Source organism: Bacteroidota bacterium (assembly GCA_021300195.1).
Lineage (GTDB): Bacteria > Bacteroidota > Bacteroidia > J057 > JAJTIE01 > JAJTIE01.
Genome location: JAJTIE010000003.1, coordinates 1 through 56,980 on the forward strand (window position 1 = coordinate 1; position 56,980 = coordinate 56,980).

At 57.9% G+C, this 56,980-nt stretch carries 51 protein-coding genes, 1 tRNA gene and 1 rRNA gene (1 of these 53 cut by a window edge); 18 read left to right on the forward strand and 35 right to left on the reverse strand.

Features of this window, described 5'->3' with window-relative positions; all coding sequences use genetic code 11:
• Positions 1 to 126, reverse strand: a 16S ribosomal RNA gene (locus LW884_00775); the annotation flags it as partial.
• A gap of 732 nt (positions 127 to 858) precedes the next feature.
• Here LW884_00775 and LW884_00780 point away from each other — a divergent pair.
• The 3 genes from LW884_00780 (at position 859) to LW884_00790 (ending at position 3,219) form a co-directional block, all read left to right on the forward strand.
• Complete coding sequence (locus LW884_00780) at positions 859 to 2,022, forward strand: T9SS type A sorting domain-containing protein (protein MCE3006871.1); 1,164 nt, start codon at positions 859 to 861, stop codon at positions 2,020 to 2,022.
• A gap of 194 nt (positions 2,023 to 2,216) precedes the next feature.
• Entirely contained in the window at positions 2,217 to 2,786 is a 570-nt protein-coding gene (locus tag LW884_00785; GenBank protein ID MCE3006872.1) for a YeeE/YedE family protein, read from the forward strand.
• 19 nt (positions 2,787 to 2,805) lie between these two features.
• A complete protein-coding gene (locus tag LW884_00790) occupies positions 2,806 to 3,219 on the forward strand; it encodes a YeeE/YedE family protein (protein ID MCE3006873.1) in 414 nt (137 codons plus the stop codon).
• A gap of 12 nt (positions 3,220 to 3,231) precedes the next feature.
• On the opposite strand, the gene LW884_00795 is transcribed toward LW884_00790, so the two are convergent.
• The 3 genes from LW884_00795 to LW884_00805 all read right to left on the reverse strand — a co-directional run bounded on the left by LW884_00795 (position 3,232) and on the right by LW884_00805 (position 4,772).
• A complete protein-coding gene (locus LW884_00795) occupies positions 3,232 to 3,681 on the reverse strand; it encodes a MarR family transcriptional regulator (GenBank protein ID MCE3006874.1) in 450 nt (149 codons plus the stop codon).
• Between the two features lie 123 nt (positions 3,682 to 3,804).
• The gene (locus LW884_00800) at positions 3,805 to 4,350 is read right to left on the reverse strand and encodes a carboxymuconolactone decarboxylase family protein (GenBank protein MCE3006875.1); all 546 of its coding nucleotides are present in this window, start codon (positions 4,348 to 4,350) and stop codon (positions 3,805 to 3,807) included.
• A 62-nt stretch (positions 4,351 to 4,412) separates the two neighbouring features.
• On the reverse strand, positions 4,413 to 4,772 hold the full coding sequence (locus LW884_00805) for a helix-turn-helix transcriptional regulator (protein ID MCE3006876.1): 360 nt from the start codon (positions 4,770 to 4,772) through the stop codon (positions 4,413 to 4,415).
• Between the two features lie 121 nt (positions 4,773 to 4,893).
• On the opposite strand from LW884_00805, the gene LW884_00810 reads away from it, so the two are divergent.
• From LW884_00810 to LW884_00820, 3 genes are read left to right on the forward strand one after another with little or no spacing between them, the layout of a single operon-like run.
• Positions 4,894 to 5,736, forward strand: a complete 843-nt coding sequence (locus tag LW884_00810; protein MCE3006877.1) for a type 1 glutamine amidotransferase domain-containing protein — start codon at positions 4,894 to 4,896, stop codon at positions 5,734 to 5,736.
• 9 nt (positions 5,737 to 5,745) lie between these two features.
• Positions 5,746 to 6,567 carry a DUF481 domain-containing protein gene (locus tag LW884_00815; GenBank protein MCE3006878.1) on the forward strand — a complete coding sequence of 274 codons (822 nt, stop codon included), beginning with the start codon at positions 5,746 to 5,748 and terminating at the stop codon, positions 6,565 to 6,567.
• 60 nt (positions 6,568 to 6,627) lie between these two features.
• Positions 6,628 to 7,239 carry an NAD(P)-binding domain-containing protein gene (locus tag LW884_00820; GenBank protein MCE3006879.1) on the forward strand — a complete coding sequence of 204 codons (612 nt, stop codon included), beginning with the start codon at positions 6,628 to 6,630 and terminating at the stop codon, positions 7,237 to 7,239.
• 62 nt (positions 7,240 to 7,301) lie between these two features.
• Here the strand turns inward: LW884_00820 and mfd are convergent, their stop codons facing one another.
• The gene (gene mfd / locus LW884_00825; protein MCE3006880.1) at positions 7,302 to 10,622 is read right to left on the reverse strand and encodes a transcription-repair coupling factor; all 3,321 of its coding nucleotides are present in this window, start codon (positions 10,620 to 10,622) and stop codon (positions 7,302 to 7,304) included.
• 134 nt (positions 10,623 to 10,756) lie between these two features.
• Here mfd and LW884_00830 point away from each other — a divergent pair, with 134 nt between their 5' ends.
• Positions 10,757 to 11,215 (forward strand): thioredoxin family protein, encoded by a 459-nt coding sequence (locus tag LW884_00830; protein MCE3006881.1) that lies wholly within the window; start codon positions 10,757 to 10,759, stop codon positions 11,213 to 11,215.
• A 247-nt stretch (positions 11,216 to 11,462) separates the two neighbouring features.
• Here the strand turns inward: LW884_00830 and LW884_00835 are convergent, their stop codons facing one another.
• The 3 genes from LW884_00835 to LW884_00845 all read right to left on the reverse strand — a co-directional run bounded on the left by LW884_00835 (position 11,463) and on the right by LW884_00845 (position 14,063).
• The gene (locus tag LW884_00835) at positions 11,463 to 12,017 is read right to left on the reverse strand and encodes a hypothetical protein (GenBank protein MCE3006882.1); all 555 of its coding nucleotides are present in this window, start codon (positions 12,015 to 12,017) and stop codon (positions 11,463 to 11,465) included.
• 96 nt (positions 12,018 to 12,113) lie between these two features.
• Positions 12,114 to 12,998, reverse strand: a complete 885-nt coding sequence (locus LW884_00840) for an SDR family oxidoreductase (protein MCE3006883.1) — start codon at positions 12,996 to 12,998, stop codon at positions 12,114 to 12,116.
• A 153-nt stretch (positions 12,999 to 13,151) separates the two neighbouring features.
• On the reverse strand, positions 13,152 to 14,063 hold the full coding sequence (locus tag LW884_00845; protein ID MCE3006884.1) for a helix-turn-helix transcriptional regulator: 912 nt from the start codon (positions 14,061 to 14,063) through the stop codon (positions 13,152 to 13,154).
• Positions 14,064 to 14,255: 192 nt separating this feature from the next.
• Here LW884_00845 and ispG point away from each other — a divergent pair, with 192 nt between their 5' ends.
• The 4 genes from ispG (at position 14,256) to LW884_00865 (ending at position 19,481) form a co-directional block, all read left to right on the forward strand.
• Positions 14,256 to 16,247 (forward strand): (E)-4-hydroxy-3-methylbut-2-enyl-diphosphate synthase, encoded by a 1,992-nt coding sequence (gene ispG / locus LW884_00850; protein MCE3006885.1) that lies wholly within the window; start codon positions 14,256 to 14,258, stop codon positions 16,245 to 16,247.
• 164 nt (positions 16,248 to 16,411) lie between these two features.
• A complete protein-coding gene (locus tag LW884_00855) occupies positions 16,412 to 17,392 on the forward strand; it encodes an NAD-dependent epimerase/dehydratase family protein (GenBank protein ID MCE3006886.1) in 981 nt (326 codons plus the stop codon).
• 9 nt (positions 17,393 to 17,401) lie between these two features.
• Complete coding sequence (locus LW884_00860) at positions 17,402 to 18,154, forward strand: glycosyltransferase (protein ID MCE3006887.1); 753 nt, start codon at positions 17,402 to 17,404, stop codon at positions 18,152 to 18,154.
• 298 nt (positions 18,155 to 18,452) lie between these two features.
• Complete coding sequence (locus tag LW884_00865) at positions 18,453 to 19,481, forward strand: acyl-CoA desaturase (GenBank protein ID MCE3006888.1); 1,029 nt, start codon at positions 18,453 to 18,455, stop codon at positions 19,479 to 19,481.
• A gap of 127 nt (positions 19,482 to 19,608) precedes the next feature.
• On the opposite strand, the gene ggt is transcribed toward LW884_00865, so the two are convergent.
• Positions 19,609 to 21,297, reverse strand: a complete 1,689-nt coding sequence (ggt, locus tag LW884_00870; GenBank protein MCE3006889.1) for a gamma-glutamyltransferase — start codon at positions 21,295 to 21,297, stop codon at positions 19,609 to 19,611.
• Positions 21,298 to 21,369: 72 nt separating this feature from the next.
• A complete protein-coding gene (locus tag LW884_00875) occupies positions 21,370 to 22,140 on the reverse strand; it encodes a DUF4197 domain-containing protein (GenBank protein ID MCE3006890.1) in 771 nt (256 codons plus the stop codon).
• Positions 22,141 to 22,244: 104 nt separating this feature from the next.
• Here LW884_00875 and LW884_00880 point away from each other — a divergent pair, with 104 nt between their 5' ends.
• Positions 22,245 to 23,021: a DUF695 domain-containing protein gene (locus LW884_00880; GenBank protein ID MCE3006891.1), complete on the forward strand. Its 777-nt coding sequence runs from the start codon at positions 22,245 to 22,247 to the stop codon at positions 23,019 to 23,021.
• A 64-nt stretch (positions 23,022 to 23,085) separates the two neighbouring features.
• Here the strand turns inward: LW884_00880 and LW884_00885 are convergent, their stop codons facing one another.
• Genes LW884_00885 through LW884_00895 form a run of 3 tightly spaced genes read right to left on the reverse strand, consistent with a single transcriptional unit; the run spans position 23,086 to position 25,510 of the window.
• A complete protein-coding gene (locus tag LW884_00885; protein MCE3006892.1) occupies positions 23,086 to 24,015 on the reverse strand; it encodes an MBL fold metallo-hydrolase in 930 nt (309 codons plus the stop codon).
• 59 nt (positions 24,016 to 24,074) lie between these two features.
• On the reverse strand, positions 24,075 to 24,803 hold the full coding sequence (locus LW884_00890; protein MCE3006893.1) for an SDR family oxidoreductase: 729 nt from the start codon (positions 24,801 to 24,803) through the stop codon (positions 24,075 to 24,077).
• 23 nt (positions 24,804 to 24,826) lie between these two features.
• On the reverse strand, positions 24,827 to 25,510 hold the full coding sequence (locus tag LW884_00895) for an NAD(P)-binding domain-containing protein (protein ID MCE3006894.1): 684 nt from the start codon (positions 25,508 to 25,510) through the stop codon (positions 24,827 to 24,829).
• 121 nt (positions 25,511 to 25,631) lie between these two features.
• Here LW884_00895 and LW884_00900 point away from each other — a divergent pair, with 121 nt between their 5' ends.
• Positions 25,632 to 26,006, forward strand: coding sequence for a helix-turn-helix transcriptional regulator (locus LW884_00900; protein MCE3006895.1), 375 nt, complete (start codon positions 25,632 to 25,634; stop codon positions 26,004 to 26,006).
• A 116-nt stretch (positions 26,007 to 26,122) separates the two neighbouring features.
• Here LW884_00900 and LW884_00905 read toward each other — a convergent pair.
• The 15 genes from LW884_00905 to LW884_00975 form a co-directional block, all read right to left on the reverse strand.
• A tRNA-Leu gene (locus LW884_00905) sits at positions 26,123 to 26,206 on the reverse strand.
• A gap of 138 nt (positions 26,207 to 26,344) precedes the next feature.
• Positions 26,345 to 27,202: a leucine-rich repeat domain-containing protein gene (locus tag LW884_00910; protein ID MCE3006896.1), complete on the reverse strand. Its 858-nt coding sequence runs from the start codon at positions 27,200 to 27,202 to the stop codon at positions 26,345 to 26,347.
• A gap of 20 nt (positions 27,203 to 27,222) precedes the next feature.
• Entirely contained in the window at positions 27,223 to 28,521 is a 1,299-nt protein-coding gene (gene aroA / locus LW884_00915) for a 3-phosphoshikimate 1-carboxyvinyltransferase (protein ID MCE3006897.1), read from the reverse strand.
• A 10-nt stretch (positions 28,522 to 28,531) separates the two neighbouring features.
• Positions 28,532 to 29,449, reverse strand: a complete 918-nt coding sequence (locus LW884_00920; GenBank protein ID MCE3006898.1) for a site-specific DNA-methyltransferase — start codon at positions 29,447 to 29,449, stop codon at positions 28,532 to 28,534.
• 26 nt (positions 29,450 to 29,475) lie between these two features.
• Positions 29,476 to 30,834: a leucine-rich repeat domain-containing protein gene (locus tag LW884_00925; protein MCE3006899.1), complete on the reverse strand. Its 1,359-nt coding sequence runs from the start codon at positions 30,832 to 30,834 to the stop codon at positions 29,476 to 29,478.
• Between the two features lie 81 nt (positions 30,835 to 30,915).
• A complete protein-coding gene (locus tag LW884_00930) occupies positions 30,916 to 32,127 on the reverse strand; it encodes an MFS transporter (protein ID MCE3006900.1) in 1,212 nt (403 codons plus the stop codon).
• Between the two features lie 533 nt (positions 32,128 to 32,660).
• Positions 32,661 to 34,391: an ATP-binding protein gene (locus LW884_00935; GenBank protein ID MCE3006901.1), complete on the reverse strand. Its 1,731-nt coding sequence runs from the start codon at positions 34,389 to 34,391 to the stop codon at positions 32,661 to 32,663.
• On the reverse strand, positions 34,388 to 35,476 hold the full coding sequence (locus LW884_00940) for a sensor protein KdpD (GenBank protein ID MCE3006902.1): 1,089 nt from the start codon (positions 35,474 to 35,476) through the stop codon (positions 34,388 to 34,390). The genes LW884_00935 and LW884_00940 overlap by 4 nt, the downstream gene beginning before the upstream one ends.
• A gap of 17 nt (positions 35,477 to 35,493) precedes the next feature.
• Complete coding sequence (locus LW884_00945; protein ID MCE3006903.1) at positions 35,494 to 36,558, reverse strand: porin; 1,065 nt, start codon at positions 36,556 to 36,558, stop codon at positions 35,494 to 35,496.
• Positions 36,555 to 37,133 carry a potassium-transporting ATPase subunit KdpC gene (gene kdpC, locus LW884_00950; GenBank protein MCE3006904.1) on the reverse strand — a complete coding sequence of 193 codons (579 nt, stop codon included), beginning with the start codon at positions 37,131 to 37,133 and terminating at the stop codon, positions 36,555 to 36,557. The genes LW884_00945 and kdpC overlap by 4 nt, the downstream gene beginning before the upstream one ends.
• Positions 37,134 to 37,137: 4 nt before the next feature.
• Complete coding sequence (kdpB, locus tag LW884_00955) at positions 37,138 to 39,135, reverse strand: potassium-transporting ATPase subunit KdpB (protein ID MCE3006905.1); 1,998 nt, start codon at positions 39,133 to 39,135, stop codon at positions 37,138 to 37,140.
• Between the two features lie 8 nt (positions 39,136 to 39,143).
• Positions 39,144 to 40,838 carry a potassium-transporting ATPase subunit KdpA gene (gene kdpA, locus LW884_00960; protein MCE3006906.1) on the reverse strand — a complete coding sequence of 565 codons (1,695 nt, stop codon included), beginning with the start codon at positions 40,836 to 40,838 and terminating at the stop codon, positions 39,144 to 39,146.
• Between the two features lie 242 nt (positions 40,839 to 41,080).
• A complete protein-coding gene (locus LW884_00965; GenBank protein ID MCE3006907.1) occupies positions 41,081 to 42,385 on the reverse strand; it encodes a sigma-54 dependent transcriptional regulator in 1,305 nt (434 codons plus the stop codon).
• Positions 42,386 to 42,609: 224 nt separating this feature from the next.
• Complete coding sequence (locus tag LW884_00970; GenBank protein ID MCE3006908.1) at positions 42,610 to 43,245, reverse strand: hypothetical protein; 636 nt, start codon at positions 43,243 to 43,245, stop codon at positions 42,610 to 42,612.
• Between the two features lies 1 nt (position 43,246).
• Entirely contained in the window at positions 43,247 to 43,693 is a 447-nt protein-coding gene (locus LW884_00975; GenBank protein ID MCE3006909.1) for a GNAT family N-acetyltransferase, read from the reverse strand.
• A gap of 170 nt (positions 43,694 to 43,863) precedes the next feature.
• Here LW884_00975 and LW884_00980 point away from each other — a divergent pair, with 170 nt between their 5' ends.
• The 3 genes from LW884_00980 (at position 43,864) to LW884_00990 (ending at position 47,588) form a co-directional block, all read left to right on the forward strand.
• A complete protein-coding gene (locus LW884_00980) occupies positions 43,864 to 44,430 on the forward strand; it encodes an NAD(P)H-dependent oxidoreductase subunit E (protein ID MCE3006910.1) in 567 nt (188 codons plus the stop codon).
• 3 nt (positions 44,431 to 44,433) lie between these two features.
• Complete coding sequence (gene carA, locus LW884_00985; GenBank protein MCE3006911.1) at positions 44,434 to 45,546, forward strand: glutamine-hydrolyzing carbamoyl-phosphate synthase small subunit; 1,113 nt, start codon at positions 44,434 to 44,436, stop codon at positions 45,544 to 45,546.
• Between the two features lie 293 nt (positions 45,547 to 45,839).
• Positions 45,840 to 47,588 carry a T9SS type A sorting domain-containing protein gene (locus LW884_00990; protein MCE3006912.1) on the forward strand — a complete coding sequence of 583 codons (1,749 nt, stop codon included), beginning with the start codon at positions 45,840 to 45,842 and terminating at the stop codon, positions 47,586 to 47,588.
• A gap of 677 nt (positions 47,589 to 48,265) precedes the next feature.
• On the opposite strand, the gene rpmA is transcribed toward LW884_00990, so the two are convergent.
• Positions 48,266 to 48,523, reverse strand: coding sequence for a 50S ribosomal protein L27 (rpmA, locus tag LW884_00995; GenBank protein ID MCE3006913.1), 258 nt, complete (start codon positions 48,521 to 48,523; stop codon positions 48,266 to 48,268).
• A gap of 14 nt (positions 48,524 to 48,537) precedes the next feature.
• Complete coding sequence (rplU, locus tag LW884_01000) at positions 48,538 to 48,897, reverse strand: 50S ribosomal protein L21 (GenBank protein ID MCE3006914.1); 360 nt, start codon at positions 48,895 to 48,897, stop codon at positions 48,538 to 48,540.
• A gap of 58 nt (positions 48,898 to 48,955) precedes the next feature.
• Between rplU and LW884_01005 the strand changes: the two genes are divergently transcribed.
• A complete protein-coding gene (locus LW884_01005) occupies positions 48,956 to 49,834 on the forward strand; it encodes a hypothetical protein (GenBank protein ID MCE3006915.1) in 879 nt (292 codons plus the stop codon).
• A 201-nt stretch (positions 49,835 to 50,035) separates the two neighbouring features.
• Here LW884_01005 and rfbC read toward each other — a convergent pair whose 3' ends face one another.
• From rfbC to LW884_01020, 3 genes are all read right to left on the reverse strand, one after another.
• Positions 50,036 to 50,584, reverse strand: coding sequence for a dTDP-4-dehydrorhamnose 3,5-epimerase (rfbC, locus tag LW884_01010; protein MCE3006916.1), 549 nt, complete (start codon positions 50,582 to 50,584; stop codon positions 50,036 to 50,038).
• A 202-nt stretch (positions 50,585 to 50,786) separates the two neighbouring features.
• Positions 50,787 to 51,734, reverse strand: a complete 948-nt coding sequence (locus LW884_01015) for an SDR family oxidoreductase (GenBank protein ID MCE3006917.1) — start codon at positions 51,732 to 51,734, stop codon at positions 50,787 to 50,789.
• 94 nt (positions 51,735 to 51,828) lie between these two features.
• Positions 51,829 to 53,817 (reverse strand): TonB-dependent receptor, encoded by a 1,989-nt coding sequence (locus LW884_01020; protein MCE3006918.1) that lies wholly within the window; start codon positions 53,815 to 53,817, stop codon positions 51,829 to 51,831.
• Positions 53,818 to 53,884: 67 nt separating this feature from the next.
• Here LW884_01020 and LW884_01025 point away from each other — a divergent pair, with 67 nt between their 5' ends.
• Positions 53,885 to 54,694 (forward strand): M48 family metalloprotease, encoded by an 810-nt coding sequence (locus tag LW884_01025; protein MCE3006919.1) that lies wholly within the window; start codon positions 53,885 to 53,887, stop codon positions 54,692 to 54,694.
• Positions 54,695 to 54,755: 61 nt separating this feature from the next.
• Here LW884_01025 and LW884_01030 read toward each other — a convergent pair whose 3' ends face one another.
• A complete protein-coding gene (locus LW884_01030; protein ID MCE3006920.1) occupies positions 54,756 to 56,003 on the reverse strand; it encodes a PP2C family protein-serine/threonine phosphatase in 1,248 nt (415 codons plus the stop codon).
• Positions 56,004 to 56,025: 22 nt separating this feature from the next.
• Positions 56,026 to 56,980: the 3' portion of an ABC transporter permease gene (locus tag LW884_01035; GenBank protein ID MCE3006921.1), read on the reverse strand. It continues 152 nt past the right edge of the window; only the last 955 of its 1,107 coding nucleotides appear in the window; the start codon falls outside the window, past its right edge; its stop codon occupies positions 56,026 to 56,028.

Genomic DNA, 56,980 nt, shown 5'->3' on the forward strand with positions numbered 1-56,980 from the left:
GCCCGGAGGTACGTTCCTTACGCGTTACGCACCCGTTCGCCGCTCTTCCCGAAAGAAGCGCTCGACTTGCATGTATTAGGCCTGCCGCTAGCGTTCATCCTGAGCCAGGATCAAACTCTCCATTGTAAAAGAAGTTGATCCTCTCAATTCGATTCTACCGTTTACCTTTTCCCCAGATTTTCAAAGAACTTTATAACATCTGAGCGCGATCTGTCTTTTTGACTTCTTTTGCTCAGGGTTACCGTCGAATGGGAGGGCAAATTTAGATGCAGTTGTGGTACTTGTCAATACCTCTCCTCCTTTTTTCTCTCTTTTTTTGAAAAAAATGTGGAAGCTCCTATCCGGCCAGGCCCGGCATGCCCTGGCACTACCGCGTAGGTAGCATGCGTAGCCACAGCTGAGTACGGCAAAATGAAGCGAGGCCCCACCCTTGCCAGATCCGCGTAGTCTTATTCTGGTATAATTTTAGTTTTATTCCTTTGGGACAACAGAGATGGCCGGGGTTATCGTAAAACTTGCTACATATGCACTATTCAAACATTTCTTCAACCTACTTACAATATGAGCCTCTTTACAAACTTTCTTTATTTGCCTGTATTCCTATGCGCATTTATATCCATAGGTTATAGCCAGTGCACATACACCTCTGTGGCAAACGGGAACTGGACAAGCAACAGCACCTGGACGTGCAGTGGCTGTTCGGGCCCATGCACGGTGCCCTCGGCAACAAGCCACGTGGTGATTGGGCACAGTGTATGGCTGAATACAGATGTTAGCCGAAGTGGGAACCTTACTGTAAACTCCGGTGGACAGCTGTATAGTACGGCCTCGGGTGCAAACAGCAGGAAGAACCTGAGTATGACCGGGGGCACACTTTCAGTATCGGGAACCCTGCTGGTAGAAAACCTGACCGTGGCAGCCGGGGCGAGCACCCAGGTGCAGAGCGGCGGGCTGGTAACAGTACGGCGCGACTATACAAACAGTGGGTATCTAGCCGTCTGGGGCGGGCTCGTTGTGGAACGAACCTTTACGAACCTTGCTACCGGGGATGTAGACGTATACGGCAACATGCAGGTGGACGCTAACCTGGACAATACTGGCGGCAACTTTGAGGTACATACAACCGGAGATCTGACTGTAAATGGCAGCATCAACAACTCGGGCGGCACCTTTACCAACAGTGGCCATGTGTATGTAGATGCCAACCTGCGTAATAATCCGGGTGGTGTGCTAAATGGAAGCGGAGCCTGGGACGTAAACATCAACACGATCAATACGGCGGGGGGTATCATTACAGGCGGGCTAGATTTTTGCGACTACGATGTCTTCAATCAGTGCCTGCTGGACAACGCCTGTGTGTCTCTGGCCTGCTCGCTTAGCTGCCAGAGCACTGCAAACCCGCTGGTGGGCGGTGGTGGGGGCGTGATAGACTCTGCAAGCCTGATGGTGTGTGGCATTGCCATAGATGCGGTACTGAGTGGTACCAATCCCATTCTGCTAAGTGGTAGCATGGTGGGCGAAGAGGCCCGGCTGGTGTGGCGTAGTAACTACGAACAGAATACACTGGCATACACCGTATTGCGGAGTGTAGACGGTGTGTCTTATGAGCAGATAGAGCAGCAGCCTGCCATAAGCAACACCAGCAGCCCGGTGGAATATACGTACCGGGATAGGGGCAAAACCGGTGCGCTGTACTACCGGGTAACGCGGATGGATCTGGACGGAAACACAGTACAGAGCAATGTGGTAACCCTTACAAACCAGGGTGCCCTGGGGCTGGCGCTTTACCCAAATCCGGCAGATGGGAGGTTCCAGCTGGCACTGAGTGGCCTACCCGAGGGAATAGTGCAGATACAGATCTTCAATACCATGGGCCTGAGGGTCCAGCAATACACCCTCCGGGCTGCACCCATGCAGCGCAGCCTGGCTATGCCTGTGGCTATACAGCTGGCACCCGGCACCTACTATGTGCGCGCGCTTAGTATGGCAGGTGCTGTGCAGCAAAAGCTAATCATCCAGTAAGCCGAGCGGGGTATGGATGCCTGGAGACTCCCACGCTGCACAGCACGACAGCCTGTGGCTCAATCTGGGCACAGACCCGGCAATGTATTTTTGCGTGGATGCATTGCCGAAAATTCCGATCTGCACTATCTTTGATTCTGCATAATTGAAAATCCGTTCATGTAACTGAATGGCAATCACTTCAAGACCGAGTCATGCTGTTGTTTAATCTGCTCTCCGACCCCTGGCCCTGGTATATAGCCGGGCCGCTTGTGGGCCTGATGGTACCCATCCTGTTGCTCATTGGCAATAAGAGTTTTGGCATTAGCAGCAGCCTGCGGCACCTGTGTGCCGCCTGCGTGCCCGCGGGCATCCCTTTCTTCCAGTACAACTGGCGTGCCGAGCGCTGGAACCTCCTCTTTGTAGCTGGGGTAATTCTGGGTGGTGGGGTGGCTGCCCTGGGTATGCAGGGCGATCACCCCGTGGGGATTACGCCTTGGATGCAGCAGCACCTGACCGAACTGGGGGTGCAGGATTTTGGTGGACTACTGCCCCAGGATGTTTTTGGCCTGGCGCAGCTGGGCAGTGTGCGCAGCCTGGTTTTCTGGGTTGTAGGTGGGTTTATGGTGGGGTTTGGCACCCGCTATGCGGGTGGGTGTACCTCCGGGCATAGCATATTGGGCATTAGCACCCTGCAGTGGCCCAGCGTGGTGGCCACCTGCTGCTTTATGGTGGGCGGCTTCTTGTCCACCCATCTTCTGGTACCCTTCCTTTTGTCTCTTTAGCCTGTTTATTCCTGTTAGCATGGTTCAGTCCATTCTTTATCTTCTATCTGGCCTTTTCTTTGGTATTGTGCTGGTAAAGGCCCAGGTCATCTCCTGGTTTCGTATCCAGGAGATGTTTTATCTGGAGTCCTTTCACCTGTATGGGGTCATTGGCTCTGCCATCGTTACAGGGCTTTTAAGCTACCAGCTGCTTCGCCGCCTGGGCATCAAATCCGCAGATGGCAAGCCAATCCAGGTAGACAGGAAGCCCTTTCACCCGGGTGTTATCATAGGTGGTACACTGTTCGGCATAGGGTGGGCTATTACGGGTGCTTGCCCGGGGCCGCTGTATGCCCTACTGGGTAGCGGGTATGCGGCAGCTGCGGTCATGATTGTGTCGGCCATGCTGGGGGTATGGGTCTACGGCCTCATCCGCGACCGGCTATGGCACTAGCACCAGCCTGCGCTACGTAGCATGCTGGGTAGTCAGCAGTGCAGTCAGCTTCTCCAGGCACGTGTTCATTGCCTGCACTTCTTCTGGTGGCAGGCTCTGCATGTGCGGCACTAGTCCTTGTAGCTTCTCGTCTATTCGGCTCAGCACCGCTCTACCAGCCGCCGAGAGGGTGATCTGCACCCGCCTTTTATCCTTTGTACAAGGCTTTATGTGCACCAGATCTTTGGCCTGCAGCCTGCTGATTAGCCTGCTGGTGTCGCTGCCCGGCTCCATCAGGCGCTGATGAATGTCTTGCACAGCCAGCGGGGTTTCGTTTGCGCCCCGGAGTATGCGTAGGGCATTCAGCTGCTGCATCGTCAGGTTTTCACCTTCGGCTATCGCCACAATATGCACACGAAGGGCACTGGAGGCCTTCAGCAGCAGCATCTGCAGCGCCATGTATTCGTTTGGGTACTTGGTCATTTTTCATATTGTATAGAATACTACCCGGATCCGACAGACTTAACATGGGCGCAATTAAAAAAGATTCAAAAAAAAGGGGCGCATACTGCGCCCCTTTTTACCCTATGCCTACCGCTATTCTGCTTAGGCAGTCTGTAGAGCCGGTGCGGCAGGAAAATCTACCGGTATGTGTGTGAGGTTGTGCAGGTAGTTGGTGAACGTAAGGTGCGAAACCTGGGCTACCACTTCTACGAGCGCCTGCTCCGTATAGCCTGCCCGGAAGAATGCGTCTACCACCTGGCCCTCGGCACGGCCACGGTTTTGGGTTATGCTACGTGCCAGCTTGGCCAGCGCGTCCAGCTTAGGGTCGGCCAGGGCAGCGGCGCGGGCTTGCAGCGTCTGCTCGTCGCTCAGTCCCTGCATCTTGCCAATGGCGGTGTGGGCAGCACGGCAGTAGTCGCACTGGTTTACCTCACTGGTGGCCAGCGCTACTACCTCCAGTTCCTTGCCGCTCAGGCTGCCTTTGCTCAGGGCCTGGCCAAAGCCCAGCTGGGCATTCAGTGCGGCAGACGAGTAGCCGGCGAAGGCATAGATATTGGGCACCATGCCGATCTGGCCTTTCAGCGAATCAAAAATCTGCTGACTCTCGGCATTTACCTCATTTTTGGTGGGGACAGAAAAAGTTTTCATAAGTGAGAAAATAAGATGAATTGAATTATGGGTTCAAAACATACATGTTTCAAACAATAGTTTCAATTAATCCTTTTTTCTTCCGAAATTCCTGCTTCCTGCATCAGCCACAGGCCATAATCTCTTAATAGCAAGATAATTGGGACTGCTGTCTTTCCCTTCTCTGTCAGGCTGTATTCCACCTTTGGGGGCACAACGGCGTATACCTGCCGGTGGATATAGCCGTCTGCTTCCAGCTCGCGCAGCTGCTGGGTCAGCATTTTGTGGGTTACGTGCTTCAGGCTGCTGCGCAGCTCGCCATAGCGCCACACCTGGTCCTTCAGGCGCCATAGTAGGGCCATCTTCCAGCGTCCGCCCAGCTGGTCGAGCACCAGCTCCACCGGATTCTCATACTTTTTACCGTCTATTTCAAAACCTGGCATATCCTTAAGTAGCTGATTATCAAATTTACTCACTTCCCTGTAAGTATAGTACTTTTTGGTATGTACTTGTACATTAGAGGTGTATCATAGATTTTTGCTATATAAACCAAATTCGAGAAAAATGAAAGTTATCTCAAAACAAGTATCACACCTGCTCGTGTGCGTGCTACTGAGTTCTATCGGCTTCGCACAGGGTGTGAAAGAAGTGGTGGGCACCCAGGCGGGCCATAGTGCCGAGCATCCGCCTAAAGGCAAGATCCTGATGATAGCCGCCAACCCCGGTGTAAGCAAGCAGACAGGCTGGCCCATTGGCTGCTGGGCTTCAGAGCTTACCCATCCCTATTATGAGTTTGAAAAAGCAGGCTACCAGATAGACATAGCCAGCCCGGCGGGGGGCAAGCTGGAGTTTGATGCCTACAGCAACCCCACGCACGAGAGTGGCTACTCGGCCCACGACTACCTGACGCTGGGCTTTATGCAGAGCCCGGCCAGGATGAAGCAACTGGAAAACTCGCTCAAGCTGGCAGAAGTGGACCTGCAGGCCTATGATGCCTACTTCTTCGTGGGGGGTCAGTCGCCTATGTACACTTTTCGGGGCAATGCAGAGGTGCTGAAGGGGCTGACACACATGTACGACAGCGGCAAGCCCACCGCCCTGGTGTGCCACAGCACCTGCCTGCTGCTGGATGCCAAACAGCGGAATGGCAAACGCATTGTGGAGGGTAAGACCTGGACGGGCTTTGCCGACTCGGAAGAGCAGTATGCAGACAGTTTTGTGGGCCAGCGCATCCAGCCCTTCTGGATAGAGACCGAGGCACGCAAGCTGCCCAACACTACCTTCAAGGTTCAGCCCGCCTTTACGCCCTATGCCATCCAGGATGGCACACTCATCACGGGCCAGCAGCAGAATAGCGGCCCTGCTGCCGCCCAGCTGGTACTACAGCAGCTGGAGAAGAAAAAATAAGCTTCTGTCGTGTCTATCAAGTTCCGGGGTCACCTTTCAGGCTGCCTACCTGGCCTACCCCGGCCAGGTAGCGCAGCCTGTGTGGCACTGGTGCTGTGGCTGGGTGGCTATAGCCATAACCTACAGGCCCAGCTGCTAGAGCAGGATACGGCCCGCTGGCAGCTAGCGGTTGGGCACAACCTCTTCTACAGCGAGGGGAATGTAGACCGGCTGCTGAATCGGTCGGATGCCAGCATCAAGTACCTGGCCGCCAAGTGGGGGGCCGCATCGGAGAGCCAGTACCTGTTTGGCACCTTTGGCCCCAGGGTTACGGAGAATGATGTGCTGAGCAAGCACTTCGTGTACCTGTGGCCGCGTGCCCGCTGGTATCCCTATGCGATGGTGTGGACAGAGGCCACCTTCCGCCGGCGGGTAGACCAGCGCTACCTGCTGGGCCTGGGCCTCAGCTGGGTAGCCATCCGGGCCAAGCAGTACCACCTGAAGCTGAGTGCCACTGCGGGCTGGGAGCAGGCCCAGTATGGCCGCCCCCGGCTGGTGAACCTGGACGACCAGACCGACCACCTGCAGGAACCACGGGCCGTGGCACGGCTGTATGGCTGGGTGCAGCTGCCCAAGCTGCTGAAACTGACCTACGAAGCCTGGTACCAGCACGCCTGGGTACATGCCAGCAATAAACGGCTGTTTGCACAGGCTAGCCTGCAGGTACCCGTACACCCGTCCATCAGCCTGCGAGCCACAACTCAATACTCCTACGACCAGATTCATGTACAGGGTACGGAGGATGCCGACCTTTATCTTACATTCGGGCTACAGTGGGCCTTTTCGGATTAGAACACACTGGACTGAACGCAGAGACAAAAATTTCTCAATCACTTTTTTTGATACAATAAAATGAAAATTGCAGTAATAGGCGCCGGAAACATTGGTGGCACCCTGGCCAAAGGCTGGGCCGCCAACGGACACGAGGTGTATGTAGGCGTACGAGACCCACAGGGCGACAAGGCAAAAAAACTGACAGGCATAGCCAACCTGAAGCTGTGCAGCGTAGCCGAGGCAGCAGCCGCCGCCCCGGTAATCCTGCTGGCCGCGCACCCGCCGGCTACCAAGGATATATGCACCCAGCTGGGCGACACCCAGGGCAAAGTGATTATCGACACCATGAACTCGGTATTTGCCAAGGCCGAGGGCTTTGACAGCACCTTTCGGGCCCTGCAGGCGTGGACCCAGGCCGAAGTGGTAAAGTGCTTCAACAGTACCGGCTTTGAGAACATGCTGAACCCGCGGTATGGAGACCAGGCGGTGGAGATGTTTATGGCCGGCAGCAGTGCCCGTGCCAAGGAGATAGCCAAACAGCTGTCGCTAGACCTGGGCTTTGCCGACTGTATCGACTTTGGCGGAGATGAGGAGGTGGGCCTGCTAGAGGACTTTGCCCGTATCTGGATCAACCTGGCCTTTAAGCAGGGACTGGGTCGCAGCTTTGCCATCAAACTGCTCAAGCGATAAACATCTGGGCCTACCCCGGCGGTGCACACCGGCAGGAGGGGCCAATCATAAGCCGCGCCACGCTAGGCCGTGGCAGGCTCCGGCAGCAGGTGCTTCAGGGCAAAGTACAGGTCCTTTACGGTCTCTACGGCTTTGATCTGCAGCACCAGCTTGTCGTTTTTCTGCTTCAGCCGCGCCGTATCGGCATGCTGCTGCACATAGCTGAGGATGTGGTGGAAGGCCTCAGACTGGTAATACAGGTCGTCCGGCCCGGGTGCCAGGGTCAGGCTCAGGCTTCCACCCTTCAGCACCACCTTGGCCATGCGCAGCTGCTCGCCCACCCAGCGGGCACGCACCGTGTCCAGCAGGTTCAGGGCCGGGGCGGGCATCGGGCCAAAGCGGTCTATCAGCTCGCGCGCCAGGGTCTGCAGGGCTGCCTCGTCGGTGGCCTCGCTCAGCTGGCGGTAGTAGTACAGGCGCTCGGCCACCTGGGGCACATACTCGGGTGGTAGCATCACGGGCTGGTCCGTCTCCACCACGGTTTCACTCGTATCCGCGCCCGTGGCCTCGTCATCCAGGCCTCTCTGCGCCTTCAGCTCCCGGATAGACTCATCCAATATCTTGTGGTACACATCATAGCCCACATCGGCTATGAATCCGCTCTGCTCCCTGCCCAGTATGTCTCCCGCACCGCGTATGTCCAGGTCGCGCATAGCAATCTGCAGGCCAGCCCCCAGCTCGCTAAACTGCTGGATAGCCTCCATGCGCTTGCGTGCATCATTGGGCAGGCCCGCCAGGGGTGGGCATAGCAGGTAGGCAAAGGCCTTCCGATTGCTGCGGCCCACGCGGCCCCGCATCTGGTGCAGGTCGCTCAGCCCATACATGTGCGCATGGTTGATGATGATGGTATTGGCATTCGGTATATCCAGCCCACTCTCTATAATGGTGGTGCTTACCAGAACATCGAATTCCCGGTTTACGAATCGCAGCAGGGTGTTTTCCATCTCGTCCCCGTCCATCTGCCCATGGGCGGTGGCAATGCGGGCATCGGGCAGCAGCTCCTTTATCAGCGCGGCATACTCCTCTAGCTCTCGCACCCGGTTGTGCACAAAGAAAGCCTGCCCCCCGCGCTTCAGCTCATGGGCCAGTGCATCGCGTATCAGCTCTTTGCTGAAGCCACTCACCACCGTCTCCACCGGCTGCCGGTTGGGCGGCGGGGTGGTGATGATGGAGAGGTCGCGGATGCCCAGCAGGCTGAACTGCAGCGTGCGTGGAATGGGGGTAGCCGTTAGGGTAAGGGTGTCTATGGTTTCGCGCAGGTGGCGCAGCCGCTCCTTGTGCCCTACGCCAAACTTGTGCTCTTCGTCAATAATCAGCAGACCCAGGTCTCGAAACTTCACCTCCTTGCCCAGCAGCTTGTGTGTGCCCACCAGTATATCTATTTTCCCCTCGGCCAGGCGTTTCAGGATGTCCTTCTGCTCGCCCGGGCTGCGAAACCGATTGATGAAATCAATGGTAAGAGGGAAGTCTGCCATCCGGTCTTGAAAGGTATTGTAGTGCTGCAGGGCCAGGATGGTGGTGGGTACCAGCAGGGCTACCTGCTTCCCCTCGGTAGCTACCTTGAATGCGGCACGTACGGCAATCTCTGTTTTGCCGAAGCCCACATCGCCGCACACCAGCCTGTCCATGGGCGTGGGGCTCTCCAGGTCTTCCTTCACCTCGCGGGTGGCCCGCTCCTGGTCGGGCGTGTCTTCGTACAGGAAGCTGGCCTCCAGCTCCTGCTGCAGGTAGGTGTCGGGCGCATAGGCCGTGCCATTGCTGGCCTTCCGCTTGGCATACAGCTCTACCAGGCTGAAAGCCAGCTCCTTTACCTTGCGCTTTACCTTGGCCTTGGTTCGGCTCCACTCGGCACTGCCCAGCTTGCTCAGCCGGGGCGCATTACCCTCCTTGCCGCTGTATTTGGCTATCTTGTACAGGGCGTTGATGTTCACATAGATCACATCGTCATCCTGGTAGAATATCTTCACCGCTTCCTGCTTGTGCTTGCCCACCTCTACGGTAGTGAGGCCGCCAAAGCGCCCAATGCCATGGTTGATGTGCGTGATAAAGTCACCCGGCGACAACTGCATCAGCTCGCGTAGGGTCATGTGTCCGCTCTCCTGGGCCTGGTTGCGCTTTTTGAAACGGTGATAGCGCTCAAAGATCTGGTGATCTGTGTAGCAAGCCAGCTTTAGCACCTCGTCTTCAAAGCCACCGGAGAGGGCGGCGCGTACCGGCTCGTAGTGCAGGCTGGCATCCAGCTGGTGCAGGATCTCTCGGATCCGGCGGTGCTGGGCCTCGCTGTCGCAGTAGATGTACGTCTGCCATCCGGCGGCCTGCCGCTGCGCCATGTGCGCTACCAGTAGCTCAAATTTCTTCTTGAAGAGGGGCTGAACCTGGCTGCGAAAGGATAAGTCCGAACCCGCATCTCCGGGGCGGGCCGCAAAGCCAATGTCTACCAGACAGAAAGCCCGCAGGTCTTTTTCCAGGGCCGGGCCCGCGTAGTACAGCTGCGCTGGCTCGGTATGCACGGTATCTCGGCCCTCTGTCAGCTGCTTCCACTGCTTGCGTGCCTTTTCTTCAAACTTCATCAGGTCGGCCACGGCATAGTCCGGGTCCTTTACATACCATACCGTATCGGGGCTCAGGTACTCGGGCAGGCTGATGCGCTGCTCCTGCACCAGGGTGCGAAAGTCGGGGATGATGCTTAGCTGCTCCATGCTGCGCGTGCTCAGCTGGCTACCGGGGGCAAACTCGCGTATGCTCTCTATGGCATCGCCCATAAACTCGATGCGGAAGGGCAGGTCGTGGCTGAAGCTGTACACGTCTATAATGCCGCCCCGTGTGGCATACTGGCCTGCCTCGGTTACGAAGCTGACGGGCTGATAGCCATACTCCTCCAGTACCTCGATGATGAGGTCCATGCCGGTTTCCTCACCCCGATGCACGTCCAGGGTGTGGGTTATCAGCGTATTGCGTGTTACCACCTTCTCAAATAGTGCCTCGGGGTAGGATACTACCAGCAGGCTGCCTGGCTGCGCCCGGCTTATCAGGTTCAGTGTTTCGCCCCGCTGCAGCACGTTGGCATTGTCCAGGGTGCTCAGCTCATAGGGCCGCTTGCTGGAGGCAGGTAGCAGTACCACCTGCTGCCCGGGTAGCAGTACCTCCAGGTCATTCAGCACCAGGTTGGCCTCTTCGCGGTCTTGCACCAGCACAATGCCATGCCTGCCCAGCTGGCTGAAGAGGGCGGCCACGGCACAGGCTAGCTGGCTACCCACCAGGCCTGTAAGGGCATGCCGCCCGGGGCCCAGCTGCTGTGCAAAGGCAGACAAACCCGGATACTGCAGGTAGTGCGAAGGAAGCATGAAAATTTGTGTCAAAAATGTGCCCACAAAGGTAACAAAACCATTGGGGCCTGCGTTTTGGAGACTACATGTTTCATTTGAAACAAATTTATTGGCACATATTTTGTATCTTGTTCTTGAATCTTAAAAACTCCATGAATACCACACGTATGAAAAACCTAAGACGATGGATTGGCTTGGGTGCCATTCTGCTGCTAAGTGCTGGCCCGGCTGTGGCGCAGGTTCAGTTCTTCCACGGCACCTGGGATGAAGCGCTGGCAAAGGCAAAAAAGGAGAATAAGCCCCTTTTGGTCGATTTCTGGGCAACCTGGTGCGGGCCTTGCAGGCTGATGAATACCAGCACCTTTCAGGACAAGCAGGTAGGTGCCTATACGAGCGATCACTTTATTGCCTACAAGGTGGATGTAGACCAGGAACGTGCCCTTGCGTCCAAATATAACATCCAGGCCATGCCCACTTTTGTGTTTATAGATGCAAAGGGCAAGGAACTGCACCGCGTAATGGGCTACCACAAGGCAGACAAGTGGCTGGCCGCCCTGAAGAATGCTAACGCCACGATAGGAGGCAGCCCGCAGAGTAATGCCGGCAGGTAAACCTCGCCCATAATCCTTACGCCTGCACGGATGTGGGGTGCGCCGGATGGCGTACAGAGGGGTACCCTACACAGGTAGAATAGCACCGGTAGTTGTACCGGCTACGCCTGCCTGCCCCGCTCCAGCGGTGGCGGGCAGTGCTGTTTATAGGGGGCCTTATTATGGCCCTTCCAGCGCATGCACGCGGGGGCAAAACGCCCCACTGCTGTGCAAGAGCCCAGTACAAGGGGGAGCTGTGGAGTAGAATCTACTCCAGCTGGAAAGTGCCGGCCCAGTACCACAGCTGGCCCTGTGGGCCGTCCATGCGCAGCACGTCCACCAGCACCGGGTAGGTGTGCAGGCTGCCCGCAGCATCCTGTGCCTCCAGCTGTAGCCGTAGGCGCCCACCCTGCAGGCCCGGCACCTGAAACTGGGTAGCCACGGATAGCAACGTATGGCCTGTGTACTGCAGGGCATAGCTGGGCAGGCGCTGGCGCTGCCAGTGCTGCTGCACACGCTGCCAGCTTTGCCGTGCGCGCTCGGCCATCTGCCGGTACAGCGAAACGAGGTCTCGCTCGCTAACCACCTGCTGGCTCGGGTATTGGGCTACAAAGCGGCTCCGGGCCTCTGTCAGCGCCGTCTCCGTAAGAGCCAGGCGTTCGGCCGTGTACCAGTCATCGGCCAGCAGGGCGCGCCCCAATTCATCGGCCAGCGCAGCGGCACTGGCCGCCCCACCCGGCTGGGCAGCCACCGGGCGCGGGCAAACAAGGCTCAGAGAAACGAGCGCTAGCGCGAAACAAACGCGCGGGACAGCAGGCAGCATGCCGCCAAGGTACATAAAAAAAGGGGCTGCAGAGCCCCTTTTTTACATCGCCGAACCCGCGCCTGGCTACAATGGCAAAACACAGGAATGTCGACACTATACGCGCGCCTTCTGCTGAACTTTCAGCAGGCCGTCTAGCTGCATGTTTTTGTACAGCCCCTCGGTAATGGCGGCCAGTTGGTCGTTGTAGGGCTTCAGGGCATCGGCCATGCCCAGGAAGTCTACGGGTGTGCGGAACGGGCGCTGGCCGGCAGGTGCCTCCAGTAGGGCCAGGATAGCCTCGGCCACCCGCTCGGGGCGCTGCTGGGGGGTGTTGTTTACAAACTCGAAGAAGGCCGCACCCATTTGCTGGGGCACATTCATAAAGTCTCCATAGGCCGCCACACGGCTGCTGTCGCTGGGCACCACCAGGTTCTCTACAAACCCAGTGAGGTAGCCCCCTGGCTCTATGATGGCCTGCTCTACCCCAAAGCTGGAAAGCTCAGCGCGATAGTTCTCGGCCATAGCCTCCACCGCCCATTTGCTGGCGTTGTAGATGCCGTAGAAGGGCATGGTAATGCGGCCCAGCAGGCTGGATATGTACACAATGAGGCCGCTGCCCTGCTGGCGCATGTGGGGCAGCACGGCGCGGTTGATGCGCTGGATGCCGAATACGTTGATGTCGAACAGGCGCTGCATGTCTTCGGGTGTAAAGTGCTCGATCATGCCCGCGCAGCCCACACCGGCGTTGTTGATCACAATGTCCAGGCTGCCTAGCAGCTCGATGGCTTTTTGCACACCCGCATTCACACTGTCGGTGCTGGTTACGTCTATCTCCACAATCTTGGCACCGGCAGCCTGCAGCTCTGCAGCCACGTCCTTGTTCTTGGTGCTTGCGTTGCGCATGGTTGCAACCACGGCGTAACCTTTCTGTAGAAGTAGTTTGGTGGTCAGGGTACCAAAGCCGCCACTGGCTCCGGTAATCAGTACGTTCTTACTCATTTTTTTAAGACTTTAGTTTTGGGTTAAAAAGTTGCGATTTTTATGAAGAAACTTGATGAAGTGCCTCTGCGCTGGACAAGCATTCTCACTTGACAAATTTGAAACACCAAGCGGAGAATTGCCATCCCCAAGTACAAGGAAAGCATACCCAAATCAAAGATTAACCGGATCGGCCCGATATTCGGCGGGACTTTGCCGGGTTTCGCGCTTGAAGAAGCGAGAAAAATGACCCGGTGCCGAAAAACCCATACGCTCGGAGATCTCCTTTATGCTTAGGTCCGTGTGCCGCAGGAGGGACTGGGCTGTAGCCAGCTGCCGGTCTTGTATCCATTGGCTAGCCGTTTTTCCTGTTTGGCGCTTCACTACCTGGTTCAGGTAGTTGGGGTGTAGGTTCAGCTGCCGGGCATAGTCCTGGGTCTGCAGCAGCAGGCTGGCCTGCTGGCGATACACGGCAGTGTGGTGAACCTCTAGCACGTGCAAGAAGGCATGCACAATGCGCTGGCTACGGCCAGGCGCATAGGCAGGCAGGTCTGCCACCCGTGTCTTAAGCTTGTATAGCAGGCTGACCAGCAAGCTACCCAGTATCTGAGACTGATAGGGGCCAGATAGTCGCACCTCCTGGCGGATGGGCTGATACAGGGTCTCCAGTTCGGCATAGGCATCCGGGCCAAAGTTCAGGGGAGGCACCGTCTGATTGAGCAGGAAAGGAAACTGCTCAAACACATCTGCCGCTACATGCGCGCGCAAAAAAGCCTCGGTGGTAGTAAGCAGCCAGCCATCCTGCAGGTGTTCTATGAAGAACGATTTCAGGTGGCCAGGATTTGTAAAATAAACTGTAAACGGGCCAAATGGGTGGGTATCCGCATCCAGGGTGTAGCTACCCCTACCCTCCTTTACAAAAACAAACGAAAAATAGCCGGAACGAAATACGGGCGAACAGAAAGGTCGCTCCGGGTGCAGCTCGGGCAAGAAGTGAAAAGTAAAGGCCGCATCCGGACCTATTATCTGCCCAAAGGACCGATAGAGCTGAGACAGCGTATCATGATAATGCGGGATGGATGCCATAGGAGAAAAACCGGGCACTCTGCCCAAGAAGTTAAGGAAATTATGGGGAAGAACATCAGCAGATTGTTAATTCCGCTTAAAATCTCGCTGCTTGCCGCAAACCCCTAGTATCTTTACTAGGTCTACAGGCTTTACGGGCCTTTTTTCCCGCACTTAGCGCGGGCGTGCATTATTCCACAAACCCAGTGCATCATGTCCAGTCCAGGCAACACGCTATCAGAAACACTAAATCACTACTGCCACAGCCTGCTACGCTACGAGCGGCTGCGTACGCGTGCCGTGCAGATAGGCCCCGTAGGTATAGGGGGCGATAACCCCATCCGGATACAGAGCATGACCACCGCCGACACCCTGGACACGGCTGCCACGGTGGCAGAGAGCATCCGGATGATAGAGGCCGGCTGCGAGCTGGTGCGCATTACGGCCCCCAGCATCCGCGAAGCGGAGAACCTGAAGGTCATCAAGCAGCAGATCCGCGCAGCGGGCTACAGCACGCCCCTGGTGGCCGACATCCACTTTACCCCAAACGCCGCCGAAATAGCCGCCCGCCTGGTAGAGAAGGTGCGCATAAACCCGGGCAACTATGCCGACAAGAAGAAGTTTGAGCAAATAGACTATACCGACGCGGCCTACCAGGCCGAGCTGGAGCGCATCCATCGGCGCTTTGCCCCCCTGGTAAAGATCTGCAAGGAGTATGGCACAGCCATGCGCATAGGCACCAACCACGGCAGCCTGAGCGACCGAATCATGAGCCGCTACGGCGACACACCCGAGGGCATGGTGCAGAGTGCCCTGGAGTTTGTAGACATATGCGAGGACCTGGGCTACCACGAGCTGGTAATCAGCATGAAGGCTAGCAACCCCCAGGTAATGGTGCAGGCGTACCGGCTGCTGGTAGCCCGCATGCTACAGCGGGGCACCGTGTACCCCCTGCATGTGGGGGTAACCGAAGCCGGTGACGGGGAGGATGGCCGCATAAAGAGTGCCCTGGGCATAGGCACCCTGCTGGCCGACGGTATAGGCGACACGGTGCGGGTAAGCCTGACCGAAGCCCCCGAGCACGAGATGCCCGTGGGCCGATACCTGGTAAACGCCTACACCCAGTATACTGGCAAGACAGACCACCGGCTGACAGACGTGGGCCTGCCCATAGACCCCTACCACTACAGCCGCCGACCCACCCGGGTGGTGTACAACCTAGGGGGCGAGCATGTACCACGCGTGATAGCCAACTTTAGCGAACGGCCCATTGGCGAGCAAGACTTGCTGCCCATCGGGCACTACTTCAGCTACCAGCAGGATAAGTGGACGATGACCGACAATGGGGCCGACTACGTGTACCTGGGCAGCCATGCCCCCGGCTTCATGCTGCCCAATGGCCTGCGGGCCATACTAGACTACCCCACCTGGGCAGCACAGGCCCAGCAGCAGAATACCTACCCCTACTTTGACACCCTGGAGACCTGGGAGGCGGCCCGGCTGCTGCCCCACCAGCCCAGCTTCATCCGCTTCACCATCGATGACCTAACCCACCCCCTGCTGCCCCAGGCAGCACAGGTGGCCAGCATACTGGTGCTGGAGGCTACCGGCCCCCTGCCGGTGCAGGAGTATCGCAATGCCCTCTTTCGCCTCAGCCAGCAGGGTATACGGGCCCCGGTGATCGTGCGGGCCTACCTACAGCCCCAGGAGGACGACACCCATACCGAGGCTGCCCGCCTGCAGCTAGAGGCGGGCAGCCTGCTGGCCCAGCTGCTGGTAGACGGCCTGCCCGATGGTTTCTGGCTACGTACCAACTATGCACGCTGGGATCGCGGACTGGTAAACCGAAGCCTCTTCACCCTGCTGCAGATGGCCCGCGCCCGCATCACCAAAACGGAGTACATCAGCTGCCCCAGCTGTGGCCGCACCCTATTTGACCTGCAAGACACCACCGCCCGCATCCGCGCCCGCACTGAGCACCTGAAGGGAATAAAAATCGGCATCATGGGCTGTATCGTAAATGGCCCGGGCGAGATGGCCGATGCCGACTATGGCTATGTGGGCAGTGGGCCGGGTGTAATCAGCCTATACCGGGGGCAGGAGCTGGTGCGCCCCAAGGTGCCCGCCACAGAGGCGGTAGATGCGCTGATCGACCTGATTCGCGAGGATGGCAACTGGGTAGAAGCGGGGCTGCCAGCGGCCTAGGCTACCAATAGCTTTCCCCCCACGTCTCCTACCTATGCGCCCAAGCACGGTAATCTGCCATGCGCTACCTGGTTGCGCCACACCACACACAGGCACGAAAAAACCGGAAAGGCCGTTATTTTCGTAGCTTTACAGCAGGCTCTCTTATCAATTCTGTATAAAGTATGAATCAACGTGCATTGGTACTCGGCGCAGGCGGCTTTATAGGCGGCCACCTGGTGAAACGCCTGAAGCAGGAAGGCTACTGGGTGCGGGGGGTAGACCTGAAGCATCCGGAATTCAGCCCCAGTGCGGCGGATGAATTCATCCTGGGCGACCTGCGAGACCCGCGTACCGTGGCCCAGGTGCTGGATGCCAGCATAACCGAAGTATACCAGCTGGCGGCAGACATGGGCGGCGCAGGCTACATCTTCACCGGCGAGCACGACGCAGATGTGATGCACAACTCGGCCACCATCAACCTGAATGTGGCAGACCGTGCCCGCCAGGTGGGCCTCCCCCGGCTGTTCTACAGCAGTTCGGCCTGCATGTACCCCGAGTACAACCAGCTGGACCCCGACAACCCCAAGTGCAGCGAAGACTCGGCCTACCCCGCCGCCCCGGATAGCGAGTATGGCTGGGAAAAGCTATTCAGCGAGCGCCTATACCTCAGTTACCACCGAAACTACGGGCTACCCGTACGCATTGCCCGCTTTCACAACATCTACGGGCCCGAGGGCACCTGGCAGGGCGGGCGAGAAAAAGCCCCCGCTGCCCTGTGCCGAAAGGTAGCCGAGGCCGCAGAGGGAGGCGAAATTGAGATATGGGGAGATGGAAGGCAAACCCGCTCATTCCTGTACATAGATGCCTGCGTGGAGGCCACCCTGCGCCTGATGCGTAGCAACTTTACAGGCCCGGTAAACATTGGCTCCGAAGAGATGGTGACCATAAACCAGCTGGCACAAATGGCCATAGAGCACAGTGGCAAAACCCTCGGACTGAAACACATAGAAGGGCCGCAAGGTGTGCGGGGCCGAAATTCGGACAACGCCCTGTATCAGGAAAAAATGGGCTGGGACCCAAAGTTCTCGCTCCGTGCAGGTATTGGCCTAACGTATGACTGGATTGGCACCCAGCTAGCTCAGCGCGAAAAGGCAGGCTTCTAGTACCCCCGCATGCACCCCTCCGGCCCCACCCTCTCTGTCATCACCGTATGCTATAATGGTGCACGCCACCTGGAAAAAACCCTGCAGAGTGTGCTAGGACAAACCTACCCGCACATAGAGTACTGGGTGATAGACGGAGCCAGCACCGATGGATCGGTGGACATCATAGAACGCTATGCCGACCGGCTGGCTGGCTGGATAAGCGAACCAGACAAGGGGCTGTATGATGCCATGCAGAAGGGACAAGACCGTGCCACCGGCGATTTCATCCTGTTTCAGAACGTGGGCGACCTATTCTACAACGAGCGTACCGTAGAAAACGTCTTTGCCAACTACCAGGGCGAAGACTTCCTGTACGGCGACACCGTCATCATAAACGATGCGGGAGAAGAGCTGGGTATGCGCGTGCACAAACGGCTCCCGCGCCAGCTGTCGGCCGCATCCTTCCGCTGGGGGATGGTGGTAGGACACCAGGCTATGTTTGTGCGGCGTAGCCTGTGCGGGCCCTTCAGGCAGCAGCAGTACCCCTGCTCGTCCGACCTGGACTGGGCGATCGTAGCTGCCAGGCGAGCCCAAAAATTCAAAAATGTGCACACCATTGTGTCCAGATATTTATTCGGCGGAAACAGCCATGTGCAGCGCAAAAAGTGCCTAAAAGAGCGATGGAGCATACTCCGGAAGCATTATGGACTACTAACTACCCTGAGTATACATCTGCTCATTGCCATCAAGTTTGCCCTGGGTGGTTTCAGAATCCGATAATAATGTGCAATTTACAGGTGTAGTAGGCGTTCTATCACTGCTGACACGTGAAGGTCTGAAGTCCATTTATTCCTAAATTCAGATCCTCCCGGCTCAAAATCATCAGCTAGTCTATAGTTTAAGCGCACTACTGCTGATCCCTTCCCCCCTTATGATGATGAAAACAGTTACTGCTCCAAGCTACTCAGGCCCCAAGGTCCGATTCCGAAACGGCGAGAACAATTTCTTTACTGAACTACGACAACGGGTGGACGCCTACTTTGAAGGTAGCGGCCGCGCCCGTACAGCTAATTTCTACATGCACTTCCGCACCGCTGTGCTGCTGGCAGCCTATGTGGGCAACATGGCACTTATCCTGCTAGGTGGCCTGAACCTGTGGGCCGTGCTAGGCCTGCTGGTGCTGCAGGGTGCACTTACGGCTGCAGTCGGCTTCAATGTGGCACACGATGCCATACACGGCAGCTACAGCAGCAACCCCTGGGTGAACCGGCTGCTGAGCTACAGCATGAACCTGATAGGAGGTAGCTCCTATGTGTGGAGCCTGAGCCACAACATTGTACACCACACCTGGACCAACGTGCATGGTGTGGACGACGACCTGGTAGTGGCCAGCTTTATCCGCCTGAGCCCGCACCAGAAGTGGCGCAAGGTGCACCGCTATCAGCACCTGTTTGCCTGGCCAGTGTATGGCCTGGCCACCATCTTTTGGGTAACCGTAAAGGACTTCAAGAAAATGGCCGATCCCAGCATTGGCCCACTGAAGCGTAAGCATCCGGCCAAGGAGTGGGCTTGGCTTGTTTTTACCAAAGCGTTCTACTTTACCTACAGCGTGGCGCTGCCGCTTGTGCTGATGGACATTACCTGGTGGCAGTTTCTGATCGGCTATGCCGCCTGGCACCTCACTGCCGGTATCATCCTGGGGGTTGTTTTCCAGCTGGCCCATGTGGTAGAAGAGACGGGGCACCCCGTACCCTCAGAGACCGGCGATATCGATAACGCCTGGGCACAACACCAGCTGGCTACCACCCATAACTTTGCCCGCAAAAGTGGTTTTCTGGCCTGGTACGTAGGGGGGCTGAATTTTCAGATCGAACACCATCTGTTTCCAAAAATATGCAGCGTGCACTACCCTGCCCTTAGCAAGATTGTGAAGGAAACGGCAGACAAACATGGCGTACCCTACCTGGAGCACAATACCATGCGCGGTGCGGTGCTGAGCCACTACCGTGCGCTGCGCATGCTAGGCAACAAGCATGTACCTGTAGGTGCCTTCAGTCCCCTGCGCCGCGAGGAGAAGCCCGAAGCCCTGGCAGCCACTACGGTATAGCCCGGAGCCAGCTTCCCGCTGGAAAGAAAAACGAAAGAGAATAGAAACGAGGCCCTGGAAAAACAGCCAGGGCCTCGTTTCTTTTTGTGAACAGGCAAGACCGACAGCGGCAGATAGAGGGAGAATACTAGGGCAAGGTGGTGCCCACAGCATCCGACCGAGGCTCTACCCCCAGCTGTAGGCTGCCATCTGGCAAGATACGGATGGCATTCAGCAGGGCGATATGGTCGGGCCTGCGCAGCTGGTGGCCACGGGCTTCCAGCCGCCTTAGGGTGGAGGGGTCAAAGCCCTGGGCTTCCAGCTGCAGCTCGTCGGGCAGCCAGGCGTGGTGAAAGCGGGGTGCCGCCACAGCCCGCTGCAGGTCTAGCCCAAATACGGTTACATTCAGATACAGCTGCAGTACCGCGCTAATGATAGCCCGGCCCCCTGCTGCACCCAGCAGTAGTTCGGTCTGGCCAGCCCGGGTTATGAGGGTGGGTGTCATACTACTAAGGGGCCTGTGGCCTGGCCGCAGCAGGTTGGCCCGGCCATAGGCCAGGCTATCTGCGGCTATGTGGTAGGGGTTCACCACAAAGTCATCCAGCTGGTTATTCAGCAGGAAGCCGGAAAAACCCACCACTACCCCAGAGCCATACAGCCCATTCAGGGTGGTGGTAACGGCAATGGCATTGCCGGCAGCATCCACAATGTTGTAGTGCGTGGTGTGGTCGGGCTCGGCAGGCTGGCCCGCACCTACCACGGTGCCACTGGGCGTGGCTCGATTTGGGTCGAAAAAGCGCTGCGCACGGGCACGCAGGTAGGCCGCGCTTGCCAGGGCCTCAGTGGGCACGGCGGTGTCTCCCCCATAGTAGGCCCTATCGGCAAAGGCGTAGCGGCTTAGCTCGGCCAGCAGGTGCACATAGGCATCGCTATTGTGGCCTAGCTGAGACAAATCCACCTGCAGGGCTTCTATCATGCCCAGTATCTGCTGCAGGGCCAGCCCGCCGCTGCAGGGGAAGGGCAGCGTATAAAGGGTACGGTCGCCCTGCTGGAAGCGATAGGGGGTGCGCCACTGGGCCTGGTACTGCTGCAGGTCTTGGTGGGAGATAAGGCCCCCCGCGCGCGCCATCTCTTCCACAATCAGGTCTGCCGTCTCGCCTGCATAAAAGCCCGCCCGCCCCTGCTGCTGGATGCGCTGCAGGCTACGCACCAGGTCGTACTGGCGTATGCGATCGCCCGCCTGCCAGGGGTCTCTTTTTACAAAATCAACGGGGCTGCCGTTGTGGACAACGAAGGTCTCGCGGAATTCATTTAGCCGCCTGGCCTGTAGGGCTGTAAGGGCAAAGCCCCTGCCTGCCAGCTGCACAGCCGGCTCTATCAGGCTGGGCCAGGGCAGGCTGCCATGCCGCTGGTGCAGCTGCCACATGCCATCTACTGTGCCGGGCACCCCACAGGCCAGGTGTCCCACCTGGCTAAGGCCAGGAACGGCCGCACCCTGCTCATCCCGGTAGCGCGCGGGGGTAGCAGCAGCAGGGGCCTGCTCGCGGTAGTCCAGGGCTTCCACCTCGCCACGGGCCGGGCGGTATAGCAGGAAACCGCCACCACCGATGTTTCCGGCCTCGGGTAGCACCACGGCCAGGGCAAACTGCACGGCTATGGCAGCATCCACGGCATTGCCCCCTTGCTTCAGGATATCGATACCCACCTGGGTAGCCAGGGGATGATCGGTTACCACGCCAGCCTGTCGGGCTAGGCCAGGGGCCTTTGGCGGTGCATCCTGTGCCTGCACACCCAGTGCGGCGAAGAGGAAAAATAGGCAGAACAGATGTATTCGCATTCCACAAGATAGGTACCGATCCCGCAATCTCCTATCCACCGAACCATCAGGATACAAGCCGTGTGGTTCGGCCTAATCTTGCAGGGCAAATACGCGGCGCAGAATTTCCTTGACGCGGGCCAGTGGGTCGCGCCGGATGCGCTTTTCTTCTGCACCCACCTTCTGGAACAGGCCGTCCAGGGCCCGCTCGGTTACATACAGAGACAGATCTGCCGGGAGCAGGGCAAAGGTCTGCCCGCCCAGCAGGCTCTGGGCCGTATTGTAGGTACTGATGACGGGGTTGTAGGCACCCACAATCGTGTTCCAGGCCTGCTGTGCCCCTACGCCCTCCAGGCTGGCCTGGATGTCGGGCTTAAAGGCACTGGTCAGGTTGGCATAGGTGCTCGTCTTCAGATAACTAGTGGCTGCCAGGCTGTCTCCCTTCACAATGTTGATTCCGTCGGTAATGGTGATATCGGTAATGGCCTCTACAAAAATGGGCTTGGCCTTGGCGGCGGCATCCTCAGCGGCACGATTCATCTTCAGCTGAAAGTCGTCCATGGCACTGCTGAAAGCAGCCCCCAGGCCGGGTATGGTGGTGGCAGCGTTATACACGTTCTGGGCCTGCGGGGGTAGCAGTATGCGCACGGCCAGGTCTTGCCAGTAGCCATTGGTTTTGTTTAGGGTAGCCACACTGGTATCCGTGCCCTGGTTCAGGGCTGTCTTCAGGCCCTGCACGATATCAGCGTCTGTTACAGGGATATTCCCGCTCAGGATGTCGGTCACGCTGTCGTCCTCGTTACAGGCAGCAAGGGCAGCCAGGGCAAAAAACAAGCAGGTGGCACTAAGTAGTCTGGTAAACATGGCAGATTTTTTGGCAATGAAAGATAGCGGATATACGAGCCTGATGCAAAAAGGATGCCAGGGTATTTTGAACAACAAGACAGCGCGCGTTTCTTCTATTTGCTATGTTTACAGGCATGGAGCCGCACGTGGAGCCGCAATGGGAATACTACGAAACGAAGATAGGCGGTAGCCCTGCCCACATCCATGTAGACCTGAGCCTGGGCGGACGCTTCCCGGTTTCGCGGCTACCCATACTGGGGTGGGTGTGGCTACAGCTAGACGACCCAGACCCTGCGGGCCACCCGCAGGGCATAGAGTATGAACTGATCGAGCAGCTGGCCCTGGAGCTAGACGCATTTATGGGCGAGCGGCATCGTGCCCGGCTGGTGGGGCGCAATGCCTATCTGGGCCGGGTAGAGTTTTACTTTTATGCACGGACAAGCAAGGGCTTTGACACGGCTGTTCATGTAGTGATGAGCCGATTTGGCCTGCTGGACTACTGCTACGATCACAAGCCGGATGCGGACTGGTCTTTCTTTGAGGAATTTCTGCTACCGGGCATCTGGGAGCTGCACTGCATCCGAAACCGGAAGATGCTGGAGCTGCTGCGAGACCAGGGTGATAGCCTACAGACAGTTCGGCCCCTGGAGCACTGGTTTTACCTGGCCCAGCGCAGCCAGGCCGAGGACCTGTGGCAGATGCTGGCAAGCCGGTCGTTCCAGCAGATCTCACTCAGGGAAGAAACCGAATATCCTGAGCAGCCCTGGGCCCTGAAGGTAGCACGGCCCGATGCACTGGAAGAGGCGCACCTGAATGAGCTGGTGCGCGAGATGCTGGCCCTATCCGAAGCCTGTGCGGGCACCTATGACGGCTGGGAGTGCGAGGCATTCCCGGAATAAAAAGGCCCACCCCTATACGCGGGATGGGCCGGACGGAATACCACTATCCTGTAAAAACAAAGGGCTACTTGCTGGAAGCCACCTGGCCGGCAACGGCATCGGCACCAATGGCAATGAGGAACTCCAGCTTGTCGCTGGGCAGGAACTCCTTCATTTTCTTCACCAGCTCGGCCTTATCTGCATCCGTCAGCTGTTTCTTGTTCGCCAGTAGGGTCTTAACGTTCTGTACATAAGTTTCAATGTACTGCTTCTGCCAGGCCAGCATGGCCAGTCCGCCTGGCTCGCCATGGCCGGGGTACAGGGTATCTACCCCCTTCAGGTCGGTCTGCAGGCGCGTCAGGTTGTCCAACCACGCTTGGTAGTGTCCGTCGGCCAGGTAGGCATGTGTGCCGTTTAGTACTACATCACCAATAAAGGCCAGCTTGTGGGTGCCATTGTCTACCAGCCAGTACGTGTCGCTGTGCGACTCACCCTCGCCCAGTTCCTTCACCTGGAACTTTACGCCCTCTATCGTAACTGACTCATCGTTGCGTAGCATATGGTTGGGGAAGCGGCGGTTCATTGGCCATTCCTTTCCAAACCTGGAAACCCACTGCCCTTCTTTGGCCGAGTCTGACTCGGCAATAACATCCAGCACGCTCTGAGTACTGTAGATCGGAACTTTCTCATCCTTGCCCACCAGGTTTCCCAGACCATTGTAGTGATCCGGGTGGCCATGGGTGATCAGAACGGCCTTCAGTGGCTTGCCCAGCTTTTCTATCTGAGCCTTTAGTTCCTTGGACGAACTGACGGTAAGGGTGGCATCTACCACTACCAGTCCGTTGGCCAACTCCAGGATGTAGGCATTCTCAAAAATGCCGGCACCCGAAGACACGTATTGGTGTACCTTAACCTCGGAGGCGGCGGGGCTCTTTGTTTCCTTGGAGCCAGAGCAGGCCACCAGCAGCAGGGCGAGCAGCAATGCGCCGGTACCTGAATAAACGAGTTTCTTCATGATTTTTAAGCGTTGGAATAGTTAAAATGATTACAAGAACACAAAAAGTTGGTTTTGCTTTACCAGGCGATTACACCCTGCTCATCCACAAATGAGCCGTTGGGCAGGTCCGCGCTCGTGTCAGACATTTTCAGGATGATGCGTACCCCCTCTTCCACTGATCGAGGTGCAGCCTCAGAGCCCATATCCGTACGTACCCATCCGGGACAGATGGAATTTATCCGCACTTGGGTGCCCGCCAGGTGCTTGGCCACCTGTATGGTAAGCATATTCAGGGCAGCCTTGGATGCGTTGTATGCTACGGACTGAGTACCATAAAAAGGCGAGTGCGGGTCCGACAGATTGGTGTGGGAGCCCAGGGTGGAAGAGACATTGACAATGCGGCCATGGGCAGCCTGCCGGAGCAGGGGCAAGAAGTACCGGATCATCAGGGCCGGACCCAGGGTATTGGTCTGAAAGGTCTGGGCCAATGCCTCGCCCGACAGCCGGGATATATCCATCATGCCCTGTAGATACTCGGGAAAAACCCCGGCATTGTTTATCAGGATATCCAGCTTTCCATAGGTTTTCTGCACCCACTCAGCTGCATCCCGTATTTGCTGTTCGCTGGTTATATCCAGCTGCAGGGCTTCAGCCTTTACTCCGGCCTTTTGCAGCTCGGCTGCGGCCTTTTGCGCCTTTTCCAGGCTACGGCCTGCCAGTAGGATGTGCTTGCCCTGCAGACCTAGCTGGCGGGCTGTCTCGAATCCGATACCCTTGTTTGATCCGGTTATGAGTGCGATTTCCATGGTTAGGGGTGGGGTTGGGGTGACTATTGCTGGATATGAAAGTTAAAGTCGGCTGTGCCCAGGGTGCCCCACAGGCGCAGCCATACAGGCAGTAGCATCTCGGTGCCCCGGGCCGCCGTTATGTCGCCCAGGTCCAGTATCTGGTCTGCCTGCCAGCCAAAGGATTTTAGTAGGTCCTTTACGGAGTCTCTGGCCGCTGCGTCGTTTCCGCATACAAATACGTTGTGTGGCCCCTTCACGATGGTGGGGGTCACCATGATGCGCGCGTTCATCGTGTTCAGGGTTTTCACCACGCGTGCATCTGGAAAGGCGCGCTGGATCTGCTCGCCCAGCGAGTCGGTATTGGTGGGGTTCAGGCTGGGTGGCATACCCTGGCTGAAGTCCAGCGGGTTGGCTACATCCACCAGCACCTTACCCTTCAGGTTTTCGGCTCCTGCCAGCTTCAGGGCGGCAATAGAGGCCATACCACCGGTACAGTTGAACAACATCTCGCCCTCGGCGGCTGCCTCGGCAAAGGTCTTGAGTGTGATTGTGGGATAATCTACATGCCAAACCTTGAACGGTGAACTGCCGTAGGCATCCTTATCGTCCCGGCTAAGGGTGTGCTGTACGTCTCGCGTGCCCATTAGCACCTTGTGCCCCAGGCTATCCAGCTTGGCAGCGAGGGTGCGACCCACGATGCCTGTGCCAAAAATTGCTACTTTCATTTTAATAACTTTAGTCTTTGTTATATGCTTACAAAAGTATAGTTTTGGAAAAAAGGCTACAATAGGCTATCAAAAAGGGAAGTCCCTTTCCTGATTAACAATAATCAAAATCACTGCAGAAATGGTAATAAACGGGAATAAATACTGCTTTCGCCTACGCAACGAGGATTTCCACTGCGCCCTGGATATAACCATGCGCTACATAGGCGGTAAATGGAAAGCGGTGGTGCTGTGGTACCTGATTGGGGGTAAAAAGCGATTCGGTGAGCTGAAAGCCCATATACCCGACATTACCGACAAGATGCTCTCGCTACAGCTAAAGGCGCTGGAAGAGGACGGGATGATAACCCGAACGGTGTACGCAGAGGTGCCCCCCCGCGTGGAGTATGCCCTGTCTGCCGAAGGCGAGACGCTCATACCGGCCATACAAGCCATAGCCCAGTGGGGGCGAAACAAGGCAGAAAGCGAGGGAAAGCTGGTAAGGCTGGACGAGTAGGTAGCAGACGACGAGATGGGGGGGGCTTTTCGGGCCGGTTTCTCCGCCTGCGTCTTCTTATTGCGCACAAAAAGGGCTATACAAAAATGCCCCACAAGACTGTGAGGCATTTTCTGTACCGAAGGGGGGACTCGAACCCCCATGCCCGCGAAGGCGCACGCCCCTGAAACGTGTGCGTCTACCAATTCCGCCACTTCGGTAAGTGGAGGGCAAAACTAACAGGCCGTCCCGTATTTTGCAAGCCAATGGGGCAGAAAATTTACGCCAAAATAGCACCCCCCTTCGAACCCCACCATCGCAGCACCAGGCTGGAAGCGGCAGGCACGGAAAAAGAATCATTAGTATAAAACGTCGGTGGCAGATAGCAGGGCGCGTATCCGCTCTATCTGCTCCTTGTCAAATGCATTGTTTCGGATATCCAGCTGCTGCAGGCCCACCAGGCGCTCTATGCCATTGGGCAGGGTCTTCAGCTGGTTTCCCCGCAGGTTTAGCCGCTTCAGCTGGCCGAGTAGCACCAGGCTGGGTGGCAGCGTGGCCAGCACATTGTAGCTCAGGTCCAGCTCCTCCAGCATCCGGGCGTCTCCCAGGTTTTCTGGCAGGGCACCCAGGCGGTTGGTGGCTGCATTCAGCCTGCGCAGGCGGGGCAGGGTGAATAGCGTATTGGGCAGCGCACTTAGCCCGCTATAGTGCAGGTCCAGCTCCTCCAGGGCTGCGCAGTCGCCAATGCCCTCGGGGAGGGTTTTCAGGCGGTTGTGGCTCAGGTCCAGCTGCTCCAGCATCTGCCAGGCACCGATACAGAAGGGTAGCTCGTGCAGGCGGTTGTGGCTCAGGTCCAGCTGGCGTAAGAAGAGCCACTGGCAGGGGGCGTAAGGCAGAGACTCCAGGTAGTTATAGCTCAAGTTGGCATACTGCAGGTGTGCCAGCTCGCCCACCTCAGCGGGCAGGGTCTTCAGGTTGTTGTACGAAAGGTTGAGGTACTGGGTGTAGGTAAGTGCAGCTATTGCAGCGTCTAGCTCCCACAGCTCATGAAAGCTCAGATCCAGGTGCAGGCAGTAGCCGGGCTGTGGCAGGGCATCCTTTAGGCGCAGAAACTTCACCTGCGCTTCCAGCTGAGACTTGGACAGCAGCTGGGGCCCCTGGCCGCTGGCCGAAAGGAAAAGACCCGACAAGGAGACACACAGGATCCATTTATACATAGGGTAATAGGGTTTAGGCATCAGGCCCATTCGATGGGATAGCCCAGCTGCTCCAGGTGGCTCCAGAAAGCAGGGTAGGACTTGCCTACCACCTGGGGGTCTTCGATAGAGATGTGCGAAAAGCGGTTGGCCAGCAGGGCAAAGCTCATGGCAAAGCGATGATCCTCGTAGGTGGCCACCGGCTGTTTTACCTGCATTTGGAGGCTGGGATACACCAGCAGCTTATCGGATGTAGCCACGGCGTGCACCCCCAGTTTTCCCAGTTCGGCCACCAGGGCTGCCAGGCGGTCGGTTTCCTTACCCGGCAGGGTGTGCAGGCCCGTCAGCTCGCTGGTTTCGTCTGCCCAGGTAGCCAGCACCGCAAAGGTCTGTGCCAGGTCTGGCATCTGGCCAAAGTCATAGTCTAGCCCCCGCACCAGTATTCCATCTGTGCGCACATGCAGCTCCGAACCCTCGAAGCGGCAGTCCATACCCCAGCCCCGAAAAATCTCCAGTTGGTGTCGGTCTCCCTGCTTGCTGTGCGGGTGCAAGGTGCGCAGGCGCAGGTCGGCGGGCTTGGTAGCGGCCAGGCCCAGCCAATAGCTAGCCGCACTCCAGTCGCTCTCAATCGCATGCGCTGGAGGATTGCGCTGCCGTCCAGCCAAGGTGTATTGCATATCCTGCTGCTGCCAGTGCACGCCCCAGTCGGCCAGCAGGTCTAGCGTCATCTGCGCATAGCTCTTGCTAGCCAGGCTGGTGCAGTGGATGGTGCAGCCCACCGGCAGCACAGGGCCGAGTAGCAGTAGGGCCGAGAGCAGCTGGCTACTCTCTGTGGCATCGATGCGAAAGGCCGTGGGCTGCCAGCCTGGTTTACCCTTGATGCGCAGGGGCAGGTAGCCAGGTTCGCCCAGGTAGGCAATGTCGGCCCCGGCATCTTGCAGGGCCTCTACCAGCGGGGCTACCACCCGCTTGCGCAGCCGGTCTTTGCCATCCAGCAGGGTGGTGCCAGGCACCAGGGTGGCCGCAGCAGTGATGAAGCGCAGGGCCGTACCGGCCAGGCCCAGCTCTATGGTCCGTTCTTCGGCCTTTACCTCGCGCAGGCTGCCCACCACATTCAGCCCCCCATCCTGGGGCTCCATGCGCAGGCCGCAGGTGCGCAAAAAGTCCAGAAACACCCTGCTGTCGTCACAGTCACTCAGGTGCTCCAGCAGCATGGGGTAGGGCGATAGGGCCGCAAATAGCAGAGCCCGGTTACTCTCACTCTTTGAGCCGGGCAGGAGCACCTTGCCCTTCAGTTTTTTTCTGGGGTGTTTGTGTATTGTCAGCAGTTCCGGGTTCATGGGGGCAAAGTTACAAAGGTCGGGTATTCCGTTCCCAGAACACGCCGTCATAACCCTGGATGGCGGGTTGATCGGCTGCTATTTCCAGCCTGCGCAGGGCCCACAGGCAGTAGTCGGGCTCGGCCTCTATGGCCACAAAGTGCCGCCCCAGCTTGCGCGCCACTACCGCAGTGGTGCCACTGCCGGCAAAAGGATCGAGCACCCAGCCGCCAGGGGGGCAGCTAGCCAGTAGCACCTTGGCCAGCAGCTTTTCGGGCTTTTGGGTAGGATGGGGGGTGTTTTCGGGCATACTCCAGAAGGGTACGCTCAGGTCCGTCCACAGGTTGCTTGGGTGGGTATCGCGGTACTTGTGTTCCCCGGCCTGCTGCCAGTCTTTGGGCTGCCCCTGCAGCCGGTAGGGTGCACGCACCCGGCGCCTTAGTTTTACCTCGGATACCGAAAAATAGTAGTCTTCGCCGCAGGTGGCATACCACAGGTCTTCGCTGGCATTCTTCCAGTTTCGCCTGGCCCCCCTACCCTTCTCGCGTTCCCAGCTTATGCGGTTGCGGATGTGCAGGCCACAGGCAGCCAGGGCGCGGGGCAGGGCAGCTGCCGAACGCCAGTCTCCGCACAGGTACACGCTCCCCTCGGGCTTCAGGCACCGCAGCAGGGGCCGCAGCCAGCCTAGCACATAGGCCTCGTAGGCTTCGGCAGATTGGGCAGCGAAAGACAGGCTGCCAAACTGCTTGGGCTGGTTGTAGGGTGGATCCAGAAACAACACGTCCGCAAAGGCGGCTGGCAGGTGTGGCAGGGCCGATTCCAGGGTTTGGTTCCACAGGCTATCCTGCAGCTGTGCGGCCGGCAGCGGGGCTGGCAGCTGCTGCAGGCGGGGCTGTAGTCGCTGTACATCCGCCTCCGTTAGCTGTAGGGTACGGTTCCTGTGGGCCATAGGCATAGGCACAGCGGGCTATGCCACTAGGGCAAGATGCGGATACGTGGATAACGAGCCTGCAGCTCGCCCACCGGTGTGGCCAGGGGGTTGCCGCCCACAAACAGCAGCTGTAGCCGGGGCAAGTCTGTCAGGCAGCTGGGCAGGGCGGCCAGCTGGTTGTAGCTCAGGTTCAGGCTAGTGAGCTGGGGCAGGGTACCCGCTGCACACAGGCTGGGCAGCTGGGTCAGCCGGTTCTGGCTCAGGTCTAGCACCAGCAGGCGTGGCAGCTGCAGCAGGCTGCCGGGCAGGGTGGCCAGCTGGTTTCCGCCCAGCCCACACTGTGCAAGGGCACGCAGGCCCGATAGATCCTCGGGCAGAGTGGCCAGCTGGCAGTTGCTCGCGTATAGCTGCTGCAGGCCCGAGAGCTGGCCTATGCAGGCGGGCAGCTCTGCCAGGGGGTTGGCACTTAGGTTCAGCTGCGCCAGGGGCGCATCGCACAGGCTGCCTGGCAGCGTGCTTAGCTGGTTGTGGGCCAGCGCCAGCCGGCGCAGGTGCTCGGTGGGCAGGGTTATTTGTGTCAGCTGGTTGTGGTCGGCCTCCAGTTCTGTCAGCCCAGGCAGGTCGCGCAGGTCCAGGCTAGTCAGCTGGTTGTAGCGCACATCCAGGGTGCGCAGGCTATGCAGGCCGGCCAGATTGGGCTGCTCAGCCAGCTGGTTGCTGCTCAGGTTCAGGTGCACCAGCTGTGTATTGCCCTGCAGGCCCTGCGGCCAGGCACGCAGAGCGCAGCCCTGTAGCAGCAGGCTATCCAGGTGGACCGTATGCAGGTGCAGCTGGCCCAGGGGATTGCCATTCAGCTTCAGAATGACCAACTGTGCCTGGCCGCTGAGCAGCGCCTGGCTACCGCTCAGTTTATTCTCGCACAGGTCCAGGTGCCGCAGCTGGCCCAGCTGCACGAAGGAATCCGGTAGTCGGTCAATTTGGTTCTGCCGTGCCTCCAGGTGCCGCAGCTGCGCCAGGCTAGCCAAGCTGGCGGGCAGCTGGCTCAGCTGGCAATTATTAATGATCAGTTTTTCCAGCTTCTTCAGCTTGCCTACCCACTCGGGCAGGGTCCGAATGGGATTATTGCTCAGATTCAGGTATTTCAGATTCTTGAGCTTGGCCAGCTCTGGCGGTACCGCTGCCAGGTACTGGTCGCTCAGGTCCAGCTTCTCGCATTCCTTTCGGTGTGCCAGGGCCTGGGGCAGGTAGTGATACAGCTCCAGATCCAGGGTGGGTGCCTGTCGGGCGGGGTCGCTCTGGGCTTTCAGGGCAGCCGCCGGGATGCTCAGCAGGATGAGCAGTACCAGCTGCATGAGTCGCACAAATGGGGTAAAACGGGCAAGTGTGCGGGGGGGAGTGTGCATGCTACGAATATAGCCACTTTCGCATAGGCGGCATACACAGGGCCATCCGGTGCCTGGGCGCACACCCGCTTCTGTTACTGCCTACACCTTGCGAATACGATAGACAATGGGGATAGCCAGCAGGGCAGAGGCAGCCCCCACATAGCCCACCAGCTCAAAGTGGTAGAGGTGCCCATCGGCCCCCTGGGCAATAATGGTACCACCTATAAAGACAGCCAGGGCATTCACCAGCTCGCGCACCGCAATGTTCGCGCTCATAAAGCGGCCCCGCTTGTGGGGCTGTACGCTCTGGGTAATCAGGCTCATGACCGGTACCATGCGTGCCGAGCTGACCACCATGAAGAAGGCGGTAAGCACCATGGCATGCAGCAGGGGGGTGGGCCCCAGGTGGGTAACCACGAGCATGGGCAGCACTGTGAGCACAGAAGCCACCCAGAACACGCGTGCCTCTCCCAGCCTGTCGGCCAGGCGGCCTGCCAGGGGCATGCTGAAGAAGGTGCAGATGCCACCCACCAGGTACACATAGGCCAGATCCTCTTTGCTGATCCCCGCATTGGCCACATAGGAGTCTGCTATGTAGGGGATAATCATGAAAGACCCGATCATAATGGTGGCTATTAGCCCAAAACTGGGCAGATGGAGGGGGTCGCTCAGGATGCTCCAAAACTCTTTCAGACTCATGCTACTGGGCTTTTCCTGCTGCAGGTGGCGGCGCATGGGTGGCAGCCGCACAAGCGAGAATAGCAAAACAGGCAAACTAAGCAGTGCCAGAAAAACAAATGGCCCATGCCAGCCCCAGCGGTTGGCCACTAGCAGCCCCAGGGGCAGGCCCACAGCCGATGCTACCGAAAAACTGCCCATTACAATGCCCATGGCATAGCCGCGCCGCTCGCCAGGCACCTCATCGCCGATAATAGCGAGCACGCTGCTGCTAAGCAAGCCACCACAGGCACCGGCCAGGATGCGGCAGCCCACCAGCACCCCATAGCCAGGGGCCAGGGCACACCCCACTGTACTGGCTATAAAGCCCGTATAGAGGACGAGTAGAAAGGACTTCCGATCAAATCGATCGGCTATGTAGCCACCCAGCAGGCTGGCCACCCCTGCGCTAAACTGGTAGGCTGCCACCATCAGCCCAAACTGGCTACTATTGATATGAAACACCTCCTTAAACCGGGGGCCTAGCGGCATCACGATCATGAAGTCTACCACATGGGTAAACTGAATGAGCGCCAGGGTAAGCAGCAGGTACAGTTCGGCGCGGGGGGCGCGGCCAGAAAGGATAGAAAGCATGGAGGCTGTAACAGAAGATAAACGCGAATAAGTTTTCGATCCCAAAAATGCTTTCCCACAGGCCTCCTACCGCCGCTCGCTTGTCAGGCAGATACGCATACGAGATAGGGCACAGTCCCAAAAACGGCTCGTTAAAATCGCGTCAGAACAGGTTGTATCAAATGTTTTGCAACCAAGCTAGTCAATAGGTTGGGATTGTATACTAGTGCTATCCTGCTTTTTATAGGCTAGCTGTGCACATTCCGAGATGAGCATACCAATAGATGCGCGTGACCTCGATGGGGATCACGACCGTTTACTGGAATTCATTTCGCGTGCACCCCAGGCTGATGCTAGATGCGGTGGACGAACGTCTGCTTGCTTTTGAAAAGTTGGGTGATAAGCTCACAGCCAAAAATGGGGGCGTGAAGACCTAAGCTGTACAGGGGACAGCCAGCAGGGCCAAAGAAAGGAAGCGCAAGTGTTGCTGAAACGGTGCCTTTCCGAGAGGTGTTCCCGGGACTGGGGTGGCACTCGGGCCTACCCGGGATTTATCAAACTTGAGTAGTTGGTAGTGTAAACCAAAAGCATGCGCCCACACCATTCGGACCTGTCGTTACGCCCATGTTGCCACCTTGGGCAAGTACAAACTCATGGGCGATGGCCAACCCCAAGCCATAACTCTTGCCCCGCCCAGCAATGGAGAAGGTGGCAAAACGATCGAAGAGCTTCTGCCGTATATCCTCCGGTATATCTGGCCCCTGGTCGGTTACGCTAAACCGAAGGTGCGCCCCTTCCGTGCTAAACCCTAGTTGAATACTGCCGCCATCCGGACTATAGCGCAGGGCGTTACCCAATAGATTTATCAGGATCCAAAGTGTCTTTTCGGGGTCGGCCTGAATGAGATGGGGCGGATGGTCGGGCGGCAATAACATGTTGATCTGCCGCTGTGCAGCCTGGGTGTGTAGTGTAGTTACGGCCTCGCGCACCAGGGTCTGGGCTTCTATGGTCTGTGGTTTTAGCTGCACACCTACAGCCTCCAGCCTGGACATGTCGAGCAGTGAGTGTACCAGCTGCTGCATGCGGCTGCTCTCTTGCTGTAGGCGCTCAATTAGTTCTTGCTGCTCGCCATTCAGGCTGCCTATTCGGTGGTCTCTTAATAGTTGCAGGCTTAGCTGAAAGGTAGCAATGGGGGTATTCAGTTCGTGCGAAACAGTAGCCAGAAAATTGCTTTTGGCCTGGTGCGCCTGGTGCACCTCTGTTACATTATGAAGCACTAGTAGCGTGCCCAGATATTGCTGTTCCGGATTATCTTGCTGCAAGTTTAGGTAATGTTTTTCGGGGATGAAGTAGCGCGTTTTTCCATTCGCCTGCAATACTTCCAGCGGTTGCTGAGGCGCTTTTTTCAGGCTCCATAGCTCCCTAAAAAGGTCATTCTTTGCAGCCAGCTCGCTGGCATCGGCAGTGGCGAGCTGCTGTAGGGGGGGCAGGCCTAGGGCCAATGCCGCCACCGGATTGAAGGCCAATAGCTGTTGTTTGTGGTCCAGCAAGACCAGGCCATCGGGCATCGTTTTCAGCACCTCATGCAGCCGCATTTTTTCCTGCATCAGTTCGGCAAAGCTGCTTTGGCGATACACCTCCAGCTCCTGCGCCATCTGATTAAAGGTATGCGCCATCTGTCCCAGTTCATCTTTTCTGTGGGCATCCATACGGTGGTGGTAGTCTCCTCGCGCTATGGCTTCCATGCTCTCGGATATCTGACGTATGGGGGCCAGCACAGCTGGGGGAAAGTAGCTGAAGAAGAATACCAGCGACAGGATAACACAGCCAGCCAGTGTTATTAGCATGCGCCCATACCAGGTGGCCGTTTCTTGTGCTTGCACCTCCTTGGCCTCCAGTGCGTCCAGATTCAGGTCTTCTATATACTGCACCTCATGGGCTATACGGGGTAGCAGGGCTACATTGGGCTGTTTTTGATAATCAGAAAGCAATTGCTCTAGCCGGTACACGGCCGTTTGCTCACCCGGCTCAGTTATATTCTCGCTCTCCTGCTTGCTAGTTATCCTTAAGTGCCTCAGTACTTCTCTGTTCTCGGGGTTTTGGATTAGCCGTTCTACGGCATTCTGCATGGTGTGGGTGTAGCGCAGCGATAGCAGGTTAGCTGTCATACGGTTGGCAGCATCCTGTTCCAGCCTGTAGAAGGCAATGCCACCGGCTAGCATAACGATGAAGACAAGGCCGATCAGGATGCCAATACTCCAGTAGATTTTGGTTTTGAGGGTCATGGTTTTGCCAGAATAAGTAAATCAAAGGGGTGGGTATGGTCAGAGCTCGTAAGCTGCCTTACCAGGTCGCCCCGCCAGAATAGTTGCCAACGCGTGCGCCGTGTTTGGCCCAATACCAGCAGAGAAATCTGTTCTTTTTCGATATGAGCCAGGAGTGTTTGGGCAATGTTTTGGCCGGGCAGCGTCTGCACCTTGCCGCCCATTTCAGCTGCCAGCTTAAAGAGATTCAGCAGACTGCGCTGCCGCGCCAGGGCAATGGTATTGGGGTCTTCGCTCCGGGTTTGTACATACACAGCTTGCCATTCCGCGCCGTTCAGGCTAGCAAGCTGTGCCGTGCGGCGCAGCAGCCATTTGCCGGTCTGCTCGTTGGTACTGATACTTACGGCTATGCGCTGCGGGCCCACGCGCTGCGCAGTGGGCAGCAGCAGGTTGATGCGGCGGCTCACCACCTGTGCCGCCAGCTGTAGGGCCAGCCGCCGCAGCTGTAGCAGGTTGTCCTCCTGAAAGAAGTGGCCAAAGGCCTGCTCTGCCCTTCCAGCCTCATACACCTTTCCTTCCTGTATGCGCTGAAGGAGTTCTTCTGTACTCAAGTCTACGTGTACCAGTTGATCCGCCTGCTCTACAAACTGAAAAGGCACCCGCTCCTGTACAGGCGCCTGCACAATACGACTTACCTCGTCACTTAGGGTGTCCACATGCTGTATGTTGACAGCGGTGATAACGCTGATACCGGCATCTAGCAGCGCCTCCACGTCCTGCCAGCGCTTTTCGTGCTGGCTGCCTGGGGCGTTGGTGTGCGCCAGTTCGTCTACCAGTACTACCAGCGGTTTGCGGCGCAGCACCTCCTCCAGGTCCAGCTCTTCTATGGCCTTGCCCCGGTAGTACACCACTCTGGGGGGTATCTGTGGTATGCCGTTCAGCAACGTCCGTGTTTCGAGCCTGCCATGGGTAACCACCACACCTGCCTGCACATCCACCCCCTTGGCCAGCAGCTGGTGGGCTTCGGTGAGCATACGGTAGGTTTTGCCCACACCGGGCGCCATGCCCAGGTATACTTTCAGGTGGCCGCGGGCTCGTTTCTGCAAAAGGTTGCCAAACTCCATCATTCTATCTTGATGCTGAGGGCGGCCGTCAGCATCCAGCGGCGATTGGTGTCTTTATCTTTCTCGGGAAAAATGTCGGCGCCGGCCTGTAGGTAGCGTGCCTCTAGCCGCAGCATAGCCAGCGCAGTAGGCATATAGTCCAGGCCCAGGCTGCCGCCATACACTTCCACACCGGGGCCACTGGCCGTTGCACTGGCCAGGTTGGCTGCCTTCGGGTCGTTGTAATATTCTGCCCGTAGGCTGCTGCGCCATTCCTTGGCCCAGCGATAGCTTGTTATGCAGTTGGCCGTATGCCATAGCTGGCTATCAGGGTTCTTTGGTGCAATCTTGTCCTGCTGACTTCCAACATCGAATAAAGCCAGAATGCTAAACTTATCCGACGGTGCCCAGTAGGCATACAGGTCTACAAAATATCGCATACGGTTGCTCAGGCTGTCAGTAGTCTGTTCATTGCCCACATAGGTACTGGCATTCAACAGCAGTCGGTCGCCGTTCTTGTATTGCAGCTGACCTATAAAGGACTTGGCGTCGTTGGTTTCACGTATGTTTTGCCAGCCATTTACCATATAGGCATAGCCAGTTAGCCGCTCGCCCAGGGGCAGGGTAAGGCGTGCTCCGGCCAAGTAGTAGGGCGAATTTTCGGCCGAGAAGCTGCGGGTGTAGGTGGGCAGGTCGTGGCTCAGCGCCCCCTCGTAGCCAAAGGGCGAGGGCAAGATGCCCGCGTCCAACCAGATGCCATTGTGCAGGCGCAGGCCGCCATAGGCATCTACCAGATAGCGCAGTTCGGCAGGCTCGGCTGCATAGTTGGCAGCCATGTAGGTGCCAAATGCGGGGGTAGCCTGCAGGCGGTAGCGGTCTGCGCTGTAGGTCAGCTTCAGGGCCAGCAGATTCAGGTTAAAGTTGTTGTGCTGGTTGGCTACATAGAAGTAGGGGCGACTGCGGCCGAGTGTATGGCCTATGTCGTACCCATAGTAGCCATCCAGATAGGCACTTATGTGCAGGGTGCTGTCTTGTGCCCGCAGGGTAGATAAAATCAAAGCCAGGAAGAGGAAAACGCTTTTCATTTCTGTGATTTTAGCGGAAATTTCTGGTCGAGTGCAAGGTTTAGCTCCAAAACATTGACAACAGCCAAACCATATAGGCCCAGCAGAGGTTCTACCGTGTTTTGCGCAATGAGGGCTTCGATTTGGCCGGTCTTAGCACCCCGTGCTTTGGCAATACGGGCTGCCTGCAGGTGGGCAGCGTAGGGTGTCAGGTGGGGGTCTATACCGCTGCCGCTGGCTGTAAGCAGCAGGCTGGGGATAGCTATAGCAGATGTGCCGGGATTTTGTACCCAAAAAGTGTCGCGGGCGGCCTTTACGGCTGCCAAGTGATCGGGGTTGGTAGGGCCTTTATTGCTGCCGCCAGTGGCTGCCGCATTGTAGCCCACCGCCGAAGGTCTGCCATGGAAGTAGTGAGAAGCGGCAAAGGCCTGCCCTACGTTGGCAAAGCCTACCAGCTTGCCCCGATGGTACACCGGCGACCCAGCAGCCCGCTCCGGCACTAGGGTGCCTATGCCGAGGATGAGGGCCGGATACAACACCCCAAACACAAGCAGGGTGAAGAGAAACAGGCGAAGTGTGATGAATAGTGTGCGCATGGCATTAGAAGAGTTGAAGTACAAGGTCAATCAGTTTGATACCGACAAAGGGCGTGAGCAGGCCGCCCAGGCCATACACCAGCAGGTTGTACCGCAGCAGGCGTAGTGCACCTACGGGGCGATAAGCCACCCCACGCAATGCCAGGGGCACCAGTGCGGGAATAATGAGTGCATTGAAGATGACTGCGGACAAGATGGCGCTCTGGGGTGAAGCTAGCTGCATCACATTCAGCACCTCCATACCCGGTATGCTCACCATAAAGAGCGCGGGCAGGATGGCAAAATACTTGGCAACATCATTGGCAATAGAGAAGGTGGTGAGCGCCCCCCGGGTAATGAGGAGCTGCTTGCCTATCTCCACCACTTCTATCAATTTGGTGGGGTCGTTGTCCAGGTCTACCATGTTGGCCGCTTCTTTAGCAGCCTGGGTTCCGCTGTTCATGGCTACCCCCACATCGGCCTGCGCCAGCGCTGGTGCGTCGTTGGTCCCATCGCCCATCATCGCTACCATGTGCCCTTCGGCCTGTGCTTTTTGTATATACGCTAGTTTATCCTGTGGTTTGGCTTCGGCAATGAAATCATCCACGCCCGCCTTTTGCGCGATGTAGGCGGCTGTTAGGGGGTTATCCCCGGTTACCATCACCGTCTTTACCCCCATCCTGCGTAGCCGCTCAAAGCGGGCCTCTATTCCGGGCTTCAGTATGTCCTCCAGCTGTATCACCCCCCGCACCTGCTCATTCTTGAGTAGCACCAGCGGCGTACCCCCATTCTGGGCGATGGTGGCCACCCGCTGCACCACCTCCTGGCTCATCTCGTAGCCCGCCTTTTCGGCTTTGTGGCGCATGGCATCGGTGGCCCCTTTGCGGAGGCGTGTACCATCGGGCAGGTCTACACCACTGCTACGTGTTTCGGCAGAAAAGGGTACAAAGGTACCCGTGGTAGCGGTAGGCCTGGCTCCATTTCTCAGTGCCAGCTCCACGATGGACTTACCCTCGGGTGTCGTGTCTGCCAGGCTGGCTATCAGGCATTCCTGCACAAAGTCCTCTGCCGCCACTCCCGGCGCAGGCCAGAGCGCAGTGGCGCGCCTGTTGCCCAGGGTTATGGTGCCCGTCTTATCCAGCAGCAGGGTGTCTATGTCTCCGGCTGTTTCTACGGCTTTGCCACTCTTGGCCAGCACATTGGCCCGCAGGGCCCGCTCCATACCTGCTATGCCTATGGCACTGAGCAGGCCCCCGATGGTAGTGGGAATGAGGCAAACAAACAGGGCAATGAGTGAGGCTATGGAGAGCGCCGTATTGGCATAATTGCCGAAGGGACGTAACGTGACAGTCACTATGAGAAAGATGAGCGTGAACGATGCCAGCAGCAGGGTAAGCGCCACTTCGTTGGGCGTTTTTTGCCGTTTGGCTCCCTCTACCAGTGCGATCATCTGGTCCAGAAAGGTGTGGCCCGGTTCGCTGGACACGCGCACCACAATGCGGTCGCTCAGCACAGTGGTGCCCCCCGTTACGCTGCTGCGGTCGCCACCGGCTTCGCGTATCACAGGGGCTGATTCGCCCGTTATGGCGGATTCATCTATGCTGGCCATCCCCTCCACGATCTCTCCATCAGTAGGCACCATGTCGCCTTTCTCACAGACAAAGAGGTTGCCGCTTGAGAGGCTGGTGGCACTCACCTGGGTTTCGCTACCATCGGCAGCTAGCAGGCGGGCAGGGGTGTCGCGCCGTGTTTTGCGCAGGCTGGCGGCCTGGGCCTTGCCACGGGCTTCGGCTATACCCTCGGCAAAGTTGGCAAACAGCAGGGTGAGCAGCAGCAGCAGGCTGATGGAAACATTGTAGGTAAGTTCTGCAACAGGGCCTGTGGCCGTCACCAGGCCCATCAGCAGGGTGCCCACCCACACGGTGAACATCACCGGATTTTTGACCTGAACCCTGGGGTCCAGTTTGTAGACGGACGCCGCCAGCGCCTGGCGGGCTTGTGCGGCTGTAAATAGCTTGAACATAGCGGTGTTTAGATGAGGGTGAGATATTCGGCCACGGGGCCCAGGGCCAAAGCCGGGAAAAAGGCCAGCGCACTCAGTATGAGCACGACAAAGAAGAGCAGCAGGCCAAAGGTGAAGTTGTCTGTACGCAGAGAGCCTCCCGTTTCGGGCAGGGTCTGTTTGGCAGCCAGCAGCCCCCCTATAGCTACCGGCCCTATGATGGGCAGGAAGCGAGCCAGCAGCATGATAATGCCTGTGGCATAGTTCCAGAAGGGTGTATTATCGCCCAGCCCCTCAAAGCCAGAACCGTTGTTGGCTGATGAGCTGGTCATTTCGTACAGCATCTCGCTAAAACCATGGTAGCCGGGGTTGGCCAGCCATCCGGTAGCATCGCCTTGGGTAGCCTGAATGTGGGCCGCCAGCCCCGTGCCCAATAGTATCAGCAGCGGGTGCAACAGAAATACCAGTGCCGCCAGCTTGATTTCGCGCGGCTCCAGCTTCTTCCCCCACAACTCGGGCGTGCGGCCTATCATCAGGCCACCCATAAAGACCGCCAGCACCACAAATACATACATGTTCAGCAAGCCTACGCCCACACCGCCCCAAAAGGCGTTTACCATCATGCCCAGCAGCAGGAAGGTGCCGGAAAGTGCGGTAAAGCTGTCGTGCATGGCATTGACCGACCCATTGCTGGTGCAGGTGGTGGTAACGCCCCACAGGGCGGAGAGGCCCGGCCCAAAGCGTGACTCCTTGCCCTCCATGCTGCCGTCGGGCTGATAGATATCCATTTGGGCAAGTGCTGCATTGCCCTGCACCTCCTGGTACACGGTGGGCAGCAGCAGCAGGCACAGGTAGCCCGCCATCATCACCCCATACAGCATCCACCCCAGGCGGGGTCGGCCTATGTATCGCCCAAAAGCAAATACCATGGCCATAGGCAGCAGCAGGATGGCCATCCACTCCAGCAGGTTGCTGGTCACGGTGGGGTTTTCCAGTGGGTGGGCAGAGTTGGGGCCAAAATAGCCACCGCCGTTGGTGCCCAGCTGCTTGATGGCCACCATGGGGGCAGAGGGGCCACGTGCAATGGTCTGCGTGGCACCCTCTAGGGTAGTCGCCTGTGCGGCACCCTCCAGCGTAGCGGGCACGCCATCTACCAGCAGGGCCACAGCCAGCAGTATAGCCAGCGGGAGCAGTATGCGTGTGGCGCTTTTCAGAAAAAACACATAGAAATTGCCCACCAGACCATTGCGGCTCTGGGTTATGGCGCGCATCACTAGCACCAGGGCGGCCATGCCCGTGGCTGCCGATACAAACTGCAGGTAGCAAAACACCAGCAGCTGGGTGAAGTAGCTGGCCCCCGTTTCGCCACTATAGTGCTGCAGGTTGGTATTGGTCATGAAGCTGATGGCGGTGTTGAAAGCCTGATGAAAGGGCATGTTGGGTATGCCATCAGGGTTAAGCGGCAGGCTGGCCTGAACCATAAGGATGACCAGCGCCCACAGGAAGAATAAGCCATTCAGCACCAGCAGGGCCAGCAGGTTCTTCTGCCAGCTATGCTCGGCTGCGGGGTCTATGCCCGCCAGGCGCAAGAGGCGACGCTCTAGCGGTGTCAGGAAGTCGAGCAGGGTGCGTTCGCCCCTGTAAACACGGGCCATGTAGCGGCCCAGCGGGTAGGCGAGCAGGGTGGTAACTGCTAATAGCAGCAACAAGGAGAGGTAGAGCATGGCTAAAATCTTTCGGGGTAAATGAGTACGTACAGCAGGTAGCCCGATAGGACTATGCAGGTAATCAACAGGAATACATCCATACGACAGGTGGTTTTAGCACCTCCTTATTCAACCCTGTGCCAGCACTTACATCTTTTTTTTATTACATTGATAATCAATTAAATAAAGTAAAATATAGACCTGCGCCACCGCAAAAGACCTATCATATTGATAGACCCGATTCTCAGAATGATAAATTTCTAACCCTCTAGCTGGTACTTATCCAGCTTGCGGTACAGGGTAGCTATGCCTATGCCCAGTGCCTCGGCGGCTTTACTCTTGTTTCCACCACACAGTTTCAGGGTCTGTAGTATGTGCGCCCGCTCCAGCTCCTCTAGCCGCTGTGGCATTGCCGCTGTGGTGTCAGGGTGCAGCACATACACCGGCAGATGCTCGGGTAGTATTTCTGCTCCGGCCGAAACGATGGCGGCCCGCTCCAGGGCATTGCGCAGCTCTCGTATATTGCCCGGCCAGGGATACTGTTCCAGTATGGTAGCCGCCACAGTGGATATGGCCGAAAGGTGGTTACTGGCGTGCAAAAAGTGGCGTGCCAGTAGCAGTATGTCTTGCGTGCGTGCTCGCAGCGCAGGTAGGGCAATCTCAAATACTGCCAGGCGATAATAGAGGTCGGCCCTGAAAGTCTGCTCGGCCACCCGCGTGGGCAGGTGCCGGTGGGTGGCGGCAATCATGCGTGCATCCAGGCGCATTTCGGTGGTATCGCCCAGGCGCATGTAGCCGTTGCCATCCAGTACTCGCAGCAGCTTGGCCTGTAGGTTTAGGGGCATTTCGCCTATTTCGTCCAGAAAGAGGGTGCCGCCCTTGGCTGCCGCCAGCAGGCCGGGCTTGTCAGCCAGCGCCCCCGTAAATGCTCCTTTTTTGTAGCCAAATAGTTCACTCTCCAGCATCTCGGCCGGTATGGCTGCACAGTTGATGGCCACAAAGGGGCCACCTGCCCGGCTGCTACCCTGATGGATGGCGCGCGCAAACTGCTCTTTGCCGGTGCCTGTTTCGCCTGTCAGCAGTACAGTGGCTGCTGTGGGTGCTACCTGCCGGGCATGCGCCACCGCAGCGGCAAAAGCCGGTGCCCGGCCTACTAGTGCACCCCATCCCGTGGCTCCGGCAAGGTTGTTCGTCTGGCTGGCAGCCTGCTGTGCCGCCAGCGCCACCCGCTGTAGCAGCAGGTGCTCGCTGTCGCCCTTTACCAGATAGTCAAAAGCCCCGCGCCGCATAGCCTCTACCCCATCGGCAATAGAGCCCTGCGCCGTGAGTACAATAAAAGCCGAAGTAGGCGACTGCTTGAGCAGGACAGGCAGGGCCCCCAGCCCATTCCCATCAGGCAGCCGCACATCCAGCAGCACTACCTGCGGTCGGTGCTTCAGCAGCTGCTTTTTACCCACCTCCAGGCTAGCAGCCTCTGCCACCACATAGCCCTCCAGCGCCAGTATGCGGGCATAGAGGCTACGCAGGTTCGGTTCGTCGTCTATAATCAGGCAGCTGGTAGACATCCAGCACAAAGGTAGAGGGAATCCATATCTCCGCACCGATTGTAAGCCGCCTCCTTCTTCGGCCATTCCAATGAGAAACAGGCGTGAAGCCCGCTAGAGGCGCAACAGTCATGCATGTGTAAGTTCCGAAGTATGAAATTTCACCGAGAACTAGCTTGTCAGCCTGCTCAAACAACACGAGCAAGGCGTAGCCGTGGCCGACCTTTGCCGCTCATACAGGATACTCAGCCAGCCAGGTCGCGATATTGCTCCGCAAGGGTATCAGCCTTGTCGTAGTCCAGCTCAAACACATCCAGGCTGGCCAGGTCTCGAAAGGAAATGGCGGGCAGCGGGCCATCCAGCTCCGTCAGCAGCCGGGCTCCGGCCCCATCCAGGTTCAGGATCAGGTTGGGCAGCAGGGGCATCAGCCGCTGCACGTATTCGGCCAGGCCCGGGCTATAGTGCGTTGTGCCCACATCCAGGGCAACCGGGCACAGCTCCAGCCAGGCGCACTGGCTAGCCAGCTGCCGCAGGGCCGCTGGCTGGGGCAGCGGCAGGGTATCCAGGTTCAGGCAGCATATCAGCTGCTGGTGGTGCAGGGTCGCTGGCAGCGCCCCTGTCGGGCTATCCATCGTCAGCTGGATAAGGCCCTTGTACGCAGGACTGGCTTGTAGCCACGCCTCCGCTCCCGCATGGTCGGTGCCAAAGTCGAGCACAATCTCTGGGCCACTCAGCCAGTCGGTTATCTCGGCTATGGTGTCTTCGGCAAGCTTCCGTATATGGCCACGCTCCAGGCAGAAGCTTATCATCCCTGCATCCAGGGCCGCGCAGTAGCGGGCATCCTGTAGCGTAACAATGTGGTTGACCTTGATAACAGCCATGCTAGCCCTCCGCTTGACTCTTATACTCCACTTCCATGGTAAACTCCCGCTCGTCTACCTGCCCCAGGCGACGAAAACCATTCTGGTAGAACACATACTCGGCCACCGCGTTTTCCCGGGCTATGGAGGTTCGGATGGCTTTCACGTCGCGCTTGTCAAAGATGTATTTTTTTGCCAGCTCTATGGCCCGGGTGCCATAGCCATTGCCCTGCTCATATTGGTCGATCATGATCCGGCTGATCCAGTATACGCCCGCCCAGTAGGCCACAATCATCATGCCCACCAGGCGCTGGTCCTTGTAGATGCCCAGCACCTCGCTCTGTGGCTCAAACTTGGCCTGGGCAATGCTAAACAGATTGTCGGGGATAAACTTTTGCTGCTCCTCCTCTACCCGTAGGCTTAGCACGCGTTCCCAGTTGGCTATCGTTAGCGGTTCTATGCGGATCATAAGCTGCAAACTTACGGCTTTCGTCCTCATTCCTGCTACCTTTATTCGGGTAGGGCTGGGCAAAATACATGTACTTGGCCCAATAGCCACCCCGCACAGCCCACAGGCTGGCGCATGTGAGGCCAGAGTGTGTATCTTGCGTGCGTATTGTAGTCAAAAGCTCCATTTTTATGGCCAGAAACAGTATTTCGTACCCACAGCCCCAGGATGACCAGACGGTCTACAGCTGGACAGAAGCAGAAAAAGCAACCCTGGAGAAACACATTGCGAAGTATCCGGAGAAGCGCTCGGCCGTAATGCCGGCCCTCTGGATGGCGCAGGAAAAGTGGGGCTGGCTGCCCCAGGGTGCCATACAGCTGGTGGCCGATACACTTGGCATGAGCTTTGCGCAGGTGTGGGGGGTGGCCACCTTCTACACCATGTATCTGAAAGAGCACAAGGCACCCAACCTGCTGGAAGTGTGCACCTGCTTTAGCTGTGGCGAGTGTGGGGGCCGAGAGCTGTATGCCGCTGCCCGCCAGAAGCTGAATGTGAACGAAGACGGCGTAAGTGCCGATGGGAAAATCTATCTGCGCGAGGCAGAGTGCCTGGGGGCATGCGATAGCGCCACGGTGGTGCAGATAAACAACCGCCGCCTGCGCTATAATGTAGATGAGGCCCAGCTGGAGGCCATAATCAGCCAACTGCGCGAGGGGGAAACATTTGATTTCCAATCGGTTCCACTAGCAAAACAATAGACGATGGACTGGACACCCGCTGTACTGATGCTCTCAGACGGTACCGTCTTCGAAGGCAGGGCCTGTGGTGCCCTGGGTACTACTATGGGCGAATTGTGCTTCAACACCGGCATGACGGGCTACCAGGAGATTTTCTCAGACCCCTCTTACCTGGGGCAGATCATTACCATGACCACCCCACACATAGGAAACTATGGTGCTGTGCCCCAGGAGATGGAAAGCGACAGCCCGAGGGTGGCCGGTGTGGTGATCCGCAGCTTCAGCGAGCTGTACAGCCGGGCTGGCCAGGCAGAGAGCCTACAGGCGCATCTGGCCAGAAACGGAGTGGTGGGCATCTCCGGTATCGACACACGCTCTCTGGTACGGCACATACGCGAGCGCGGAGCTATGAACGCCATCATCTCCAGCGAAACAACCCACACCAAAACCCTGCTGACCCAACTGGCAGCCTGCCCCAGCATGGAGGGACAAGAGCTGAGTAGCAAGGTATCGACCCACGAGCCGTACTGGACCGGGCCAGAAGATGCCGCACTGCGCGTGGCAGCGCTAGACCTGGGCATGAAGCGCAGTATAACTACCTGCCTGACCGATCGCGGGCTGCGTGTAAAGGTATTCCCGGCAAAAACCCCGGCCCAAACGCTACTGGCGGAGGATGTAGCAGGCTTCTTCCTGAGCAATGGCCCGGGCGACCCGGCCATTATGGACTACGCAATAGAAACCGCCAAAAGCCTGATAGAAAGCCGAAAACCCGTGTTTGGCATCTGCCTGGGGCACCAGATCATTGCCCTGGCTGCCGGGGCCCAGACAGAAAAAATGCGCTTTGGCCACCATGGTACCAACCACCCGGTAAAGAATCTGTTAACCGGCAAAAGTGAGATAACCAGCCAGAACCACGGCTTTGTGGTGCGGGAGGAAAGCCTGAAACCCCTCCCTAACGTAGAAGTAACCCATAGACACCTGAACGACAACTCGGTGGCAGGCCTGCGCCTGAAGGATCGACCGGTATTATGCGTGCAATACCACCCCGAGGCTGGCCCCGGGCCGCATGATAGCCGGTATTTGTTCGACCATTTTGTGGAGCTGCTTGCAGCAGAGAAGCTGGACAAAACCCCCTAGCAGGGAGAACAAACTACCAGGGTCCTTATTCCGACCCGCCAGTCGGTACAACCCAATATTGAACTGCCCGGATCCACGGCGAACCGAGAACAGGGGCCAACTCAAAAACACAGGGGAACCCCGTGCAACCCTTGGCGACACTTAGCCGTACAAATAGCCGTAGGCGACAAACAAGCGTAGTGCTGCGGGGCGAATCTATTCTTTACAATTTATTTAAGGAAATCAGAAAAAAATTACGTAGCTTTGCCCGGTAAACTACCGAAAAGATCAGGTTTACTTCGATTTATCTATCAATGATACAGAAACGGTATACGCTTCACTTGCTTCTTCTTTGTGTGCTCTTCACCCACAAGGCATCTGCCCAGTTCTATAATGCGGGCGCTCCGATCCATGTCCAGTCTGGCGGTTCCATCTACGTGTCGGCAACCAATCTGGTGAACACCAGCAACGGAGCCAATGTAGGCACCGTGGACAACTATGGTGAGATCAGGATTGTAAATGGTGGATTCACGAACAGCAGCACCGCTACGGCCACGTTGCGCAACGGAAGCACCCTGCGCATGACCGGGAACTTTACGAATACCAGCACGCTGACGGCCGAAAACACCAGCCTCGTGCATTTTGACGGCGCCGGGGCCACAACCCCAGGCGTTCAGCAGGTGAGAACCAACCTGGCCGCCTCTGCTGTGATGGCAGCTGCCAGCCTGCCCGCTACCAACGTATTTGGCCGCGTGCTACTCACAACCCCCGGGCTAGATATGAGCGGCGTGGCTGGCCAAGCCCTGGCTGTTACCGACCACATCGACTTCAGCAACACTGGCATGCAGGCCAATATTATTGACCTGGGCGGGAGCGACCTGGTACTAGGCCCCAATGCCAGCTACAACAACAGCATAGTGGACATACCCGGTGCCGCAAGCCCGAATGCAAACCACCAGCGAGAGATGGTTGTAGGCGGCGATATCGTGCACTTCACCTCTGCAGGCCGCACCCTGTACCAGTTCCCCCTGGGGGGTACTAACGGCCCCAGCGGCCGCACCTTGCAGTCACTAAGGATTACCACCAGTGGGAATGTAACTCCAGACGTGGACCGCTTTGTAGCCAGCTGGCAGCCTGCCAAGATGCCCAACATAACAGTGTCAAACTGCCTGAGCACCGACAATCAGCTGATGCAATGGACCGGCACGTGGGCCTGGGAGGCCTTTCGACACAATACCGGTACTACAGCCTCTGTTCCAGCCCTAACCGGGGGACGTGAATACAACATCAATCTGAGATCCGTAGACGCAAACACGGGCGGGAACGCTGCCGGGACGGTTATTGTGCACGGCACTACCGCCATACCCACATCTGTACCTGTCAGTAGTATCGCCCACTGTACCCCACCCGATCCTTATGATCTTTCGTCTCAAAATCCGATGACAAGCTTCAGTTCTGGTGCAGGCTATACCATTAGCCCCACACCTCTGCCTGTGGAGAACCTGAGGCTACGTGCCAGCGAAGCTGGAGACTTTATCAGCCTGAACTGGAGTACCAGCAGCGAGATAAACAGTAGTCACTATATTCTGGAGCGCAGCCTTGATGGACTAAGCTACACAGCCGTATCGCAAAACATTGCTGCAGCCGGGTTTACAGATAATGCCAGCTTCTATAAGCACAACGACCATGGCGTTTCTTTCAACACCACCTACTACTACCGTGTACAGCAGTACGACCTGGATGGAGCTTCTTCTACCAGCAACGTGGTGCAAGCCATGCTGACGGCAGGGAATAACGGTTTCCGGGCCAGCTTTATGCCAAACCCTGCTACCAACACCCTGCGCCTGAGCGTATTCAGCCCACGGGCCCAGACCGTAACTTACCGCATGTATGATTACAGCGGAAAGCTGGTGGTAACCAACACCCTGGAAGTAGAGCAAGGAAGCAGCACGGTAGATGCCAGCCATGTACTAAACCGACTAGCCACAGGCACCTACGCCATTGTACTGGAAGCAGGTGGAGAGCAGATTCACCAGCGCCTGGCACACATGAAAGGCGAGTAGGTAACTAAAAATATCTCGTCATTAAGCGAGGGGGGTCGGAATATGTTCCGGCCCCCCTCGCTTTTTATAGAGCGTTGCATTCCAAGGGCCCCTATTCCGAGCTACGATGCGGCATACTGGGAACAGGGTCTGAGAAGAATGCCAGCAGACTGACAGACCGGGTGTCATATCCGAAGCATACACTCCCTTCACCCAGAACACAAAGAACATAACAAGGCATCCATGCCAGCCCAAGCAGGGCTCGGACTAGCCATACAAGACCAGCCAGAGTCTGGCGGCATAGGGGGCCAGTTCCCGTCTCCTCTCCACCCCACCGCCCAACATAAAAAGTTGAACGTGTAAAAAGCAGGCACCGCACTACTGCACCCAGACGGGCACAGGCCAATTAATCCCCCCCCGCCGCCACCACCCGGCAAAAGGCACTAACTGAAGTCCGCGGATAGACTATGCATTGAAAGGAACATGCCAGTTGCCAGGGAGCTTATTCGCTCGAGACAAGGAACCCTCCAGAACAGAAGTTGGGACAAAAACGAGGGCGAGAGAAAAGGCCAAACAGAGAAAAGGGTAAGCGGAACCGCCTACCCCTTATTTAGGTCTTTATTATACGCTTATCTACTCTCTCCTTCGAGTGAGAATGTCAGAACCCAGAGAACGGGAATGGAGAAAAGAACCTCGCCTTATTCCGCAATCGGGTCTACGTGTACGTACTTGCGTCCCTTACGCTCGCTGAAGTTAACGGTTCCGCTGGCCAGGGCGAAGAGGGTATGATCCCTGCCCACGCCCACATTCCGACCGGCATGTGTGGCGGTGCCCCGCTGGCGGATCAGGATATTGCCTGCCTTGGCATATTGGCCACCAAAGAGCTTAACACCAAGTCGCTTGCTCTCGCTCTCTCGACCGTTTTTACTACTACCTACGCCTTTCTTGTGTGCCATGACGAATAAAGGGATTAAGCGTTGATTGCTTCGATTTGAATTTTGGTCAGGTACTGACGATGGCCGTGTGTTTTCTTGTAACCCTTGCGGCGTTTCTTTTTGAAAACCAGTACCTTGTCATCTTTCAGATGACTCAGCACCTTTGCCTGCACAGTGGCACCCTTTACATAGGGTTTTCCAATCTGTACTTTATTGCCATCGGCAACCAGCATCACATCTTCCAGGGTAAGCACCTCGCCCTCCGCCTGAGGCAGGCGGTTGACATACAGATATTGATCTGCACTTACTTTGAATTGGTGACCAGCGATTTGAACTACTGCAAACATTTCTGGATAATTGAGCCTGCAAAGATAGGACATGTCGCGCCGAATCAAAAGCATTTTAAAATAAAAAACTTGGGAAGTTTGCACCGGGCGTGCTTATCTTGAGTGCATGGAACAGGATTTTTCTTTTTTGAGTGAGGCCGACGTGGCCAATGCCGACGAGCAGCACCTGGAGGCCTACGCGCAGCGCCTGGCTGCGGCCTTTGAGGCAAAGCCCACTGTAGCACTTGCGCAGGAGTGGCTGCGGGCGCAGCTGGCCCTGCGCAGGCCCGAGGTGCTAGCCAACTGCCTGGAGCGAGTGCGCAGCTGGCTGGACGAGATCCTGGGCCTGAAAACGGAGGAGGAAGCGACTGAAGACGAGTTGCTGCTGCTCATCCAGTGGAACGAGACGACCCTGCTGTGGTACCGGATGCAAGCCCGCCTGTCCGATAAGTTTGAGGAGCTGGCCTACTACGAAGAGATCCTGCACCATACATCCGCCCGCACCGAACCCAGGCTGCGGCTGGCTGGCCACCAGGCCCGCATACGCCTGCTGTGGGCCTGGCAGCTGTGGACGCAGCAGCGCCGCCAGCTGGGGCTAGGCCACAGCCTGCCCGCCGAGGTGGAGGGCTGGCTGGCCCAGCAACAGGCAGCCTGCGAAACCGAGGCCCGAGCTGAACTGGAAGCCTGGCAGGCCGAGGGAGAGCTACCGGCAGCCTTTGGCCTAAAACGGGAACTGGCCCTGCACCTGATGAGAAATGACAAACCGAATGAAGGCCTGGTGCGGCTAAAGGAGCTGGTAACAGACTGTGGCCTGCTGCCAGACTACCACGCTGGCATGCTCGGAGAGCGGCTGGAGGAGCTGGGCGAGATACTGAGCCAGTATGGCAAGGTGGAGGCTGCCCAGCGCTACCTGCACCAGGCACTAGCGGCCTACCAGGAGGCAGGCGAGGAATGGGAGGTGCACGCCGCCCAGGTGGAGAGCAGACTACAGGAGCTGGCACGGTAAAGATACGCCACTCAGCACGCCCTACTCCACCAGGAAGCGAAACACCTGCCTACCTTGGCGCAGCAGGTATAGGCCCCCAGCCAAGGGGTTAGGGGACACATACCGAACTGACCCTTGCGCCCCACTATCACCCTGCTATCACCCTGCTATCGCGTGTGGTGTGGAAGCTGTACCAGCTGATGCGCCTACGGGTCTGCCCGGCTAAAAGGGCGACGCAAAATCTGCCAGGCGTGGATTACGCAGGTCTTTTTCGCTCAGGATGGGCGCTTGCACCTCCCAGTCTATAGCCAGGGCGGGATCGTCCCAGGCCAAGCCGCCCTCGCTGGGCTGGTGGTAGTAGTTGCTGCACTTGTAGTAGAACAGGCAGTGCTCGCTCAGCACACTGAAGCCATGGGCAAATCCCTCGGGCACCAGCAGCATATTCATCTTCTGGCTGTCGAGCACCACCGCGTATGCACGCCCATAGGTGGGCGAGCCTGTGCGGATATCTACCACCACGTCCTTTACCTGCCCGTGCAGGCAGCACACCAGCTTGGCCTGGGCGTGGGGCGGCGCCTGAAAGTGCAGGCCCCGCACGGTGCCCTGTGTGCTGCGGCTCAGGTTATCCTGCACCCAGGTGTGCCCGCCTAGCAGCTCGCGCCACTCTTCCAGGTTGAATAGCTCCAGGAAGAAGCCACGTGCGTCTCCAAATACACGGGGTTGTAACTCAATCAGGTCGGGGATGGGGGTGGGGATGATTTCAGGCTTCATGAGTGCGTGTTATTATGAGTCTAAAGCGCTAGTATTTGTGGGTAGGTAGTTCCGTAGGATCCATACTATCTGACGTGCCTTCCCGCTTCCTATTCGCGATTTCGTGAGGAATTCTTCATTGATCTGTGGTCCGATGTCTGTGTTTCAGGTTTATCAGCTCTATCCCGTTCTGGGTCAGACTATCCGCTTTCCCCTATAGCCGCTAAGCGTTGATAACCGTCTGGCGGAAGTACGCCAGGGTTTTTTCCAGTCCCTCTGCGCGGTCTACCCTGGGCTCCCAGCCTAGTAGGGCTTTGGCGCGGCTAATGTCTGGCCTGCGCACCTTGGGGTCGTCGGCAGGCAGGGGCTTGTAGGCTATCCGGCTTGTGCTCTCGGGCACCAGGCGCAGCACCTCTTCGGCAAACTGCTTGATGGTAATTTCGGCAGGGTTTCCGATGTTTACGGGCTCGGTTTCATTGCTCATCAGCAGGCGATAGATGCCCTCTACCAGGTCGTCCACGTAGCAGAAGCTGCGCGTTTGGCTGCCATCTCCAAACACGGTGAGGTCTTCATTGCGCAGAGCCTGGCCTACAAATGCGGGCAGGGCGCGTCCATCATCCAGGCGCATGCGGGGGCCGTAGGTATTGAAGATGCGGATGATGCGCGTCTCTACCCCGTGGTAGCGGTGGTAGGCCATGGTGAGTGCTTCCATGAAGCGCTTGGCCTCATCGTACACACCCCGAAAGCCGATGGGGTTTACATTGCCCCAGTAGTCCTCTTTCTGTGGATGCACCAGGGGGTCTCCGTACACCTCGCTGGTGCTGGCCACCAGCACGCGAGCCTGCTTGGCACGGGCCAGGCCCAATATCTTGTGCGTACCCAGGGCACCCACTTTCATGGTCTGTATGGGTAGTTTCAGGTAGTCTATGGGGCTGGCCGGGCTGGCAAAGTGCAGGATGTAGTGCAGCTCGCCCGCCACATGCACATAGTTGGTAATATCGTGGTGTACAAACACAAAGTCCTCGTGGGCAAAGAGGTGCTCAATGTTGTTCAGGCTGCCGGTAATCAGGTTATCCATGCATACCACAGCAAAGCCTTCGGCCAGCATACGGTCGCACAGGTGGCTACCCAGGAAGCCGGCGCCGCCGGTAATGAGCACTTTCTTTTTCATGGGATGTGGGGAATAGGCGGTAAAAATAGCAAGCTTCGGCCAAAGCACACCTATTGTTTCGTGTCGGTTGGGGATTCAGCACCCGGTACGCGCCTTACCAGATGAAGGCCAGGCTTGCTAGCCAGGTACGGCCTGGCATGGGGAAGGCGCGAATAACGGCGTAGGACTCATCTAGCAGGTTTTGTCCACTCAGGCCCAGCTGTAGGTAGTGGGCTTGGCTAGCAGCCGGCAGGGGGTGGGTGTAGCGCAGCCAGGCATCCACCAGGGTGTAGGGGGGCAGGTAGGTAAGGGCGGATGCCTGCAGGCTGCTGAAGCGCCAACCCACATGGCTAAGCTGCCCCCCTGCCGAGATGCGGCCATAGGTGGCAGTGATGCCCATGCGGATCAGCTCTTGGGGGGTGTAGGGCAGCAGAGCCCCATCGGACACCGACCGGTCTCGTGCCTCCATCCGGGTATAGGTGTAGTGCAGCTGCCAGTGGCGGCTGGGGTTCCACTCCGCAGCCAGCTCCAGGCCCAGGCTTTCAGTCAGGCCCAGGCCCAGGGTGCTCCAGCGCACGGGCGATAGAGGGATGCTCACAATCTTGCTGCGGGTTTCATTCACAAAGCCCGTTAGCTGCACAAACCAGCGCGGGTGCTTCAGGGCCAGGCCCAGGTCCAGCTGGCGGGTGTGCTCGGCCTGCAGGCTGGGGTTGCCAAAGTTTCGGAAGTACAGCTCGTTGAAGGTAGGTAGCCGGTAGCCGCTGGTACCGTGTGCAAATACGCTCTTTACCAGCTGCTGCCCCCGGCTCAGGCGCAGTTCCAGGCTCAGGTTGGGCAGGGGTCCGTAGTCGGTGCTGCTGTTGTGCCTGTAGCTCAAGCGATGGCTGAGCAGCCAGGGGCGTTGCGCCTGCCCTATCTGGCTTAGCCCCTGGTAGGCCAGGCCCAGGTTGGCCTGGATGCGCTGCGTAGTGGGCAGGGCTGCCTCTGCGTCGGCCAGGTTATTGCTGCGCAGGTGGTCATACTGCAGCTGCGCCACGGCCTGCAGGCTGTGCAGGCTATGGGCTGTAGCCTGGTATTGCCAGCTGTAGTCGGCCTGCGCCAGGTAGTTCTGGTTTTGGTACCACTGGTCTGGCTGCACATTCATGTTGTCAAACTGCTGCTTAGCACTGAGTGCCCCGCTACGCCTCCACCTGCCGCCCTGGGGAGCCGATTGGTGCCTGTACTGCAGGTAGTGGAAGAGCAGATCCTGCTCCAGGCGGGGCCCACTGGTGCTGGGCTGCACGCCTTTCACAATCGGCTGTGGAATGTTTTGCCGGTTCCGGTAGCCTAGCCCCAAGTATTCCAGGCTAGCCTTTTCCGACAATAAGTAGCGGTAGCGTATCAGGCCCTGCTGGTTTTGGTACTCGGCGTGCTGGCGGGTACCCGTGGCCTCATCCAGCCGGTAGGGATAGTTGTCTTGCGCAGTGCTGTAGTGGTAGCCCAGGTCCAGTTCGTGGCGGGTTCGGGTGCGGTTCAGGCTCAGGGCTGCATCTCGGGCACCGTAGCTGCCTGTAGCCAGCTGCAGCTTCAGGCGGTTGTGCAGGTTGCCCGTTTGTAGGTCCACATTGCCGGCCTGGGCATTCTGTACCAGCCCGCCGGCAGTACTGCGCACCTCCACCCGGCCAAAGGCCGAGAGATAAAAGTTAGCCAGATTCACCACCCCCAGCTGGCTGTTGCTCAGCGGAATACCGGCTATGCTAACCGTTGTCTGGTTGGTGGCAAAGCCCCGTATGCTCAGGGTTTTGATGCCCCCATGGCCACCATAGTCTTGCAGGTAGGCCCCCTGCAGGCCCTGCAGAGCGGCTGCCAGGCCCAGGCCTGCGGTGGCAAAGTTGCCCAAGCTGTCGGCTTGGTATTGCAGGGTGCCATACTGATTGTAGTAGGCGGTGCGGGTGCCAATTACCGTCAAGCCCGGTAGCACCAGGGTAGCGCTGTCTTTCTCTGCCCCGGGGGTCTGCGCCCTGCCCGATGCCAGGCAGCCTGCCACTGCCAACAAAAAAACAAGATGAGTCAGCCCACACTTTCCCCCTGGCGCGTTGTGCCCGATGCGCAGCCCAGCATTCATGCTGCCAAGATACGGCAACCACGTGCCCCGAAGTTCGTATATTGGCTCCGCATTCAATGTATCGCATATGTTCTACGCACGCACGCTCCTGCTTGTCCTTTTGCTCAGCCCGGTGCTGTTTCAGGCCTGTAGTCGCGACGAAGATGGGCGGACAACGGTCAATCTGTTCTCGCTGGAAGACGACAAGCGACTGGGAGAGCAGCTGGCGGCAGAAATAGCGGCAGACCCGGCAACGTATCCGCTGCTGGATCCGGCCGCCTACCCCACGGCTTATGCCGAGCTGGAGCGGATCAAGGCCGCGCTGCTGAATAGTGGAGCGGTGAAGTACAAAGATGAGTTTGTGTGGCAGCTGCGTATTATCCGGGACGACAGTGTGCTTAATGCCTTTTGTGCCCCGGGCGGATACATCTACGTATACACGGGGCTCATCAAGTTTCTGGACAAGGAGAGCGAGCTGGCCGGGGTGCTGGGGCACGAGATAGCCCATGCCGACCTGCGCCACACCACCGATGCCCTGACCCGCCAGTATGGGGTGCAGCTGCTGTTCGACATTGTGCTGGGCAACAACCAGGGTGCCATAGGCCAGCTGGCGCAGGGGCTGCTGGGCCTGGGCTATAGCCGCGGCAACGAAACCCAGTCTGACGAAGCCAGTGTGCGCATGCTGTGCGCTACCGACTGGGAACCCACCGGCACGGCGGGCTTTTTCCAAAAGCTGATAGACGAGGGTGCTGGCGGGGGCGCCCCTGAGTTTCTGAGTACCCACCCGAACCCCGACAACCGGGTCTCGGACATCAACGCCAAGGCCACCGAGCTGAACTGTCCGCCCGGCGAGGGTTTTGCCACACGCTACGAGATGCTGAAGGCTGCCCTACCCTAGGGGATAGCGGCAGCGAGCCGTGGGCTGCCCCGCTTGGATGTGCCCCCATGCCGTAGGAGTTTTATTCGGAGGTTTTGGGGTCGCCCTTATGCTTTACCACCAGCATACTGATGTCGTCGCTATTGGGCGTGCCTGCCCCAAATGCCTCTATGAGCCCAAGTATATCGTCCACGATTTCCCGGGCGCTCAGGTGCTTTATCTCTTCCAGCCGGTGCTGTAGGCGCTCAGCACCCAGCAGCTCCTTATCGGCATTCTCCTGCTCCACCACGCCATCGCTGTAGGCAAACAGTACATCGCCCGGATGAAAGCTGGCAAAACCTACCTCATACGTCTCTATAGGGAGGATGCCCAGGGGTATACTTCCCTTGTTCAGCTCCTCCATCCCACCCTCTGTCTTTAGTAGAAAAGGGGGATTGTGTCCAGCATTGATGTATTCAATAGAATTATCGGTCAGGTTGATCTTGCCGAAGAAGATGGTTACAAACCGCTCATAGTGTGTGAGGCGTGCTATGGCCTGGTGCAGGCGGTGCAGGATGACGTAGTAGGAGGCATCTGTCTCGATCAGGGCCCGCAGGTTTGCCTGTATGTTTGCTACTAGCATGGCGGCAGCTATGCCCTTTCCGGCCGCATCGGCTATGCAGACAAAGATCTCATCGTCTTCGAGGATAACCAGATCGTAGAAGTCGCCCGCCACCTTGTAGTGGGCAATGCAGCGGCCATGTATATCCAGGTCCTCCAGCAGGTCAAAGTCTGACGGCAGGCTGTCTTGCTGTATTCGGCTAGCCACATCTAGCTCATTCTGGATGCGCACCTGCTGTTTTTTTTCGTCAAAGAGTCGGATTTTCTCCAGGATGATGATCATGAAGCTGCCCACTGTCTCGATAAAGATCAGGTCATTCATCACCTCGGCATCCGATTCGGCAAAGTCTGCTATCAGCATCCAGGCTATAGGCGCGTCGCGGTTGCTCCCCAGGGGTACTGCATATTCCACCCCCATTGCCAGCAGGGGGCCATCTGCTATGCGGGTGGCTTCTCGTATGCCCTGTAGCCAGGTGCCGGCATCGGGCTGTGGCGGGTCGAAACCGAAGTTGTACTCCACCTTCAGCTTCTGGTCGGCCAGGCTTACAAACAGCAGGCGCTCTACGCCCAGCTGCCTGCGTATGGTGCTTACCACCTTCTCCATTACCTCCTGCTCCGAGCTGCGCGGCGTTACCGACCGAACCAGCTCCAGCATGGCCTGCGCCTCCTGCCGCTTCAGCTTCAGCAGTGTGGTGGGGTCGGTGGTATTATACTCGTTCTCTGCCCGCATGCCTGGTACAAACATCGGCCAATCAGTGCGCCCGCGGATCGAGCGCATCTCTAAGCCCAAGGGCTACTAAGTTAAGCGAGAGGATCAACATAGCAATGCAAATACCCGGAAAAACCGCCAACCACCAGCCGTGATCAAACAGGATGAACGCATATCCTTCCTGGATCATGCCCCCCCAGCTGGGCGTGGGGGGCGCAATGCCCAGGCCCAGAAAGCTCAGCCCTGCCTCTAGCAGGATAGCCGTGGCAAAACTGCTGCATGCCAGGATGATGATGGGCCCGGTCATATTCGGCAGGATGTGGTGCCTCAGCACCCGCAGATGGCTGTAGCCCAATACACGTGCAGCCTGTACCCAGGCCTGCTGCCTCAGGCCTAGCACCTGCCCACGCACCACCCTCGCCAGGTCTATCCATATACTCAGGGCAATGGCCCACACCAGCTGCTGCACGCCCTTGCCCAGCACATAGGCCAGGCTGATGGCCAGCAGCAGGCTCGGCAGGCTCCAGATGACCGTCATACCAAACTGTATACCCCGGTCTGCCCAGCCACCCAGATAGCCGGCCAGGCTGCCTAGCCCCACACCCAGGGCCAGGCTGGCGGCTACGGCTAGCAGGCCGATGCCCAGGCTAACCCGCGTGCCCAGCAGGATGCGGCTCAGCACATCGCGGCCAAAAGCATCGGTACCCAGCCAAAACCGAACCCGTTCGATGCGATACGCCTCGCCGGGGGCCAGGGGGCGCTGCTCGGGCTGCCCCTCCAGACCCGTGTAGTGCAGCTGGCCCTGCTGATGGCGTACCGTGGGCGTGTAGACCGGCAGGTAGGTGGCCCCGTCTGTGGTGCCCTGCCACCAGCGGGTCAGCAGGCCCTCGCTGGGGGTAGCTGCCGGGCGATACACCACCAGCAGGATGGCCTGGCTGCCAGGCGGGCGCTTGGCCAGGGCCGGCAGCTGCCGGTTGGCCGCCGTGCTGGCATCGGGC

Coding starts and splice junctions, on each gene's coding strand:
- LW884_00855 (MCE3006886.1), top strand. CDS start 16,412: ATGAATCAACGTGCATTGGTACTCGGCGCAGGCGGCTTTATAGGCGGC.
- LW884_00865 (MCE3006888.1), top strand. CDS start 18,453: ATGCACTTCCGCACCGCTGTGCTGCTGGCAGCCTATGTGGGCAACATG.
- LW884_00780 (MCE3006871.1), top strand. CDS start 859: ATGACCGGGGGCACACTTTCAGTATCGGGAACCCTGCTGGTAGAAAAC.
- LW884_00845 (MCE3006884.1), bottom strand. CDS start 14,063: ATGGCATCCATCCCGCATTATCATGATACGCTGTCTCAGCTCTATCGG.
- rpmA (MCE3006913.1), bottom strand. CDS start 48,523: ATGGCACACAAGAAAGGCGTAGGTAGTAGTAAAAACGGTCGAGAGAGC.
- LW884_00805 (MCE3006876.1), bottom strand. CDS start 4,772: ATGCCAGGTTTTGAAATAGACGGTAAAAAGTATGAGAATCCGGTGGAG.
- LW884_00965 (MCE3006907.1), bottom strand. CDS start 42,385: ATGTCTACCAGCTGCCTGATTATAGACGACGAACCGAACCTGCGTAGC.
- LW884_00860 (MCE3006887.1), top strand. CDS start 17,402: ATGCACCCCTCCGGCCCCACCCTCTCTGTCATCACCGTATGCTATAAT.
- LW884_00980 (MCE3006910.1), top strand. CDS start 43,864: ATGGCCAGAAACAGTATTTCGTACCCACAGCCCCAGGATGACCAGACG.
- LW884_00945 (MCE3006903.1), bottom strand. CDS start 36,558: ATGAAAAGCGTTTTCCTCTTCCTGGCTTTGATTTTATCTACCCTGCGG.
- LW884_00895 (MCE3006894.1), bottom strand. CDS start 25,510: ATGAAAGTAGCAATTTTTGGCACAGGCATCGTGGGTCGCACCCTCGCT.
- LW884_00900 (MCE3006895.1), top strand. CDS start 25,632: ATGGTAATAAACGGGAATAAATACTGCTTTCGCCTACGCAACGAGGAT.
- LW884_00830 (MCE3006881.1), top strand. CDS start 10,757: ATGAATACCACACGTATGAAAAACCTAAGACGATGGATTGGCTTGGGT.
- LW884_00975 (MCE3006909.1), bottom strand. CDS start 43,693: ATGATCCGCATAGAACCGCTAACGATAGCCAACTGGGAACGCGTGCTA.
- LW884_00890 (MCE3006893.1), bottom strand. CDS start 24,803: ATGGAAATCGCACTCATAACCGGATCAAACAAGGGTATCGGATTCGAG.
- carA (MCE3006911.1), top strand. CDS start 44,434: ATGGACTGGACACCCGCTGTACTGATGCTCTCAGACGGTACCGTCTTC.
- aroA (MCE3006897.1), bottom strand. CDS start 28,521: ATGAACCCGGAACTGCTGACAATACACAAACACCCCAGAAAAAAACTG.
- LW884_00885 (MCE3006892.1), bottom strand. CDS start 24,015: ATGAAGAAACTCGTTTATTCAGGTACCGGCGCATTGCTGCTCGCCCTG.
- ggt (MCE3006889.1), bottom strand. CDS start 21,297: ATGCGAATACATCTGTTCTGCCTATTTTTCCTCTTCGCCGCACTGGGT.
- ispG (MCE3006885.1), top strand. CDS start 14,256: ATGTCCAGTCCAGGCAACACGCTATCAGAAACACTAAATCACTACTGC.
- LW884_00970 (MCE3006908.1), bottom strand. CDS start 43,245: ATGGCTGTTATCAAGGTCAACCACATTGTTACGCTACAGGATGCCCGC.
- LW884_00875 (MCE3006890.1), bottom strand. CDS start 22,140: ATGTTTACCAGACTACTTAGTGCCACCTGCTTGTTTTTTGCCCTGGCT.
- LW884_01025 (MCE3006919.1), top strand. CDS start 53,885: ATGTTCTACGCACGCACGCTCCTGCTTGTCCTTTTGCTCAGCCCGGTG.
- LW884_01005 (MCE3006915.1), top strand. CDS start 48,956: ATGGAACAGGATTTTTCTTTTTTGAGTGAGGCCGACGTGGCCAATGCC.
- kdpC (MCE3006904.1), bottom strand. CDS start 37,133: ATGCGCACACTATTCATCACACTTCGCCTGTTTCTCTTCACCCTGCTT.
- LW884_00795 (MCE3006874.1), bottom strand. CDS start 3,681: ATGACCAAGTACCCAAACGAATACATGGCGCTGCAGATGCTGCTGCTG.
- LW884_00785 (MCE3006872.1), top strand. CDS start 2,217: ATGCTGTTGTTTAATCTGCTCTCCGACCCCTGGCCCTGGTATATAGCC.
- LW884_00910 (MCE3006896.1), bottom strand. CDS start 27,202: ATGTATAAATGGATCCTGTGTGTCTCCTTGTCGGGTCTTTTCCTTTCG.
- LW884_00880 (MCE3006891.1), top strand. CDS start 22,245: ATGTTTACAGGCATGGAGCCGCACGTGGAGCCGCAATGGGAATACTAC.
- LW884_00820 (MCE3006879.1), top strand. CDS start 6,628: ATGAAAATTGCAGTAATAGGCGCCGGAAACATTGGTGGCACCCTGGCC.
- LW884_01030 (MCE3006920.1), bottom strand. CDS start 56,003: ATGCGGGCAGAGAACGAGTATAATACCACCGACCCCACCACACTGCTG.
- LW884_00935 (MCE3006901.1), bottom strand. CDS start 34,391: ATGACCCTCAAAACCAAAATCTACTGGAGTATTGGCATCCTGATCGGC.
- kdpA (MCE3006906.1), bottom strand. CDS start 40,838: ATGCTCTACCTCTCCTTGTTGCTGCTATTAGCAGTTACCACCCTGCTC.
- LW884_00800 (MCE3006875.1), bottom strand. CDS start 4,350: ATGAAAACTTTTTCTGTCCCCACCAAAAATGAGGTAAATGCCGAGAGT.
- LW884_00835 (MCE3006882.1), bottom strand. CDS start 12,017: ATGCTGCCTGCTGTCCCGCGCGTTTGTTTCGCGCTAGCGCTCGTTTCT.
- LW884_00810 (MCE3006877.1), top strand. CDS start 4,894: ATGAAAGTTATCTCAAAACAAGTATCACACCTGCTCGTGTGCGTGCTA.
- mfd (MCE3006880.1), bottom strand. CDS start 10,622: ATGCTTCCTTCGCACTACCTGCAGTATCCGGGTTTGTCTGCCTTTGCA.
- LW884_00840 (MCE3006883.1), bottom strand. CDS start 12,998: ATGAGTAAGAACGTACTGATTACCGGAGCCAGTGGCGGCTTTGGTACC.
- LW884_00790 (MCE3006873.1), top strand. CDS start 2,806: ATGGTTCAGTCCATTCTTTATCTTCTATCTGGCCTTTTCTTTGGTATT.
- LW884_00930 (MCE3006900.1), bottom strand. CDS start 32,127: ATGCTTTCTATCCTTTCTGGCCGCGCCCCCCGCGCCGAACTGTACCTG.
- LW884_01020 (MCE3006918.1), bottom strand. CDS start 53,817: ATGAATGCTGGGCTGCGCATCGGGCACAACGCGCCAGGGGGAAAGTGT.
- kdpB (MCE3006905.1), bottom strand. CDS start 39,135: ATGTTCAAGCTATTTACAGCCGCACAAGCCCGCCAGGCGCTGGCGGCG.
- LW884_00990 (MCE3006912.1), top strand. CDS start 45,840: ATGATACAGAAACGGTATACGCTTCACTTGCTTCTTCTTTGTGTGCTC.
- LW884_00925 (MCE3006899.1), bottom strand. CDS start 30,834: ATGCACACTCCCCCCCGCACACTTGCCCGTTTTACCCCATTTGTGCGA.
- LW884_00920 (MCE3006898.1), bottom strand. CDS start 29,449: ATGGCCCACAGGAACCGTACCCTACAGCTAACGGAGGCGGATGTACAG.
- LW884_01015 (MCE3006917.1), bottom strand. CDS start 51,734: ATGAAAAAGAAAGTGCTCATTACCGGCGGCGCCGGCTTCCTGGGTAGC.
- rfbC (MCE3006916.1), bottom strand. CDS start 50,584: ATGAAGCCTGAAATCATCCCCACCCCCATCCCCGACCTGATTGAGTTA.